The 56,041-nt window shown below is 69.7% G+C and carries 52 protein-coding genes and 3 pseudogenes (2 of these 55 cut by a window edge); 30 read left to right on the forward strand and 25 right to left on the reverse strand.

The window, feature by feature from the left end; all coding sequences use genetic code 11:
- The 6 genes and pseudogenes from ACWDAG_RS02720 to narI form a co-directional block, all read left to right on the forward strand.
- Window positions 1-85 carry the 3' portion of a helix-turn-helix domain-containing protein gene (locus tag ACWDAG_RS02720; protein WP_450693754.1) on the forward strand. Its footprint begins 752 nt before the window's first position, so the window shows 85 of its 837 coding nt (coding positions 753-837); the start codon falls outside the window, past its left edge; the stop codon is at window positions 83-85.
- Between the two features lie 137 nt (window positions 86-222).
- Window positions 223-1,086, forward strand: coding sequence for a helix-turn-helix domain-containing protein (locus tag ACWDAG_RS02725; RefSeq protein ID WP_450693755.1), 864 nt, complete (start codon window positions 223-225; stop codon window positions 1,084-1,086).
- A gap of 41 nt (window positions 1,087-1,127) precedes the next feature.
- Entirely contained in the window at window positions 1,128-1,925 is a 798-nt protein-coding gene (locus ACWDAG_RS02730) for an SAM-dependent methyltransferase (protein WP_450693756.1), read from the forward strand.
- A gap of 96 nt (window positions 1,926-2,021) precedes the next feature.
- Window positions 2,022-2,411 (forward strand): annotated as a pseudogene (locus ACWDAG_RS02735) (nitrate reductase subunit alpha); the annotation flags it as partial.
- Window positions 2,412-2,503: 92 nt separating this feature from the next.
- The gene (gene narJ, locus ACWDAG_RS02740; RefSeq protein WP_450693757.1) at window positions 2,504-2,998 is read left to right on the forward strand and encodes a nitrate reductase molybdenum cofactor assembly chaperone; all 495 of its coding nucleotides are present in this window, start codon (window positions 2,504-2,506) and stop codon (window positions 2,996-2,998) included.
- Window positions 2,995-3,717 carry a respiratory nitrate reductase subunit gamma gene (gene narI, locus ACWDAG_RS02745; RefSeq protein WP_450693758.1) on the forward strand — a complete coding sequence of 241 codons (723 nt, stop codon included), beginning with the start codon at window positions 2,995-2,997 and terminating at the stop codon, window positions 3,715-3,717. The genes narJ and narI overlap by 4 nt, the downstream gene beginning before the upstream one ends.
- Window positions 3,718-3,720: 3 nt before the next feature.
- Here the strand turns inward: narI and dnaK are convergent, their stop codons facing one another.
- The 6 genes from dnaK to ACWDAG_RS02775 all read right to left on the reverse strand — a co-directional run bounded on the left by dnaK (window position 3,721) and on the right by ACWDAG_RS02775 (window position 11,705).
- Window positions 3,721-5,586, reverse strand: a complete 1,866-nt coding sequence (gene dnaK / locus ACWDAG_RS02750; protein ID WP_450693759.1) for a molecular chaperone DnaK — start codon at window positions 5,584-5,586, stop codon at window positions 3,721-3,723.
- A 134-nt stretch (window positions 5,587-5,720) separates the two neighbouring features.
- A complete protein-coding gene (locus ACWDAG_RS02755; RefSeq protein ID WP_099934526.1) occupies window positions 5,721-6,149 on the reverse strand; it encodes an OsmC family protein in 429 nt (142 codons plus the stop codon).
- Window positions 6,150-6,207: 58 nt separating this feature from the next.
- Complete coding sequence (locus ACWDAG_RS02760; RefSeq protein WP_450693760.1) at window positions 6,208-8,007, reverse strand: vWA domain-containing protein; 1,800 nt, start codon at window positions 8,005-8,007, stop codon at window positions 6,208-6,210.
- The gene (locus ACWDAG_RS02765; protein WP_450693761.1) at window positions 8,004-9,065 is read right to left on the reverse strand and encodes an ATP-binding protein; all 1,062 of its coding nucleotides are present in this window, start codon (window positions 9,063-9,065) and stop codon (window positions 8,004-8,006) included. Before ACWDAG_RS02765 ends, ACWDAG_RS02760 begins: the two co-directional genes overlap by 4 nt.
- 78 nt (window positions 9,066-9,143) lie before the next feature.
- Window positions 9,144-11,204 (reverse strand): alkaline phosphatase family protein, encoded by a 2,061-nt coding sequence (locus tag ACWDAG_RS02770; protein WP_450693762.1) that lies wholly within the window; start codon window positions 11,202-11,204, stop codon window positions 9,144-9,146.
- A gap of 99 nt (window positions 11,205-11,303) precedes the next feature.
- A complete protein-coding gene (locus tag ACWDAG_RS02775) occupies window positions 11,304-11,705 on the reverse strand; it encodes a hypothetical protein (RefSeq protein WP_450693763.1) in 402 nt (133 codons plus the stop codon).
- An 83-nt stretch (window positions 11,706-11,788) separates the two neighbouring features.
- On the opposite strand from ACWDAG_RS02775, the gene ACWDAG_RS02780 reads away from it, so the two are divergent.
- Both ACWDAG_RS02780 and ACWDAG_RS02785 read left to right on the forward strand, forming a co-directional pair.
- Window positions 11,789-12,562, forward strand: a complete 774-nt coding sequence (locus ACWDAG_RS02780) for an MBL fold metallo-hydrolase (RefSeq protein ID WP_450693764.1) — start codon at window positions 11,789-11,791, stop codon at window positions 12,560-12,562.
- Window positions 12,559-13,179 carry a DedA family protein gene (locus ACWDAG_RS02785; protein WP_450693765.1) on the forward strand — a complete coding sequence of 207 codons (621 nt, stop codon included), beginning with the start codon at window positions 12,559-12,561 and terminating at the stop codon, window positions 13,177-13,179. The genes ACWDAG_RS02780 and ACWDAG_RS02785 overlap by 4 nt, the downstream gene beginning before the upstream one ends.
- A gap of 67 nt (window positions 13,180-13,246) precedes the next feature.
- Here ACWDAG_RS02785 and ACWDAG_RS02790 read toward each other — a convergent pair whose 3' ends face one another.
- The 4 genes from ACWDAG_RS02790 to ACWDAG_RS02805 form a co-directional block, all read right to left on the reverse strand.
- Window positions 13,247-14,314, reverse strand: coding sequence for an MBL fold metallo-hydrolase (locus ACWDAG_RS02790; protein WP_450693766.1), 1,068 nt, complete (start codon window positions 14,312-14,314; stop codon window positions 13,247-13,249).
- Window positions 14,311-15,558 (reverse strand): aminotransferase class I/II-fold pyridoxal phosphate-dependent enzyme, encoded by a 1,248-nt coding sequence (locus tag ACWDAG_RS02795; protein WP_450693767.1) that lies wholly within the window; start codon window positions 15,556-15,558, stop codon window positions 14,311-14,313. The genes ACWDAG_RS02790 and ACWDAG_RS02795 overlap by 4 nt, the downstream gene beginning before the upstream one ends.
- A 271-nt stretch (window positions 15,559-15,829) precedes the next feature.
- Complete coding sequence (locus tag ACWDAG_RS02800; protein WP_450693768.1) at window positions 15,830-16,528, reverse strand: hypothetical protein; 699 nt, start codon at window positions 16,526-16,528, stop codon at window positions 15,830-15,832.
- Between the two features lie 178 nt (window positions 16,529-16,706).
- Window positions 16,707-17,426, reverse strand: coding sequence for an ANTAR domain-containing response regulator (locus ACWDAG_RS02805; RefSeq protein ID WP_450693769.1), 720 nt, complete (start codon window positions 17,424-17,426; stop codon window positions 16,707-16,709).
- An 87-nt stretch (window positions 17,427-17,513) separates the two neighbouring features.
- On the opposite strand from ACWDAG_RS02805, the gene ACWDAG_RS02810 reads away from it, so the two are divergent.
- Window positions 17,514-18,629, forward strand: a complete 1,116-nt coding sequence (locus ACWDAG_RS02810; RefSeq protein WP_450693770.1) for a PAS domain-containing protein — start codon at window positions 17,514-17,516, stop codon at window positions 18,627-18,629.
- Here the strand turns inward: ACWDAG_RS02810 and ACWDAG_RS02815 are convergent.
- Window positions 18,610-19,404, reverse strand: coding sequence for an RNA polymerase sigma factor SigF (locus ACWDAG_RS02815; RefSeq protein WP_450693771.1), 795 nt, complete (start codon window positions 19,402-19,404; stop codon window positions 18,610-18,612). The two genes, ACWDAG_RS02810 and ACWDAG_RS02815, sit on opposite strands and share 20 nt — an antisense overlap.
- A gap of 255 nt (window positions 19,405-19,659) precedes the next feature.
- On the opposite strand from ACWDAG_RS02815, the gene ACWDAG_RS02820 reads away from it, so the two are divergent.
- On the forward strand, window positions 19,660-21,453 hold the full coding sequence (locus ACWDAG_RS02820; RefSeq protein WP_450693772.1) for a thiamine pyrophosphate-requiring protein: 1,794 nt from the start codon (window positions 19,660-19,662) through the stop codon (window positions 21,451-21,453).
- 872 nt (window positions 21,454-22,325) lie between these two features.
- Here the strand turns inward: ACWDAG_RS02820 and ACWDAG_RS02825 are convergent.
- Window positions 22,326-22,991 (reverse strand): TetR/AcrR family transcriptional regulator, encoded by a 666-nt coding sequence (locus ACWDAG_RS02825; protein ID WP_450693773.1) that lies wholly within the window; start codon window positions 22,989-22,991, stop codon window positions 22,326-22,328.
- Between the two features lie 82 nt (window positions 22,992-23,073).
- Between ACWDAG_RS02825 and ACWDAG_RS02830 the strand changes: the two genes are divergently transcribed.
- The 6 genes from ACWDAG_RS02830 (at window position 23,074) to ACWDAG_RS02855 (ending at window position 29,282) form a co-directional block, all read left to right on the forward strand.
- Window positions 23,074-23,907, forward strand: coding sequence for an alpha/beta fold hydrolase (locus ACWDAG_RS02830; protein WP_450693774.1), 834 nt, complete (start codon window positions 23,074-23,076; stop codon window positions 23,905-23,907).
- A 19-nt stretch (window positions 23,908-23,926) separates the two neighbouring features.
- Complete coding sequence (locus tag ACWDAG_RS02835; protein ID WP_450693775.1) at window positions 23,927-24,832, forward strand: alpha/beta fold hydrolase; 906 nt, start codon at window positions 23,927-23,929, stop codon at window positions 24,830-24,832.
- Window positions 24,829-26,421: an FAD-dependent oxidoreductase gene (locus ACWDAG_RS02840; RefSeq protein ID WP_450693776.1), complete on the forward strand. Its 1,593-nt coding sequence runs from the start codon at window positions 24,829-24,831 to the stop codon at window positions 26,419-26,421. The genes ACWDAG_RS02835 and ACWDAG_RS02840 overlap by 4 nt, the downstream gene beginning before the upstream one ends.
- Window positions 26,418-27,743, forward strand: a complete 1,326-nt coding sequence (locus tag ACWDAG_RS02845) for an amidohydrolase family protein (protein WP_450693777.1) — start codon at window positions 26,418-26,420, stop codon at window positions 27,741-27,743. Before ACWDAG_RS02840 ends, ACWDAG_RS02845 begins: the two co-directional genes overlap by 4 nt.
- A 139-nt stretch (window positions 27,744-27,882) precedes the next feature.
- Window positions 27,883-28,503 carry a TetR/AcrR family transcriptional regulator C-terminal domain-containing protein gene (locus ACWDAG_RS02850; RefSeq protein ID WP_450693778.1) on the forward strand — a complete coding sequence of 207 codons (621 nt, stop codon included), beginning with the start codon at window positions 27,883-27,885 and terminating at the stop codon, window positions 28,501-28,503.
- A 548-nt stretch (window positions 28,504-29,051) separates the two neighbouring features.
- A complete protein-coding gene (locus tag ACWDAG_RS02855) occupies window positions 29,052-29,282 on the forward strand; it encodes a hypothetical protein (RefSeq protein WP_351924630.1) in 231 nt (76 codons plus the stop codon).
- 120 nt (window positions 29,283-29,402) lie between these two features.
- Here the strand turns inward: ACWDAG_RS02855 and ACWDAG_RS02860 are convergent, their stop codons facing one another.
- Window positions 29,403-30,419, reverse strand: coding sequence for an alpha/beta hydrolase (locus ACWDAG_RS02860; protein ID WP_351924632.1), 1,017 nt, complete (start codon window positions 30,417-30,419; stop codon window positions 29,403-29,405).
- Window positions 30,420-30,523: 104 nt separating this feature from the next.
- Here ACWDAG_RS02860 and ACWDAG_RS02865 point away from each other — a divergent pair, with 104 nt between their 5' ends.
- A complete protein-coding gene (locus ACWDAG_RS02865; RefSeq protein WP_450693779.1) occupies window positions 30,524-30,700 on the forward strand; it encodes a hypothetical protein in 177 nt (58 codons plus the stop codon).
- Here the strand turns inward: ACWDAG_RS02865 and ACWDAG_RS02870 are convergent.
- From ACWDAG_RS02870 to ACWDAG_RS02880, 3 genes are all read right to left on the reverse strand, one after another.
- A complete protein-coding gene (locus tag ACWDAG_RS02870; RefSeq protein WP_450693946.1) occupies window positions 30,666-30,848 on the reverse strand; it encodes a response regulator transcription factor in 183 nt (60 codons plus the stop codon). The genes ACWDAG_RS02865 and ACWDAG_RS02870 overlap by 35 nt on opposite strands.
- A 390-nt stretch (window positions 30,849-31,238) precedes the next feature.
- The gene (locus ACWDAG_RS02875; protein ID WP_450693780.1) at window positions 31,239-32,417 is read right to left on the reverse strand and encodes a DUF3500 domain-containing protein; all 1,179 of its coding nucleotides are present in this window, start codon (window positions 32,415-32,417) and stop codon (window positions 31,239-31,241) included.
- Window positions 32,407-33,510 (reverse strand): zinc-dependent alcohol dehydrogenase, encoded by a 1,104-nt coding sequence (locus ACWDAG_RS02880; protein ID WP_450693781.1) that lies wholly within the window; start codon window positions 33,508-33,510, stop codon window positions 32,407-32,409. Before ACWDAG_RS02880 ends, ACWDAG_RS02875 begins: the two co-directional genes overlap by 11 nt.
- A gap of 219 nt (window positions 33,511-33,729) precedes the next feature.
- Here ACWDAG_RS02880 and ACWDAG_RS02885 point away from each other — a divergent pair, with 219 nt between their 5' ends.
- The 3 genes from ACWDAG_RS02885 to ACWDAG_RS02895 all read left to right on the forward strand — a co-directional run bounded on the left by ACWDAG_RS02885 (window position 33,730) and on the right by ACWDAG_RS02895 (window position 36,598).
- Window positions 33,730-34,515 carry an SDR family oxidoreductase gene (locus ACWDAG_RS02885; protein WP_450693782.1) on the forward strand — a complete coding sequence of 262 codons (786 nt, stop codon included), beginning with the start codon at window positions 33,730-33,732 and terminating at the stop codon, window positions 34,513-34,515.
- A 34-nt stretch (window positions 34,516-34,549) separates the two neighbouring features.
- Window positions 34,550-35,485: a dihydrodipicolinate synthase family protein gene (locus ACWDAG_RS02890; RefSeq protein ID WP_450693783.1), complete on the forward strand. Its 936-nt coding sequence runs from the start codon at window positions 34,550-34,552 to the stop codon at window positions 35,483-35,485.
- A 207-nt stretch (window positions 35,486-35,692) separates the two neighbouring features.
- Window positions 35,693-36,598: a LysR family transcriptional regulator gene (locus ACWDAG_RS02895; RefSeq protein WP_450693784.1), complete on the forward strand. Its 906-nt coding sequence runs from the start codon at window positions 35,693-35,695 to the stop codon at window positions 36,596-36,598.
- Between the two features lie 502 nt (window positions 36,599-37,100).
- Here the strand turns inward: ACWDAG_RS02895 and ACWDAG_RS02900 are convergent.
- The gene (locus tag ACWDAG_RS02900) at window positions 37,101-38,018 is read right to left on the reverse strand and encodes a LysR family transcriptional regulator (RefSeq protein WP_450693785.1); all 918 of its coding nucleotides are present in this window, start codon (window positions 38,016-38,018) and stop codon (window positions 37,101-37,103) included.
- 265 nt (window positions 38,019-38,283) lie between these two features.
- Between ACWDAG_RS02900 and ACWDAG_RS02905 the strand changes: the two genes are divergently transcribed.
- On the forward strand, window positions 38,284-39,036 hold the full coding sequence (locus ACWDAG_RS02905; RefSeq protein WP_450693786.1) for an EthD domain-containing protein: 753 nt from the start codon (window positions 38,284-38,286) through the stop codon (window positions 39,034-39,036).
- 112 nt (window positions 39,037-39,148) lie between these two features.
- On the opposite strand, the gene ACWDAG_RS02910 is transcribed toward ACWDAG_RS02905, so the two are convergent.
- The gene (locus tag ACWDAG_RS02910; RefSeq protein WP_450693787.1) at window positions 39,149-39,850 is read right to left on the reverse strand and encodes a transposase; all 702 of its coding nucleotides are present in this window, start codon (window positions 39,848-39,850) and stop codon (window positions 39,149-39,151) included.
- A 90-nt stretch (window positions 39,851-39,940) separates the two neighbouring features.
- Between ACWDAG_RS02910 and ACWDAG_RS02915 the strand changes: the two are divergent.
- The 3 genes and pseudogenes from ACWDAG_RS02915 to ACWDAG_RS02925 form a co-directional block, all read left to right on the forward strand.
- A pseudogene (locus ACWDAG_RS02915) lies at window positions 39,941-40,586 on the forward strand (IS5 family transposase); the annotation flags it as partial.
- 464 nt (window positions 40,587-41,050) lie between these two features.
- Entirely contained in the window at window positions 41,051-41,395 is a 345-nt protein-coding gene (locus ACWDAG_RS02920; RefSeq protein WP_450693788.1) for a DoxX family protein, read from the forward strand.
- Between the two features lie 334 nt (window positions 41,396-41,729).
- A complete protein-coding gene (locus ACWDAG_RS02925) occupies window positions 41,730-43,079 on the forward strand; it encodes a ferredoxin reductase family protein (protein WP_450693789.1) in 1,350 nt (449 codons plus the stop codon).
- A gap of 115 nt (window positions 43,080-43,194) precedes the next feature.
- Here the strand turns inward: ACWDAG_RS02925 and ACWDAG_RS02930 are convergent, their stop codons facing one another.
- The 7 genes and pseudogenes from ACWDAG_RS02930 to ACWDAG_RS02960 form a co-directional block, all read right to left on the reverse strand.
- Window positions 43,195-43,821, reverse strand: a complete 627-nt coding sequence (locus ACWDAG_RS02930; protein WP_450693790.1) for a TetR/AcrR family transcriptional regulator — start codon at window positions 43,819-43,821, stop codon at window positions 43,195-43,197.
- Between the two features lie 546 nt (window positions 43,822-44,367).
- Window positions 44,368-45,351 carry a fumarylacetoacetate hydrolase family protein gene (locus tag ACWDAG_RS02935; RefSeq protein ID WP_450693791.1) on the reverse strand — a complete coding sequence of 328 codons (984 nt, stop codon included), beginning with the start codon at window positions 45,349-45,351 and terminating at the stop codon, window positions 44,368-44,370.
- A gap of 22 nt (window positions 45,352-45,373) precedes the next feature.
- On the reverse strand, window positions 45,374-46,351 hold the full coding sequence (locus ACWDAG_RS02940; protein WP_450693792.1) for a cyclase family protein: 978 nt from the start codon (window positions 46,349-46,351) through the stop codon (window positions 45,374-45,376).
- Window positions 46,348-47,367 carry a dihydrodipicolinate synthase family protein gene (locus tag ACWDAG_RS02945; RefSeq protein WP_450693793.1) on the reverse strand — a complete coding sequence of 340 codons (1,020 nt, stop codon included), beginning with the start codon at window positions 47,365-47,367 and terminating at the stop codon, window positions 46,348-46,350. The genes ACWDAG_RS02940 and ACWDAG_RS02945 overlap by 4 nt, the downstream gene beginning before the upstream one ends.
- A 104-nt stretch (window positions 47,368-47,471) precedes the next feature.
- Window positions 47,472-48,956 (reverse strand): NAD-dependent succinate-semialdehyde dehydrogenase, encoded by a 1,485-nt coding sequence (locus ACWDAG_RS02950; protein ID WP_450693794.1) that lies wholly within the window; start codon window positions 48,954-48,956, stop codon window positions 47,472-47,474.
- Window positions 48,957-48,966: 10 nt separating this feature from the next.
- Complete coding sequence (locus tag ACWDAG_RS02955; protein ID WP_450693947.1) at window positions 48,967-49,821, reverse strand: ornithine cyclodeaminase family protein; 855 nt, start codon at window positions 49,819-49,821, stop codon at window positions 48,967-48,969.
- A 164-nt stretch (window positions 49,822-49,985) separates the two neighbouring features.
- Window positions 49,986-50,919: pseudogene (locus tag ACWDAG_RS02960) on the reverse strand (VOC family protein).
- On the opposite strand from ACWDAG_RS02960, the gene ACWDAG_RS02965 reads away from it, so the two are divergent.
- The 6 genes from ACWDAG_RS02965 to ACWDAG_RS02990 form a co-directional block, all read left to right on the forward strand.
- Window positions 50,881-52,083 carry a LysR family transcriptional regulator gene (locus ACWDAG_RS02965; RefSeq protein ID WP_450693795.1) on the forward strand — a complete coding sequence of 401 codons (1,203 nt, stop codon included), beginning with the start codon at window positions 50,881-50,883 and terminating at the stop codon, window positions 52,081-52,083. The pseudogene ACWDAG_RS02960 and the gene ACWDAG_RS02965 overlap by 39 nt on opposite strands.
- Before the next feature lie 179 nt (window positions 52,084-52,262).
- Window positions 52,263-53,645 carry an aromatic ring-hydroxylating oxygenase subunit alpha gene (locus tag ACWDAG_RS02970; protein WP_450693796.1) on the forward strand — a complete coding sequence of 461 codons (1,383 nt, stop codon included), beginning with the start codon at window positions 52,263-52,265 and terminating at the stop codon, window positions 53,643-53,645.
- Window positions 53,642-54,181, forward strand: a complete 540-nt coding sequence (locus ACWDAG_RS02975; protein ID WP_351924668.1) for an aromatic-ring-hydroxylating dioxygenase subunit beta — start codon at window positions 53,642-53,644, stop codon at window positions 54,179-54,181. Before ACWDAG_RS02970 ends, ACWDAG_RS02975 begins: the two co-directional genes overlap by 4 nt.
- Window positions 54,178-54,396 (forward strand): ferredoxin, encoded by a 219-nt coding sequence (locus ACWDAG_RS02980; protein ID WP_389077269.1) that lies wholly within the window; start codon window positions 54,178-54,180, stop codon window positions 54,394-54,396. The genes ACWDAG_RS02975 and ACWDAG_RS02980 overlap by 4 nt, the downstream gene beginning before the upstream one ends.
- On the forward strand, window positions 54,393-55,664 hold the full coding sequence (locus tag ACWDAG_RS02985; RefSeq protein ID WP_450693797.1) for an NAD(P)/FAD-dependent oxidoreductase: 1,272 nt from the start codon (window positions 54,393-54,395) through the stop codon (window positions 55,662-55,664). Before ACWDAG_RS02980 ends, ACWDAG_RS02985 begins: the two co-directional genes overlap by 4 nt.
- On the forward strand, window positions 55,651-56,041 hold the 5' portion of the coding sequence (locus ACWDAG_RS02990; protein ID WP_351924671.1) for an SDR family oxidoreductase. The gene runs 443 nt beyond the window's last position; the window shows 391 of its 834 coding nt (coding positions 1-391); its start codon is at window positions 55,651-55,653; its stop codon lies beyond the right edge, outside the window. Before ACWDAG_RS02985 ends, ACWDAG_RS02990 begins: the two co-directional genes overlap by 14 nt.

Consider the following 56,041-nt stretch of genomic DNA (forward strand, 5'->3'; position numbering starts at 1 on the left):
CGTGACGGTCGCGGAGCTCGCCATCGAAACGCTCCTTCCGGCCGACCCGGCGACGGTCAAGTACCTCCAGTCGCTGATGCCCTGACGGGACGCGGCCCCCGCAGCCCCGCCCAACCGCCGTACGGCCCACGTGGCGAGCGCCTCACCGTCGAACCCGTGAGACTGTCGGCGGAACATGACACACTGCTGCGCGGTTACTTCGGCGCGTAGGGGAGGCGTGGCGTGAGCGAGCGGCGTCCCGCGCCCACCGTGGGCCAAGTGGTGCTCGGCAGGCGCCTGCAGGAACTGCGGGAGGCGGCCCGGCTCAAGCGTGAGGAGGCCGCACGCGTCCTGCGGGTGGCCCCCGCGACCGTACGGCGGATGGAGATGGCCGAGGTCGCCCTGAAGATCCCGTACGTCCAGGTGCTGCTGGAGACGTACGGCGTGCCGGACGACGAGGCGGCCGCGTTCGTGGCCCTGGCCGAGGAGGCCAACCGGCCGGGCTGGTGGCAGCGGTTCCACGACGTGCTGCCGGACTGGTTCAGCCTGTACGTGAGCCTGGAGGGCGCCGCCACCATCATCCGCTCCTACGAGCCGCACTTCGTGCCCGGGCTGCTGCAGACCGAGGACTACGCCCGTGCGGTGATGGAGGCGGGCACGGTCGGGCAGACCGGTCCGGAGACCATCGACCGGCATGTGTCGCTGCGGATGGCGCGGCAGCGGCTGCTGGAGCGCCCGGACCCGCCGCACCTGTGGGTGATCATGGATGAAACGGTTTTGCGGCGCCCGGTGAGCATCCGCGGCGAGGTGATGCGCGAGCAGTTGGACAAGCTGCTGGAATTCGCCGAGCGGGACCGGGTCACGCTGCAGATCGCCGAGTTCAAGGACGGCCCGCACCCGGGGACGTACGCACCCTTCACGCTGTTCCGCTTCGGCGAGCCCGAGCTGCCCGACATGGTCTTCACGGAGTATCTGACCGGCGCCCTGTACCTCGACTCTCGCAAGGAGGTCTCCGCGCATCTGGAGGTCCTCGACCACATGACGGCGCGGGCCGCGTCGGCCCAGCGCACGAAGAAGATCCTGCGGGAGCACCGCCAGGACTTCTGAGCCACCCACCGCACCTGTCCGACCGGAGGAGAAGACCCCGCATGACCGGATCCGACGCCGCACCGCAGATCGACACCAGCCGCCCGCACCCTGCCCGTGTGTACGACTGGTGGCTGGGCGGCAAGGACAACTACCCGGTGGACGAGGCGCTGGCCCGGAAGATCCTCGCCGTGGACAACAGCGCGGTGCGTGGGGCGCGGGCCAACCGGCGGTTCATGCACCGGGCCGTCCGTGCCGTCGCCGAGGCCGGGATCCGCCAGTTCCTGGACATCGGCACAGGTATCCCCACCGAGCCCAATCTGCACCAGGTGGCACAGTCCGTGGCGCCGGAGTCCAGGGTGGTGTACGCGGACAACGACCCGATCGTGCTGCGGCACGCCCAGGCGCTGCTGCGCGGCTCCGAGGAGGGCCGCACGGACTATGTGCACGCGGATGTGCGGGACATCGACACCTTGCTGCAGCAGGCCGCCGAGTCCCTGGACTTCTCCCGGCCGGTCGCGCTGTCGTTGGTGGCACTGACCCACTACCTGGACGATGACGTTCACGACCTCCTGGCGAAGTACGTCGCGGCGCTCGCCCCGGGCAGCCACCTGATCCTGTCGCAGGTCACCCCCGACCTGAACCCGGAGGCCATCGCGAAGGCGGCCGCTGCCTTCCGGGCCGGTGGCACTGCGTTCCACCCCCGGTCGATCACCGAGTTCCAGCGGTTCTTCGAGGGGCTGGAGCTGCTGGGGCCGGGCGTGATCCCGGTGACGGGGTGGCGGCCGGAGGCCGAGGACGTGGCGGCTCAGACGGAGGGCGTCGTGCCCGTGTACGCGGGGGTCGCCCGCAAGCCCTGACGCCTTGCCCGTGCACCCGTACGGGCGCCATGAACGGGTGCGTTCCCCCGCCCGCCCCTAGCGTCGAAGCAGAGGGCGAGCAAGGGAGCGACGCAGGTGGCCGACACGCGGATACCGTCCGCCGAGCCGGGAGCGGCACTGCTCCGCGCAGGATTCTTGCGGCCCGGAGCCACCGCCCCGACCTGCACGGCATCGCGCTGCCGGCAGACGGACCACCCCTCGGTGGGCCCGACCGCCCCGAGCACGAACCCCGCGGCCGCACGCGCGGCGCCGCCTTCTCCTGGTACACCTCCTCGCCGACCCGCGTGCGCCACCCGTACGTCCGGGGGCGTCCTGCTGGAGCTGTACCGGGAGGCCCTCGCCCGCACCTGCGACCCGGTACTCGCCTGGGCCGACATCCAGAGCGCCCCCGAGCGCCGCCGCAGCTACCAGCAGGCCCCCGGCAAGGACGGCCTGGTGCGGACGAGTCGGGACGAGGCGGTCGAGAACTCGGGACGCAGGCGGCTGCCGCTGGTGCCGGTGGAGAACTTCCACGCCCTGCGCAGACGCCGGACCACGGATGAGACCAAGGAGACCTGATGCCCTCGGACGCCGTGCTGTACCAGGCGGCAGCGCTCTGCCTGACCTATCCCGACGACGACTTCCGCGCCCGGCTGCCCCTGTTGCGCGAAGCGGCCCCGCAGCTGCGGGAGTTCACCGACCACGCGGCCGTCACCCCGCCCGGGGAGCTGGCCGCCCACTACCTCCAGGTCTTCGACTTCAAGAACCGGCACAGCCTCTATCTGAGCTGGTGGCGGGACGGGGACACCTGGCGGCGCGGCATGTCCCTGGTCCGCTTCAAGGACGTCTACCGTGCCGCCGGCCTGGAGTTCACCGGCGAGGAACTGCCCGACTTCCTGCCCGCGGTACTGGAGTTCGCGGCCCGCACCGGCAACACGGACCTCCTCACGGAACACCACGAGGCCCTGGGGCAGCTCCGGGGCCGGCTCACCGACTTCGGTACCCCGTACGCATCCGTCCTGGACGCCGTGTGCGCCACCCTGCCGATCCCCCACACGGAGGTTCGCTCATGACCACGCTCCTGTGGGGCGTCCTGCCGTACGTCGCCTTCGCCCTGCTCGCTGCCGGCCTGATCTGGCGCTACCGCTACGACAAGTACGGCTGGACCACGCGTTCGTCGCAGGTGTACGAGTCGAAGCTGCTGAACATCGCCTCCCCGGCCTTCCACTACGGCATCCTCTTCGTGCTCGCCGGTCATGTCGTGGGCCTGTTCGTGCCGAAGTCGTGGACCGACTCGATCGGTGCCCGCGAGCACACGTACCACCTGTTCTCGCTGTACGGCGGCACGGCGGCCGGCGCGCTCGCCGTCGCCGGGATCCTGCTGCTCGTCCACCGCCGACGCACGCACGCCCCGGTGTTCCGGGCGACGACCGTGAACGACAAGCTGATGTACGTCGTCCTGGTCGCCGCCATCGCGATGGGCGTGGCCGCCAAGCTCACCCATGTCTCCGGCGACGGCTACAACTACCGTTCCTCCATTGCGCCTTGGGCCCGCAGCCTGTTCACGCTCCAGCCGAGGACAGAGCTGATGGAGGGGGTGCCGGTGCTGTACCGGGTGCACGCGACGATCGGCATGGCGCTGATCGCCCTGGTGCCGTACACCCGCCTGGTCCATGTCCTCAGCGTGCCGGCGCAGTATCTGTTCCGCCCGTACGTGGTGTACCGCAGCCGCGACCCCGGGCAGTTGGGGCCGCGGCCGGAGCGGCGGGGCCGGGAGAGGACGGGCGTCTGACGGTTATGCCGCGCCGCCCTTGGTGTCCCGGTCCTCGTCGACGATCTCGGCGTCCACCACGCCCTCCTCGTCCTGCGGCGAGGTGTGCTGCTCGGTGCCGCTGCCGGCGGCGCCCTGGTCGGCCTGGGCGTACATGGCCTGGCCCATCTTCTGGCTGACGGTGGCGAGTTTCTCGACGCCGGTGCGCAGCTCGTTGGTGTCCGCGTTCCGTTCCAGCAGGCCCTTGAGTTCGGTGGCCGCCGTCTCCACCTCCGACTTGGTGTCCGCGGGGATGCGGTCCTCGTTGTCCCGGATGAACTTCTCGGTCTGGTAGACGAGTTGTTCGGCCTGGTTGCGGGTCTCCGCGGCCTCCCGCCGCTTGCGGTCCTCCTCGGCGTACTGCTCGGCCTCCCGCATCATGCGGTCGATGTCGTCCTTGGGGAGCGCCGAGCCGCCGGTCACCGTCATCTTCTGTTCGCGGCCGGTGGCGAGGTCCTTGGCCGACACATGCATGATGCCGTTGGCGTCGATGTCGAAGGCGACCTCGATCTGCGGGACCCCGCGCGGGGCCGGGGGCAGACCCGTGAGGTCGAAGACGCCCAGCTTCTTGTTGTACGCGGCGATCTCGCGTTCGCCCTGGTAGACCTGGATGCCCACCGAGGGCTGGTTGTCGGTGGCCGTCGTGAAGATCTCCGAACGCCGGGTCGGGATGGTCGTGTTGCGCTCGATCAGCTTGGTCATGATGCCGCCCTTGGTCTCGATGCCGAGGGACAGCGGGGTGACGTCGAGGAGGAGCACGTCCTTGACGTCGCCGCGGATGACGCCCGCCTGGAGGGCCGCGCCGACGGCCACGACCTCGTCGGGGTTGACGCCCTTGTGCGGGTCCTTGCCGGTGAGTTCCTTGACCAGGTCGGTGACCGCGGGCATCCGGGTCGAGCCACCGACGAGGATGACGTGGTCGACCGCGGACAGCTTGATACCGGCGTCCTTGACCGCCTGGTGGAAGGGGGTCTTGCAGCGGTCGAGGAGGTCGGCGGTGAGTTCCTGGAACTGGGCGCGGGTCATCTTCTCGTCGAGGTGCAGCGGCCCCTCGGCGGATGCGGTGATGTAGGGGAGGTTGATCGTCGTCTCGGACGAGCTGGACAGCTCGATCTTGGCCTTCTCTGCGCCCTCGCGCAGCCGCTGCACGGCCATCTTGTCGGCCGCGAGGTCGATGCCGTACTGCCCCTTGAACTTCTTGACGAGGTGCTCGACGATCCGCTGGTCCCAGTCGTCGCCCCCGAGGTGGGTGTCGCCGTTGGTCGCCTTGACCTCGATGACGCCGTCGCCGATCTCCAGGAGCGACACGTCGAAGGTGCCGCCGCCGAGGTCGAAGACCAGCACGGTCTGCTCCTCGCCGCGGTCGAGGCCGTAGGCGAGGGCGGCGGCCGTCGGCTCGTTGATGATCCGCAGGACCTTCAGGCCGGCGATCTCCCCGGCCTCCTTGGTGGCCTGCCGCTGGGAGTCGTCGAAGTACGCCGGCACGGTGATCACCGCATCCGTGACGTCCTCTCCGAGGTAGGACTCCGCGTCCCGCTTCAGCTTCTGCAGCACCCGCGCGGACAGCTCCTGCGCCCGGTAGCGGGTGCCGTCCACGGAGCCCTGCTCGGGGAAGCGCCAGCTCGCGTCGCCCATGTGCCGCTTCACGGAGCGGGCGGTCCGCTCCACGTTGGTCACGGCCTGCCTTTTCGCGACCTCCCCGACGAGCACCTCGCCGTTCTTGGCGAAGGCCACGACCGACGGTGTGGTCCTGGCCCCCTCCGCATTCGCAACGACGGTGGGTTCGCCGCCCTCCAGCACGGCCACCACCGAGTTCGTGGTCCCCAGATCGATCCCGACCGCACGTGCCATCTCCGTCCCCTTCCGCCAGGGCACCTCTCGAAGTCCAGCACAAAACTTGAGTGGGCTCTTGTCAATGGGACGAGTGACCTGGTGGGCCGACACCAAACGGGGCCTGAGCGGTCGCTCAGGCCCCGGGGGAACGCTCAGGCCAGCTTGGCCGACAGGGTGATCGTCGTGCCGGTGAGGGCTTGGCTGACCGGGCAGTTCTTCTTGGCGTCCTCGGCGGCGGCGACAAAGGCGTCGTTGTCGATGCCGGGGACCGTGCCCTCGACGGTCAGGTGGATGCCCGTGATGCCCTCACCCGGCTGGAAGTTCACGTCGGCCGAGGTGATCAGCTTGGTGGGCGGGGTGCCGGCGCCGGCCAGGGCGTGCGACAGCGCCATGGAGAAGCAGCTGGAGTGCGCGGCGGCGATCAGCTCCTCCGGGCTGGTCTTGCCGTTCGCGTCCTGGGAGCGCGAGGCCCAGGTGACCGGCTGCTCGGCGATGGCACCGGAGGAGTCGAAGGAGACGACACCGTTGCCCTCGAGCAGGTTGCCTTCCCAGACGGTGTGTGCGGAGCGCGTGGTTGCCACGATGAATCCCTTCGAATTCTGGCTGTTCCTGTACGACACCATCCGATCACATTCCGGCTCACTGCACCCGGAACACGGGCCCACGCGCGGTGAACGGCAGCCGTGCCCCCTGCGGGATCAGATACGCGTGCTCGCGCCGCACCCGCAGGACGTCGCACCAGCCGTCCGTGATCACCAGTACCGGCGCGCCCGGCGGGAAGTCGTCCGCGCGGTGGAGCAGGTCGATGCCCGGCTGCAGGACCGTACCGCCGCGGCCGTGGACGCGCACCCGGCCGGCGATCTCCGTGACCGGCACGAAGCCCGCGTCGTGCGGGGCCGTGTCGCAGAAGATCACGCGGGCGGCCGGGACGTCGCGGGCCTCGGCGTAGGAGGCGATGGCGCCGAGGGCCTTGCCGAGGAGGGTGCGGTCCATGGAGCCGGAGGTGTCCAGGACGACGCCGAAGGTGCAGCGGGCGATCTCCTCGGGCGGGAAGTAGCGGCCGGCGCGCGGGATGTCGGGCGAGGAGGACTGGCGGCGCGAGGGGCGCGCGTATGTCCGTACGGGCTGCGGGCTGGGCACGAACTCGTCGAACCAGCGGGCCAGTCGGGCGTCCCAGGGCAGGGGCGGGTGGCTGAGGGTGCGGATCTCCTCGACCAGACCGCCGGGGAGGAAGCCGCGCCCCTGCTGCTGGTGCAGGTCCAGGCCCTGGCTCAGGCCCCGGCGGTAGAACTCGTCGAGGTCGACGTACGCGCCGGGCGGGCCCAGCGGGGCGCCGAGCATGTCGCCGCTGCCCTTGCCGCGCAGGGTGGACAGGCGGCGCATACGGCGCAGGTCGCCGGCGAGACGGTCGTAGACCTCCTCGGAGGAGAGGCCGGTGAGGGCCGGGTCGTGCAGGAGCCCCTCCGGCATGGTGCCGACCTGCATCTCCTGCAGCCAGCCGTTGATCACGTAGTCGCAGGCGATGTTGAAGAGGTAGTGGTCGCGGGTGCCGCAGCGGTCGCCGTGGCGCAGGGCGGCGTGCAGCATCTCGTGGGCGAGGATGAACCGCCATTCCTCGTCGTCGAAGCGGCGCAGCGGGTTGATGTAGATCACGCCGGCCTCGGCGTTCACCGCGGCCACGGAGATGCCGTGCGCGCGGGCGAGTTCGGCGTCGGCGACGAGTGTGATGCCTGCCGCGATGCCGCCGAGCAGCGGGTAGGAGGAGATGAACCAGCTCAGGGCCCGCTCCCAGGGGCGCTGCGGGGTGACTTCCCCGCTGAGGGAGTCGCGGCGACCGCCCGCCATGTCCATCGCCGCGGACACGGTCCGGGTCAGGGCGGTGGCGAACGCCAGCTGGTGGTCCGGGGGCCGGCCGTAGTACCCGTGCCAGGTCAGGAGCAGCTGGTCGGGCTCGCCGCCGGCCGTGCCGCAGCGCTCGTACGCGGGCGGGAGCCCGTCCCGCCGCCAGCGCGCGGCGAGTTGCTCCTCGTCGCCGTCGGGGTAGGAGGCGGGCAGCGCCTCCGGGGTCTCGCCGATGGTGAAGTTCAGCAGGAAGCGGTTGACGACGACACAGCGTGCGGCGAGGTCGTGGCGGTCCGGCTGGGTGCGCTCGCCCTGCGCCGCCGGGACGTGCCCGAAGCCGAGGTGCAGGACGGCGTGGGCGAGGGCCCAGGCCCAGGCGGCGGGTTCGGCGAGCCGGTGCGGGTGGACGTGCAGGTCGGCGGCGGAGTCGACGACCACGAGCCCGTCGCGGGGCGCGATCTCGCACTCCTCGTCGCGGCAGACGTCGAACTCCACGGCCGCGAGGGCCGGGTTGGCCTTCACCAGCGCCATCCCCTCGGCGAACGCCTCGGTCGCGAGGTCCCGCTTCTGCTGCCCCTTGCCCTTGGTACGGCTCACCGCCGCGCCTCCACCAGCCGGGGCATGTCCCGAGCGGCCTCGATGAGGAACCACGAGGGCAGGACGGGGTTGCCGTCGGTGTCGGAGGCGATGACGGTCTGGGCGACCTCGACGGAGATCTCGGCGAGCTGCACCAGCAGCGACTTGGCTCGGTACGCGGTCTGCCGGCCGTTCGCCGACATGTGCTCCTTGCTGACCGGGAGTTCCTTGATCAGGCGGCCGCGGAAGGACTCGGCGAGGTAGTAGAGCAGGTCGCGGTCCTCGACGCGGTTGGGCCAGCGGGCGTCGCCCTTGATGATCGCCTCGATGCCGAACTGGCTGCGCACGATCTTGACGTAGCCGCAGAAGGCCGTGGCGTGCGCGGGCGTCAGCGTGCCGTGCGCGAGGACCTTCAGCGTCTCCTCGTCTAGGTCGCGGCCGAAGGAGTGCAGCGCGTCGGAGAGCATGTGCCAGGAGCGGGGCGTGGAGAAGGGCTCCTCGGTCTTCGGCGGCCTGGACCACAGGTGGTCGGGCCGGTCGGTGAGGTGGTCGAGGATCCAGGGGTGGATGTCGTTGTTCGCCGCCCAGGTCAGCCAGTCCTTGGCGGAGGCCTCCAGGTGGACGTGGGCGAGACGGTTGACGAGGGCGGAGGCGACGGGGCGGGCGAGCGCGTTGTCGGTGGCGCGGTTGCCGGCGCCGATGACGATCGATCCCTTCGGCAGCTCGTAGTTGCCGATACGGCGGTCGAGGATCAGGGAGTAGAACGCCTTCTGGACGTCCGGGGTGGCCGCGTTGAGCTCGTCCAGGAACAGGCAGTACGGCTCGTCGCGGGCGATCGCCTCCGGCGGGCAGAACACCGACCGTCCGTCGCGGATCTGCGGGACGCCGATCAGGTCCTCCGGCGCGAGCTGGGTGCCGAGCAGGCTCACGCACTCCAGGCCCAGCGACTCTGCGAAGTCCCGCACCAGGGAGGACTTTCCGATGCCGGGGGCACCCCAGATGAAGACCGGCCGAACGGTGGCGAGGCCGAGAAGCAGTTCGGGGATACGGGCGGGAGTGACGGACACGGCAGCCTGCAAGAGGCATCCCTTCGGCGTGTTCGAGAGGTTTGCGACTCGAACAGTGTGTGCGTACGACCCCGGCGGCGCAGCCGAATTTCAGGCGGCCCGCTCTGCCTCGTCCTCGTCGGTGACCGGCACCTGAGGGCCGTCCGTCTCGCGCAGCCAGCGGCGCAGTACCCGGTGGACGTGCTCGGCGCCGGTCAGCTCCTCGCCGTCCTCGACCGGTGGCGAGAGGACGACCGGGGAGAGCAGGAACGGTCTGGCCTGCGCGCCGCCGAGGCCGCCGTGCGAGCCGATCTGTTCCTCGAAGGCGAGGACCTCGCCGTCGGCCGGGTCGTGGAAGGAGTTGACCATGATGTCGGCGGTGTGCGGGAACGAGTGGGTGCGGCGCACGGCGTCGGCGGCGCCCGGGCCGAATGCCTCCAACAGGCCCTGTTTGTCGTCGAGTTGGTCGAGCGGGATCTCGGCGCCGTACGCGCCGAGCACCACCCCGCCGTGCTCCTCGCTGCGGACGAGCAGGAAGCCGATGCCAGGATGGTTGGCGAGGGTGGTCAGCAGGGCGGGATGGCGGGCGTCGATCTCCTCCTTGCTCATCCGGTGCGGCACGTCCGGGAAGGAGACCAGGCCGAGGTTGCCGGAGGCCAGCACGAGCGGCTCCGAGCGGCGGGAGGGCCGGTGCTGCTCCTTGCCCTCCTCGACGGGTCTGCGCAGGGCCGCGCGCACGGCTGCGCGGGCCTCGGCCCCGCTGTGGGTGCGCTGCGCCCGGCGCGGCACGGGCAGCCCGCAGCCGGCCCGCACCAGATCGCCGAGGCCGAGGCCGTAACGGGCGCGGAAGGTCTCGCCGGGGCTCTGACCGTGGTCGGACAGGACGACGATGCGGTACGGCCGTGGGGCGTGCTCGGCGACGTTCGCGATCAGCGCCAGGGCGCGGTCGAGGCGTTCGAGCACCTTCTCCGCGTCGCGGCTCGTCGGCCCGGAGTGGTGCGCCACCTCGTCGTACGCCACCAGGTCGGCATAGACGGCGGTGCGTCCGGCGAGCATGTCGCCCATCACCGCGGCGACGACGACGTCCCGCTCGACGACGGTCGCGAAGGCGCGGACGAAGGGGTAGAGGCCGCCGCGCGCGACCCGCGGGCGCTGCTTCCTGATCCGGGCCCGGGTGGACTCGCCTATTTCGCGGCCGACTTCGGCGACGAAGGACATGGCGGTGCGCACGGCGTTGGCCGGGTCGGAGAAGTACGCGAAGTAGCCCGCCCGGGACCGGTTCTCCCGGCCGCGGCGGCGGGTGGCGATGGACAGCACCAGGGCCTGCTCGTCGGCGCCGCCGCTGAAGAGATTGCCACGGCTCGCGCCGTCGGCGGCGAGCAGACCGCCGTCGCCGGTGCGCTCGACGGCCCGGCGCTGGAGTTCGGCGGCGCTGGTCGGCCGGTTGCAGACCATCACCTCGCGGCTGTCCTTCTCGTACCAGCGGAACGCCGGCACGTCGTGGTTGCTGCCGTGCAGGATGCCGAGCTGGCTGGCGCCGGTCTGGCTGGACCAGTCGGTGCGCCACGGGGTGAGCCGGTGGGTGGACTCCAGCCAGCGGGCGACGGTGGGCATCACGCCCTTGCCGACCGCGGCCAGCAGCACGTCGTGACCCACCCCGTCGAGTTGCAGGAGGACCGTGCCCGGGGCGGACGGGCCCGGCGGCCCGCGTCTGCGACGGCGGTCGGCGAGGCGGTAGAGGCGCCGCCGGTACGCGTCGTCGTCGCGCACGGCCAGGGCGGCGCCGGTCGCGGAGGCCACGGCGGACATCACGGCGGCCACCACCACGGCCGTCTCCGGAGCGGCCTCGGCGCTGCTGGACGGGTTGAGCCGCAGCGCGACCAGCAGCAGCGACCCGTTCAGGACGAAGACGAGCAGTCCCAGCACCAGCGCCGGCACGAGCAGCAACAGCCGTACGAGCAGCGGCCAGACCAGGGCCGACAGCACACCGAAGGCCCCGGCGCCGAACGCGGCGGTGACGGCGATGTGAGTGGCGCTCTCGCCGTCGGCGGACTGGAGGCGGAAGTCCGGCAGGATCCCCGCGAGCACGAGCATGGTGACCGTGGAGACCGCCCACACCGCGACGCTCCGCCCCGTCTGACTGGCGACCCGCCGCCAACGCCCGCCACGCACGCCCAGCCCACCTCACGTCCTGGCCCGTCGTCGGTGCGGGCCTGCACCTCAGACTGTCACACGGGTCGGACAATCCGGTCCGTCACCGGCAGCGGCGGCTCAGCGGCCGTCGTATCCGGCCGTCGGCATCGACAGCCGCCGGTGCACGCGGGCCTTCATCTGAGCGTCGTAGCAGGGCTCCTCGAACCCGACCGTCTCCACCCGCACCCCGCGCCGGGCGCACTCCGCGGTGAACTCCTCCACGGACGACAGCGCGCTCTCCAGCACCCGGCGGCTGGGAGCGACGAACAGGTCGATCCCCGGCCGGACGCCGTCCCACAGCACACAATGGTCGGCCCGCAGTCCCCGCACCAGCAGCTCCCGGCTGACTTTGTAGCCGCGCTCGGCGGCCCAGCGGGCACACATCGCGTGCTGGCTGCGCGAGTCCACCAGGAAGGGATCCTCGTCCAGCTCCTGCAGCGGCGTCAGACTCGCGATCGCCGTGACCCGCACCGGTCCCATGGCGTCCCCCTCACCTCCGGGTTTCGGCGCCGACCCTACTCCTGCCCGTAGGCTTCGGGGAGTCGCGCGAAGGAGGCAAAGAGGTGCCGGTGGAGATCACCTGGTGGGGTCACGCGACCTGTACGGTCGCGGACTCGGGCGTACGGCTGCTCACGGACCCTCTTTTCGCGCGCCGTCTCGCTCATCTCCGCCGCCGTCGCGGGGCGCTGCCGCCGCCCGGCGCGTGGCGCGCGGACATGGCGCTGGTGTCGCATCTGCACGCCGACCACCTGCACGTTCCATCGCTGGAGCGGCTCGCCGAGGGCACGCGCCTGCTGGTTCCCCGGGGTGCGCCCCGGGCCGTGCCGGGGCTGCGCCGACTCAGCCATCTCGCGGTGAGCGAGGTGGCGCCCGGGGACCGGGTGGCGGTCGGTGACGTGGTCGTACGGGCCGTTCCGGCATGGCACGACGGGCGGCGGCTGCCGCTCGGGCCGCACCGCTCCCCCGCTCTCGGCTACGTGATCGAGGGTGAGGCCCGGACGTACTTCGCCGGGGACACGGGACTGTTCGACGCGATGGCGCAGGAGGTCGGGCCGGTCGACGTGGCGCTGCTGCCGGTGGGCGGCTGGGGGCCGTACCTCGGCAGCGGGCATCTGGATGCGGGGCGGGCGGCCGAGGCAGTGGCCCGGCTGGCGCCGCGCAGTGCGGTACCGGTGCACTACGGCACGTACTGGCCGATCGGGATGGACGCCGTGCGCCCCCATGAATTCCACGCGCCCGGCGACGAGTTCGTGCGCCTCGCGGCCGAGCACGCGCCGGATGTCGCGGTGCACCGGCTCGGGCACGGGGAGAGCGTGCGCCTGGAGGTCGCACGGTGACGTGGCTTGCCGCCACGGCGGCGATCGTGCCTCCGGAGTCGACGCAGCGGGCGATCGGCTATCCGTCGTTGTTTCTGCTGGTGCTGTTCGGGGCGCTGGTGCCGGTGATTCCCACGGGGGCGCTGGTGAGTTCGGCGGCCGTGGTCGCCTTTCACCAGACGGCGCCGTTCGCGCTGGCGCTGGTGTTCGTGACGGCGTCGCTGGCCGCGTTTCTCGGGGATGCGGCGCTGTACTGGCTGGGGCGGCGCGGGATGCGGTCGAAGAACGGGTCGCGGTGGCTGGAGGCGATTCGGGCGCGGGCGCCGGAGGAGCGGCTTGCGCAGGCGCAGGGGAAGTTGGCTTCGCACGGGGTTGCCGTGCTGGTGCTTTCTCGGCTGGTGCCGGCTGGGCGCATTCCGGTGATGTTGGCTTGTCTTATGGCCGAGTGGCCGTTGCGGCGGTTTTCTCGGGGCAACTTGCCGGCGTGCCTGGCTTGGGCTGCGACGTATCAAGTGATCGGGATTCTTGGGGGTTCCCTGTTCCCGGAGCCTTGGGAAGGCGTGGTGGCTGCCGTTGTGTTGACCGTGGTGATCAGTGTGGTGCCGAGTTTGTGGAGACGGGTTCGGTCTGCCGGGTGACCGTTTTGTTGCGGGGCGCGGCTGCGTTTGTGGTTTCTCGCGCAGTTCCCCGCGCCCCTAAAGGGCGCTACAGGACCCGGGAGGCTCCCACTGGGAGGTCCCACAGGTCGTCGCGGGCCAGACCTGCCTTCTCCCAAGCTGCCCGTACCCGGGTGAGGGGCTCGAGTACCGGCTCGGCCGACAGCACGAACGTGCCCCAGTGCATGGGGGCCATCCTTTGTGCGCCCAGGTCCTGGGCTGCTCGGACCGCCTCCTCCGGGTCGCAGTGGACGTCGCTGAGCCACCAGCGGGGGTCGTAGGCGCCGATGGGGAGAAGGGCGAGGTCGATGCCCGGGTAGCGTTCGCCGATCCGGGAGAACCAGTGGCCGTATCCCGTGTCACCCGCGAAATAGACGCGTTGACCGTCGGGGGCCGTCAGTACCCAGCCGCCCCACAGGGAGTGGCAGGCGTCGGTGAGGGTGCGCTTGGACCAGTGGTGGGCGGGGACGAAGTCGAAGCGGACGCCGTTCAGTTCGGCCGCCTCCCACCAGTCCAGTTCGGTGACGGCGGTGAAGCGGCGGCGGTGGAACCAGCGGGCGAGGCCTGCCGGGACGAACACCGGGGTGTCGCGCGGGAGTCGGCGCAGGGTGGGGGCGTCCAGGTGGTCGTAGTGGTTGTGGCTGATGACGACCGCGTCGACGGGCGGCAGGGACTCCCAGGGGACTCCGACCGGGGTGATGCGGGCGGGGGTGCCGAGGATGCGGCGGGACCAGACCGGGTCGGTGAGGACGGTCAGGCCGCCGATCCGGACGATCCAGCTGGCGTGTCCCGCCCAGGAGACGGCGACGGTGCGGGCGTCGACGCGGGGCAGCGGGGCGGGTGCGAAGGGGAGCCGGGGGATGTCGGCGAGGCCTTCGCGTCCGGGGCGGATGGAGCCCTCTCGGGCGAAGCGGGCCATGGCTTTCAGGCCGGGCAGCGGGGCGGTCAGACGGTCGTGGAAGGTGCGCGGCCACACCCGGCGCTCGCCCAGCGGGCGGGGTTCGGCGAGCGGCGGACGGGCGGGCGCGAACGGCCCGGACACCGTCTCGTCGGCATCCCGAGTGGTCGTACTGGTACTCGTGCTCGTGGTGGTGGTCGACTCGGACTGCTGCGTCATCGAGGAGGCTCCCATCGCTGAGCGTCGTCGCGTAGATCGTCGAAGACCGACTTCACATGACTCAACGCGCGTTGCACGTGTGGCAGTTCCAACGGCGTGGGTGATGTGAGACATTCCGCGCGTTCCTCGTCCGTACGGCCCAGCAGCGGGCCGGTGGACAGGCGGACGCGCAGGGCGCCGAGTTCGTCGCCGAAGCGGTGGCCGCCCGGTGCGGGCATGCCGAGCCGGGCCGCGAGGAAGTCCTCCAGTTCCTGCGCGTCGCCGACGCCGTGCGCCGAGAGCGCGGAGCGCAGCGGGCCGAGGTCGGCGTAGAGGTGGCGGCCGGCCTGCGGGGGACGGGAGAGAGCGCCTGCCGCGACGACCGCCGCGTGCACGGCGGCGGCCACGCGCGCGTGCAGGCGCACGGTGGCGGCCACACGCGCGGTGACCGGCTCCGGCTCCCCCAGCGCGTACGCGGCCGGGGCGGCGAGGGGGCCGGCGATGCGGGCGCCCAGGGCGGTGAGCACGTCGAGCACGCGCGCGTGGAGGTCGCCGCCCGTATCGCCTGCCGGGAAGCGGGCCACCGCGGCCGGCCAGCCGGGCGGCAGCAGCGCGCCCGCCAGGTCGGTGACGACGGTGACGTGGTCGGGCAGCATCTCGGCGGGGCTGAGCAGCACCGTGTCGTGCGGTGCGTGCAGGGTGTCGCGCCAGGTCTCGTCGCTGACCAGGTGCAGCCCCTCGCCGGCGGCGGCCTCGACGCACTCGTGCAGGAACTCGGGCGGGGCGACGGTGGCGGTCGGGTCGTCGGCGACGGACAGCACGAGCAGCCGCGGGTCACCGCCCTCGGTGCGCACCCTGCGCACGGTCTCCAGGAGGGCGTACGGGTCCGGGACGCCACCGCACTCGGCCGGCGTCGCCACATGGAAGACGGGTCTGCCCAACAGGCGTGCGTACGGCGCCCACCAGGCCGCGCAGGGCCTCGGTACCAGGACGTCACCGCCGAGGGCTGCGGTCAGCGCGAGCAGCAGGGCCGGGGCGCCGGGACCGGCGGCCACGCGGTCGGGTGTGGCGGACAGTCCGCGCCGCTCCCAGTAGCCGCACGCGGCCTCGATCAGCCCGGGTCCGCCGCCGATCGGTTCCCCTTCGGCCCGTGCGGCGGCCGCGGCGAGCAGGGCGGTGAGTTCCGGCGGCACGGGCAGCCCGTCCTCCGGCAGGGGCGGCCCGTAGCGGACGGGGCCATGGCCTTCCGGGTCCGTCCGCCGCATGCGTACCTCCGCGCAGTCCCTGTGCCGTGTCCGTCGCCGTGCTCCGAGTACCCAGGGTGCCGCTGCCGCATCGGAGTGCGCACGGCTTTCACCGGTCGCCGGGCGGGGCAGCGCTCCCCGACGGAGTCCCTGAGCAGACGCGGCCCCTGGCGGACAGGGCTGCGGCCTTCCCGGTCCGTCCGCCGCATACGTACCTCCGCACACTCCCTGCGCAGTGTCCGTCGGCGTACTCCCAAGGGAGTGCGCACGGGTTTCGCGGTCGCCTGGCGGGTCAGCGGTCCCAGACGGCGTCCTTGGGCCACAGCCGGTAGGCGGCGGCGCCCAGTGCGCAGGCGATCAGGAGGCCGCCGGCGACCAGGGCGGGCACGGAGTCGGAGAAGGTGCCGCCCGCACCGGCCTCCACCCCGTGCTGCATGCCGTTCTGTACGTCGTGCTCCCTCCCGTTCTGCATTCCCGCGCCGCCGCAGGAGTCGGGGGCCGGCTCGGTGCAGGGGCGGCCCTGGTCATGGCCGCCGACGGCCCCGACATCGCCGCCGCCCCCAGCGCCGCCGCCGAGATCGGCGCCCTCACCGCCGCCGTTGTCTCCCCGTCCGCCGCCACTGCCACCGTCGTCACCAGTGCTGTCGCCGCCCACACCACCGTCACTCAGCCCGGCACCATCGCTGCCGTCGCCGCGGTTCACGTGGGAGGCGGCGCTCCACGCCTTGCCCTTGCCGCCGGGCGCCGTCGCGCAGCTGCCGTCGGTGGTCGCGGCGTTCCCGCTCCTGCTGTTGGCCTGTGCGAGGGCGTCGAGGGTGGCGGGCGGTGGTCCGCCGGTGGCTTCGCAGGCGACCGAGACGGAGACGCTGCCGCCCGGGGAGACGCTGCTCGGGCCGGCCTCTGCGGCCGAGTCCGCGTAAGCGGCGGAGGCGAAGCCGAGCGTGGCACCGGCCAGGGCCGCGACGGACAGGACACGGGCGGTGCGAGGCATGGGGAGGGCTCCTTCGACAGGTGAATTCTCAGGAGCACGGAGTCGTGCCCCATAGCCCATCACAGCCCGCCCGGCGGCCAGGCGCGCGCGGCCGAGCCCCATTCGCGCTACGGGGGCGTCCGAGCGGGTGACACGGCCCGCGCCTCGCCCGGGTGTCGGGGCCCCGGTGCGCGGGACCTCAGTTCAGCAGCGCGGCCAGGTCCCTCTCCAGCCCCCTCCCCCTCCGTTCGACCACCCCCGCCGCCACGTCGGACAGCTTGCGGTTGCTGCCCTGCGAGATGCGGCGCAGCACTCCGAACGCGGCGTCCGCGTCGCAGCCCAGCACGTGCATGACGATGCCGCAGGCCTGGTCGACGAGGGGGCGGGAGCGCAGGGCGGTACCGAGCTGGTCGAGTTCGGTGAGCGCTGCGCGGTAGGAACGGTCGCGGACCAGGCACGTCATGGCGAAGTCGCCGAGCGCCCGGGCGGGCCCGTGCGGGGCGTCCTCCAGGGCGCCGGGCCGGAAGCTGTAGAGGCTGAGCGTCACCGTCAGGCCGGAGCGCCGGAAGGGCAGCGTGACGCTGGAGCGCACCCCGGAGTCGAGCGCGAGGGCGCGGTAGTCGGGCCAGCGGTCCTCGCGCAGCAGGTCGGAGCAGCGGGCGGGCTCCCCGCGTTCCAGGGCGGCCGGGATGGGCCCGTCCCCGGAGCGCAGCTGCACGGCGACGAGCGGGGCGAGGTCAGGATGGGTGACGGCCGCGGGCCGCTCGCTGCCGCCCTCGGCCACCATTCCGCTCGCTCCGCAGCACTCGACGGTGCAGCGCGCGGCCTCCTCGACCAGTTCCGACAGCCGCCGCCCGGGGAGGGCGGGCTCGGCCACGTCCGTTCCCCAACGGCGGGTGTGGTGCCCGGTGTCCGGCATGGTGCACTCCTCCTCTCACCGCGCGCCTTCCCCTTCGCCCGGTCCGAAAACGGTGGCCTCGAACGGGAGTCGCGCTACGTTCGTCGCATGACGCAGACGGACGAGTTCGGGGAAGACCTCGCGGATTTTGTACGCCGCGTCGCGGAGCTGAAGACGGCGAGATCCGTGTCGGGCGGGGACCTGCCCACGGTGCTGGACGCGGCGATCTTCGAACTCGACCATGCTGTCGGCCAGTTGTGGCCCCGGTACGAGCGGCTGACGGAAGCAGGACCGGTCCGCACCGGCGCCTCGGCGGACCGTCAGGAGCAGCAGCTGCTGCGCACCGTGTTCCAGCGCCTCCCCCTGCCGGTCGCGCTGGTCGACAAGGAGACGGCGGTGCGGCGGCTGAACGGCGCGGCGACCGCCCTCACCGGTGTGCGCGCCGGTTACGCGACGGGCCGCCCGCTGACCGGTTTCCTCGCCCACGCCGACCGGGCCGCGTTCCGCTCGCAGGCCGCGGCCGTGGCCCGCGGCGAGGGCGACCGCAGTCTCACCGTCCGCCTCCAGCAGCAGCCGTCCGTACCGGTGCACGCCACGCTGGCGGCCGTACGCCCGAGCGGCGAGCACCGCACGACACTCCTGGTGGTCCTGCAGCCGAGCGGACCCAGCGTCCCCGTCATGCCGGCGGACCCGCCGGCGCGGCAGCTCCCGGACCTCGCCGAGACCACCCGGCACGCGGCCGTGATGGACCTCCTGGACGCGATGACCACGGCCCTGCTGACCACGGACCGGCAGTCCGCCCCGGACGCGGCGGCGCGGGTCCTGCACGGCAGGTTCGCCGACTGGGTGATCGCCGACGCGGGCGCGGACGGTCTCTCGCGCGCGGCCGTACTGGCCCCGCCGGACGGGAACGCGGCCGCGCTCGAGGGGCAGGATCCGGCCGACTGCCCCCTGGTCGTCGAGACGGCCCGGACCGGGTCCCCGGCTCTGCAGATCCGCCCGCAGGACCCGAACGCCTTCGGCCGGACCGCGACGGGCGCCCCCGTCCTCGTGGCGGCGGACGTCACGTCACTGCTGTGCGTGCCGCTGAAGGACGGGGACACCGTGCGGGGTGTGCTGACGATGTTCCGGTGCGGGCCCCGCCTGGCGTTCTCGATGGCGGAGGCGCAGGCGATGGACCTGATGTCGCGCCATCTGGCGCTGGCTATGCGGCCTCGCGCATGATCTGGTCCCGCATCCGCGTGCAGCACCGGCTGATCAGCCGGGACACATGCATCTGGGAGATCCCGAGCTCATCGGCGATCCGGCTCTGCGTCATGTCGCCGAAGAACCGCATGTACAGGATGGCCCGCTCCCGTTCGGGCAGCGCGGCCAGCCGGGGCTTGACGGACTCGCGGTCCACGACCGTGTCCAGCGCGGGGTCGGGCGAACCGAGGGCGTCGCTCAGCGAGTAGCCGTCCTCGCTGCCGGGCAGTTCGGCGTCGAGCGAGAGCGCGGTGAAGCTCTCCAGCGCCTCCAGTCCGACCAGGACGTCCTCCTCGCTCATGTTGGCGTGCTCGGCGATCTCCGCGACGGTGGGCCTGCGGCCCGAGATGGTCTGGGAGAGGTCCTGGGTGGCGAACCGGACGCGGTTGCGCAGGTCCTGGACCCGGCGCGGTACGTGCAGGGTCCACATGTGGTCGCGGAAGTGCCGTTTGATCTCGCCGGTGATGGTGGGCACGGCGTAGCTCTCGAAGGCGTTGCCGAGTTCGGGGTTGTACCGGTCGACGGCCTTGACCAGGCCGAGTGCGGCGACCTGACGCAGGTCCTCGAAGCTCTCGCCGCGGCTGCGGAAGCGCCCCGCGAGACGGTCGGCCATCGGCAGCCAGGCCTCGACGATCTGCTCACGCAGCGTGTCGCGCTGCTGGCCCTCGGGGAGCTTGGCGAGTTTGCGGAAGGCGTCGGCGGTGTCGGGGGCGTCGTCGTGCGGGTGGTGCTTCGCGCTCACTTTGGTGGGCATGGTGCGTCGCAACTCCCTTGAAGGTGCTCTGGGGTGGACGGTCACCGTGGGAGTGCGGCCGCGCGTTCGAGACAGGCGCGGCCGGGGCGGCTCAAGGGCCGTTCCCACGGACGTGCCTCCTGTCCGAAGCACTGGAACTGCGCCTGCCCCGGGCCCCGGGCCGCAAACACCCCGCATGTTTTCCGGGGGCCCACCGGGTGACTCGGCCCGCAGACGACTGCTGTCCGATCACATCAAGGCCCGGGAGGTCGACATATGAGCACCAAGGTCTCCGACCACGTCCTGCAACGACTGCGCGAGTGGGGCGTGGACCATGTCTTCGGCTACCCGGGCGACGGCATCAACGGTCTGCTGGCCGCCTGGGGCCGGGCCGAGAACAGGCCTCGTTTCGTCCAGTCCCGGCACGAGGAGATGTCGGCGTTCGAGGCGGTCGGCTACGCCAAGTTCAGCGGCCGTCTCGGAGTGTGCGCGGCGACCTCGGGCCCCGGCGCGATCCATCTGCTCAACGGTCTCTACGACGCCAAGCTCGACCATGTGCCGGTGCTGGCGATCGTCGGTCAGACGCACCGCACGGCGATGGGCGGCTCGTACCAGCAGGAGGTCGACCTGCACACCCTGTTCAAGGACGTGGCCTCGGACTTCATCGAGACGGTGACGGTCCCCGAGCAGCTGCCGAACGTCATCGACCGCGCGATCCGCACCGCGTACGCACGCCGCGCCCCCACCGCGATCATCATCCCCGGGGACGTCCAGGAGCTCGACTACTCGGCGCCCACGCACGAGTTCAAGATGGTGCCCTCCAGCCTGGGCCGCAGCTCCTGGACGTCGGTTCCGTCGCAGGAGTCCATCGAGCGGGCGGCCGAGATCCTCAACTCCGGTGACAAGGTGGCGATCCTGGTCGGCCAGGGCGCCGCCGGGGCACGCGCCGAGGTCGAGCGGATCGCCGAACTGCTGAAGGCCGGCGTGGCCAAGGCACTGCTCGGCAAGGACGTCCTCAGCGACGAACTCCCGTATGTCACCGGCTCGATCGGCCTGCTGGGCACGCGCCCCTCGTACGAGCTGATGCGGGACTGCGACACCCTGCTGACCATCGGTTCGTCGTTCCCGTACACGCAGTTCATGCCGGACTTCGGCAAGGCGCGCGGGGTGCAGATCGACATCGATCCGCACATGGTCGGGATGCGTTATCCGTACGAGGTGAATCTCGTCGGCGACGCGAAGGCGACTCTGGAGGCGCTGATCCCGCTGATCGGCCCGGACCGCGGGCGCGAGTGGTACGACCAGGTGTGCGCGAACGTGACGCGCTGGCGTGAGGTGATGGGGCGGCGCGCGGAGCTGTCGGCCGATCCGATCAACCCGGAGTACGTCGCCCATGTGCTGGACCCGCTGCTGCCGGCCGACGCCATCGTCAGCTCCGACTCGGGTTCGGCGGCCAACTGGTACGCACGGCACCTGACCATGAAGCCGGGCATGCGCTCCTCGCTGTCGGGCACGCTCGCGACGATGGGCTGCGGGGTGCCGTACGCGATCGGCGCGAAGTTCGCGCACCCGGACCGGCCCGCGATCGCCTTGGTCGGGGACGGTGCGATGCAGATGAACGGCATGGCGGAGCTGATCACGGCGGCCAAGTACCGGGATCTGTGGGAGGACCCGCGGCTGGTCGTGGCCGTGTTCAACAACCATGACCTCAACCAGGTGACCTGGGAGATGCGGGCCATGGAGGGCGCTCCGTCCTTCCTGCCCTCGCAGGAGATCCCGGACGTGCAGTACGCCGCGTTCGCCCGTTCGCTGGGGCTGACCGGCATCCGGGTGGAGAAGCCGGAGGACGTCGAGGCGGGCTGGCGGGCCGGTCTGGAGGCGGACGGTCCCGCGGTGATCGAGTTCCTGACCGACCCGGCGGTCCCGCCGATCCCGCCGCACGCCACCTGGGAGCAGATGGAGGCCACGGCCGCCTCGATCCTGAAGGGCGACGCGGACCGCGGCTCCATGATCAAGCAGGGTCTGAAGGCGAAGGTCCAGGAGTTCCTGCCGGGGCGGGAGAAGCAGTAGCCCCTGCCGTGTTGAACGGCGCTGAAGAGTTCAGTTGCGCACGAAACAGTTCAGTGGTCAGTTCAGTAGCGCGGTGAACTGTTCAGTGCCGAACTGCCGTACTTGACATCGTGGTGCGGCTGATACTCCCGGACGTCACGCCACGGGGGCTTGCGGAACACGCTGGGCACCCAGCGGCCATCGGCGCCATCGGCGCACCGTGCGGGCAGGAGCAGCGCTGGCCTTCTCGGCCGGCCGGGTCCCCTCCCGTGACGGTGACGGGGCCACGATGAGGGCTCACCGCTGTGCCTGAGCTCAAGGCGGATGGAGGCATTGGCCGGGGACGTCTGTCTGGTCCGTCGGGCGTGAGCAGCGGCAGCAGGACTTGGTCGATGAGGCGCCGCGTGGATCGGATCACGCAGGGATGAGGTGACGGCCCTTCGTGCGAGAATGCCGATCTCGGGAACACGTGTAACCGTCAGACGCACGCCGTCCCCTTATCTGTTGGAGGGGCCGGGTCAAGTCCGTCTGGGCATGGTGATGGGCAGTGTGCTGCGTGGCTGGCCCAGCCTTATCTCGGTGCGCAGACGGCTTGATGGTTGTCTGGCGACATGATGATGGATGGGGTCGGGCTCACGGGGTGCGGCCTCTCGGTCTTTTGAGGCCGTGGGGTGGCACGAGGCGGCCGGGCAGGGGACCTGCGAAAGCCGGCCACGGGCATCGTGGAAGTCGGGCGGGGTCGCGCACCGGGCGCCGGGGACGTCGGGCCGGGATGAGTGCCTGGTGGCCAGTGCATGCGGCACGCTCCAGCCGCACTCCCGAGATGGACAAGATCGCGCCGACAGACGCCGCCACCGGGCACGACCTGACGCTCGACGCAGCTGTTGCCCTGGTCAGCCGCCATCACGGAAGTCCCCCAGCCCGCTGAGGATGGGATCCAACCCAAAGGGGAAGACCTCTTCGACAAGCACCGGCAACGCCTCCGCGATCGAGTGGACAGCGGGGAACCGTGCCGGATCCACGCCCCGGAGGGCAGCGACCGACACCTCGTTGCGCCGCCCACCGGCGCCGTTCTCATGGTTGAGCTGTATCGCCAGGCCACATACGTGGCGAGCCAGCGTCACATACGCGCATGTGGCCAGTGAGGCCTCGAATCCCGCCTTGAGCAAAAACGCGACACAGCGCTCCCGCAGCGCCATCGCGTTGGGGCCGACGGGAATCTGCTCGGCCAGCAGCCTGGCAGCGTTCCCGTGCCGACCCAAGGCGCGGAACATGGCGTGTGCCACCACCGTCAGAGACCACTGCCAACTCGCCGACGCCAGTTCTCGATCGTCCAGTTCGACGAGGCCGAACATGTGGTCCACGACCTGCGCCACGAGCTCTGCCCGGTTGCCGAAATGCCGGTACAGCGTCGCCGTACCCGAGCCCAGGCGCTCGGCCAGGGCCCTCATCGACAGCGCCTCCGCTCCCTCCTCGTCGACGATCTGCAGCGCCATGGCGACGATCCGGTCCGGTGGGACCGCCGGACGACCGGCAGGGCGGCGCACGAACTGATCCATCTCCTCGCTCAAGACCACCGTGGCCGTAACACGCGGGGGCTTCCACTTGACACGAAACTATATCGGTAACAGTGTAGCCATTATGAGTACCTGGTCTGAGCCCCAGCCCGATTCCCGGTTCGTCGAGGTGGACGGCCTGCGGATCCACTACAAGCGTGCTGGGCACGGCCCGGCACTCGTGCTGCTGCACGGCAGTGCCTCATCCCTGCAGCACTTCGACCGCGCGACGGATCTGCTGTCGGATTCGTTCGATGTCATCCGTCCCGACCTGCCGGCGTTCGGACTGACTGGCCCGCGCAAGGACCGCGACTACCGCGTTCCGGCGTACGCCGCGACGGTGGCGGGCTTCCTGGAGGCGCTGGGCGTGCCGCGCTACGCGTTGGCCGGCAATTCCCTGGGCGGCAACATCGCCTGGAACGTCGCGCTGGATCATCCGGAGCGGCTGACCGGCCTGGTGCTGGTCAATGCCACCGGCTACCCGGAGAAGACGGTGCCCGCGGGGATGCGCCTGACCCGCAACCCGCTGGTGCGGCCCCTGCTGAGGCGGGTGATGCCGCGCGGGGCCATCGAGCGCAGCCTGCGCGAGGCCGTCGGGCCGTATTCGCAGATCGTGGACGACGCCATGGTGGACCGCGCCCATCAGCTCATGAGCCGCCCCGGCAACCGCTCGGCCTTCGTCGACTTCTGCAACACCGACCAGCCGGACCGCAGCACTCAGATCCCCCGCATCACGATGCCGACGCTGGTGCTGCGCAGCGCGAGCATCGACGGCCAGCACTTCGCCCGCGACATCCCCGGCGCCCAGGAGCTCGTCCACCCCCACGGCGGACATCTGCTGCCGGAGGAGGAACCGCAGTGGGTCGCGGACGCGATCGCGAAGTTCCTCGGCTCCTGCACCGACACCCCCGCGAACTGAGGGCAAGGAGACCCGTTCCATGAAGTACTTCGTCGCCTCGGGCGAGGACCGCAAGCTCACCGCCGACTCGCGCAAGGCGCTGCGCGGCAGTTTCATCGAGCTGTCCGACGGCGTCACCCACTACGAGCTGACGGGGCCCGAGGACGGGGAAGTGGTCATGATGGCAGGCGGTCTGACCATCCCGCTGTTCTACTGGGACGGCCTCGTCAGCGAGTTGCACGCCCGCGGGCTGCGCACGCTGACCTGCAGCGCCTACGGCCGCGGCTACTCCGACCGGGTACAGGCGCGATACGACGAGACGCTGTTCACGCGACAGCTGGCCGAACTGACGGACCGGCTCGGCCTGACGGCGCGGCCCCTGCACCTGGTCGGCACCTCCATGGGCGCGCTGGTCAGCATGACGTACGCCGCCCAGTACCGCTCGTCGCTGTCCACGCTCACCATCGTTGGACCCGCCGGTCTCGCGAAACCGCGGTTGACCTCCCCCCACCGGCTGCTGCGCAGCGATCTGCTGGCCGGAGTGGTCGCCCGCCGTCGCGGCCTTCAGCTGCTCCAGGGGCACCTCGGGCACAACGTCCGCGACCCCGAACTCGGCGCGAAGCTGACCGAGATGGTCCTCGACGCCTTCCACTTCGAGGGCTCGCTGTACGCGGCCTTCGACACCCTGCAGCACCTGCCTTTCACCGGCCGTGACGACCTCTTCCGGCGGACGGGGGCACTGGACATTCCGACGCTGCTGCTGTGGGGCGACGAGGACGACGTCACGCCGCTGACGCACTTCGACACAGCGTGCGCTCTGCTGAAGCCTCAGAAACATCATGTAATTAACAAATGCGGGCATATGGCCCCATTCGAACGGCCTCGCGACGTCGCGGATCAGCTCGTCCCGTTCGTGTCCGCACGCACCGAAAGGCTCGACTCATGAACAGTCCGCAGGCCATCGACGTCCTGATCATCGGCGCCGGCCCCTCGGGCTCCGCCTTGGCGATCGACCTCGTACGCCGCGGACTCGACGTCCGGATCGTCGACAGGTCCCCCCATGCTTTCGACGGCTCGCGTGCCAAGGGCATCCAGCCCCGCAGCCTCGAAGTCCTCGAAGACCTCGGCGCTCTCGACGACGTGCTGGCCGGCGGCGACATCTATCCCAAGCTCGGGCTCCATGCAGGACCCATCGGTGTGCCGTGGAAGATGTTCCCCCACAAAGAGGCGACCCCGGACGTCCCGTACCCGAACACCTGGCTGATCCCGCAGTTCCGCACGGACCGCGCCCTGCACGCCCGGCTCGGTGAGCTCGGCCGCGAGGTCGAGTTCGGCAAGGAACTGACCGAGCTGACGCAGGACGAGGACACGGTGGTCGCCAAGGTGGTGGGCGCGGACGGGGTCGAGGAGATCGTCGCCCGCTATGCCGTGGGGGCCGACGGCGGCTCCAGTGCGGTGCGCAAGCAGCTCGGCATCGGTTTCGTGGGGACGACGGACGAGTCCGACCGTGTGCTGATCGTGGATGCCTCCGTCAGTGGCCTGGCCCGCAACCGGTGGCACATGTGGCCCGGCCTCGGCGGCAAGCTCATCGGCGCCTGCCCTATCCCCCACAGCGACATGTTCCAGTGGATGATCCGGCTCACGCCCGACGAGAAGCCGCCCCAGGAGATCGGCGCCATCATCGACCGGATCCACTCCCACACCCGCAACCGGCACATCCAACTGCACGAGATCCACTGGCAGTCCGTGTTCCGGCCCAACATCCGTCTCGCGGAGCACTACGGCCGCGGACGTGTCTTCCTCGTCGGCGACGCGGCGCACGTCCACACCCCGGCCGGTGCCCAGGGCCTGAACACCGGTATGCAGGACGGCTACAACCTCGGCTGGAAGCTGGGCCAGGTCCTCGCCGGAGCCGACCCGGCCCTGCTGGGCACCTACGAGGCCGAGCGGCAGCCGATCGCCGCCGGGGTCCTGGGACTGTCCACGGAGAAGTGGGGCGGCCTCGCCAAGCTGGACCCCTCCAGCATGAAGCGCGGCAAGGACGAGCAGCAGCTCTCCCTGACCTACTACGGCGGCCCGCTCGCCCCCGCCGACAGTGGCGGCACCAGCGTGCTGCACCTGGGCGACCGCGCCCCGGACGCCCGACTGCTGGGCGCCGACGGCGCCGAGACCCGCCTGTTCAGCCTCTTGCAGGGACCGCACTTCACCGCCATCGCCTACGGCCCCGGCGCCGCCCGGGACCTCGAACTCCTCGACTGGCCGACGACGGGCGCCCAGCTGAAGCGGCTCACCGTCGGATCGGCCGCGGGCGACGGCCGCGCCTTCTCCGACCCCAAGAACACGCTGCGGAGTGCCTACGGCCTGACCGGCGACACGCTGCTGCTGATCCGTCCCGACGGCTACATCGGGCACATCGCCACTCGGGATTTCCTCACCACCACACAAGCCGCCGTGCGGGCAATGACGCCGCAGGCAAGGAGCCGCACCATGACCCAGCAGAGCCACACCTCCCCCGGTTCGGGGGCCCCTGCATGAGCCGCATGCTGCTGCGCGGAGCGCAGGTCATCACGATGACGCCGGACCGGCCGGACGCCGAGCAGGTCGACATCCTCGTCGACGGCGAGACCATCGCCGCCGTCGGCGAAACCATCGAGGCGCCCGACGCCGAGGTCGTCGACTTCTCCGGCCGCATCGTCATCCCCGGCCTGGTCAACGCCCATCTGCACACCTGGCAGACCGCGCTGCGCTCCGCGGGCGCCGACTGGACGCTGATGGAGTACCTCACCCACCTGCACGGCGAGTGCGTCGGGCAGTACACCCCGGCCGACATGCACATCAGCAATCTCGCCGGCGCCCTGAACCAGCTCAACTGCGGTACCACCACCCTCGGCGACTGGTGTCACAACGCCCTGTCGCCCGAGCACGCCGACGCGGCCGTCGAGGGACTGGTCCAGGCCGGGATCCGCGCCGTCTTCCTGCACGGCACCCCCTACCGGTCGCCGGACACACCCCACCCGCTCGCCGAGATCGACCGGCTGCTCGACGGCCCCGTCCGCGACCACGCCCTCCTCACCCTGGGCATGGCCCTCCAGGGGCCGCAGTATTCCTCGCCGGAGACCGCGCTGGCCGACTTCCGAGCCGGCGCGGAACGCGGCCTCGTCGTCTCGATGCACCAGAGCGGCGGCGAACCCTCACCCGGCTGGGAGGCCGTGCGCGACGCCGGGCTGTTCAGCCCGCTGACCAACGTCGTGCACGGAGCCGACCTGCCCGACGACTGGATCAAGACGCTGGTCGAGGCGGGCGTCACCTTCACCACCACCCCGGAGAACGAACTGGGCCAGGGCCACGGCACACCCATCACCGGATCCCTGCTGAGCCTGGACGCGGCACCCTCCCTGGGCACCGACATCGACACCGCCGTACCCGGCACGGTCCTCACCGCCGCCCGGATCGCCCTGGCCCACCAGCGCAGCCTGGACCACGCCCACCACCGGCAGACGACCGGCATGTACGCCAACACACCGTCCGTCACCAGCAAACAGGCGCTTACCTGGGCCACGGTCGAAGGAGCGAAGGCACTGGGCCTGGCAGACAAGGTGGGCCGGATCGAGGTGGGCATGCAGGCAGACCTGGTCGCCGTCGACGCCCGGGCGCTCAACCTGTGGCCGGCGCACGACCCCATCGCCACGGTCCTGCACGCCGACATCGCCAACATCGAAGCCGTGATGGTCGCCGGCATCTGGCGCAAACGCGATCACGTCCTGCTCGCATCCGGCCTCGACGAGATCAAGGACCAGCTGCACGAGTCCGGAGAGCGGCTGCTGCGCAGCATCAGGCCCGCGGGCTCTCCCGGCTGACCTGCCGCAACGGCCCCCACGCATGAACCGCGCGCCGACGCGCACGACACACCGTCCTCGTCGGCGCGATGGCCACGCGCCCTCAGAGCCGCACACCGCGGCCTCGTACCCACCGCAAGAAAGTGCCGTGAGCAGCCCCATGCCGACTACCGCGGGCATATCCCGCGACGCCCTGCACCAGGAGCAGATCATCCAGGCGGCCATCGCCCTTCTGGACGAGGGCGGCATCGAGGGTCTGACCATGCGAAGACTCGGCAGCCGTCTCGGCATCACCGCGGCGGCACTCTACTGGCACATCAAAAGCCGACACGATCTGCTCCTGCTGGCCGCTGACGCCGTCTGGGGGCGGACACCCCTCCCCGCGCTCGACGGCCTCGCATGGCGTCCGGTCCTCCTGGCCATGGCCGACAACCTGCGTTCGATGCTTCTCAGGCACCCCTGGCTGCTGGCCGCCATGACCGCCCAGCCTCTCGACGGCCCGGCCAGAAACCGCCATGACGAGCACCTGCTCGCGGTCTGCGAGGCGTCCGGCCTTACCAGGCGGGATGCCGAGCAAGCCGCCCAGAGCGTCGCCACGTTCGCGATCGGCGCCGCCCTCGCAGCCACTCCTCGCCCGCATGTGTCCTTCGGCCTGCAGTCGCTTCTCGACGGTGTCGAAGCCAGGCTTGCCGCCCGCACCCGAGTCGACACAGCAGACGAGGCAGACGCTCAGCTCGACCGCCGTCCTCTGAACCACCTGGATCCACCGCGTGGATTCTGATCTTCGGTATCGGAGCGCGTCTCACCTGCGCAAGGACGGACTAATGAACCGGTCCGACTTCGACGTCGACGTGATCGGCCGACCCGGAACCTCGCGTCGGCGTCCTGGACGGCGAGGCAACGCGGACGCTGCAAAGGCTGGAGTGTACGAGCGCGCAATCGTTGACATGCTCCCAGGCACCGGTGCGCAGTGGATGTCGCCGCGTGGCAAGGTGGTGGTCACAACCCTTCCGGCCGAGAAGCCTCAGTGTCATCCGTCGGCACCTGCGCTCGGCGCTTGCAGAGTGCGGAGCGACGGACGTACGCCTCAACCACGCTGTCACGTTCCTTGATGCACGCGGCGAACTCGGACATGCGCGAGCAAGTATCGTCTTGGGGTGTGACGGCGCCAACAGCGAGGTACGCAAGCTCATTGGGGCCACGTTGGTCGGATCCGACTTCACCGACACATGGCTATCGACGAGCACCTGCACGGCATCCGGGACCCAGCTGAAGTCATGGCCGCCTCTTTTCGGATCGCCGCCCCAGCTGGCCAGGGCCCATCCGGAAGTGACCCGGATCCTGAACCGTCGTGGCCTGCAGCACATCCATTCTGAGATCGGACTCGCCCCCCGCGCCCTGCGGGACGTGGAGGAAGGCGTTGCGTCCGGCCGCTTCGACGTGCCCGATCCACTCGTCGCCCTCTCGGCGCTCGGTGAAGGCCAGCTGGCCCTCTGGGAACTGAGGTCCGCACGCCCCGATGTCAGCGCCGACGAAGCGCGGCTGACATGGCGGAAATGATCCTGTGCATGCTCGGTCTCCCCCGCGAGGAAGCACGCGAAGTCGCCCGGCGCCCCTTTCCCGCTCTCGACTGATCGAGCCGGCCTGGCCGTCGAGGCCGGTTCGGCATGTCCGGGGCGGTCAGGGCTTTGCCAGGGCAGTTCGCAGAGCGTCGAGGGCGGCAGCGCGGAAAGCGGTCATCGAAGGTGCTTTGCCGTCGAGCAAGGCATCAGCACCGTGGTACATGCCTGATTCGACCCGCAGCTCGCAGGCGACGCCGGCCTCGCTCAGGCGTCGGGCGTAGTCGACGTCTTCGTCGTGGAACAGGTCAATGTCGCCCACGCCGATCCACGCGGGCGGCAGCCCGTCGAGGTTCTTGCGCCTCGCAGCCGCAGCATAGGGGCGATCGTCGAGGTCCTGTGGCGGGCGGCCGAGGTAGGAGGTCCAGGCGAAGCGGTTGGAGTCCGGGGTCCACGTATAGATGGCACTGTCGGGAGGGTCGACGCGTAGAGCCGTGCGGTCGTCGAGCATGGGGTAGATGAGGAGTTGAAACCGGACCGGCACTCCTGCATCGTGGGCGCGCTGGACTACGGCGGCGGCGAGCCCGCCTCCGGCGCTTTCGCCGCCGACGGCGATGCGGGCGGGATCGATGCCGAGGGCGGCGGCGTTGGCGTGAAGCCAGCTAAGCGCACCGAAGCAATCGTCCAAAGCTGCGGGGTACGGATTTTCGGGTGCGAGGCGGTAGTCGACGCTGACGACCAGAGCGCCCAGTTCGTCGGCAACGCGGCTGCACCAGGTGTTTTCCTGCCGAGCGGCACCCATGACGGTTCCTCCGCCGTGGATCCAAAGCAGCGCTGAGCGCGGTGCTTGGCCTTCTGCCTGGTAGGTGAGCACCTCGACGGGGAGGTCGCCGGTCGTGGCCGGCAGCGTGCGCTGCTCGATGCGGACGCCTGGCCTGGAGGCGGCTCCCGCCAAGGGCACGAGGCGGCGAGCGATGGCCAGAGTGACCGGGTTGCCGAAGTTCAGCGGGAGGAAGAGCACTGGGTGCCGCAGCTCGCGAGGGACTGCCGCCAGGGCGCGGCGACGTGTGCTGATCGCCGCAGCAACGCCGAGGGTTGCTGCGGCGCCCAGTTCGGCGAGGACTCGTCGGAGCGTCATGTACTGCGCACCTTTCGTTCGGGTGGTCACGGTTCTCGGGTTCCAGGGTGGCGCCTTGACGGTCGGCCGCGGTTTCCAGTCCGGGCAGTGGTTGCCGGCAGATCGTGGGCCTCGTCTCTGGTAAGGCCGAACATCGGCAGCAGATCCTCGATGACCTGGTCGGCCGCTTCGGCGTCGTCGCGTTCGGGGTTGTCGTGCAGGAGTTGGCTGCGGCAGAGCGCCGCGTCCGCGAGGCCATGTCCCTGTTCACGCCAGCCAGGGCCAGTCCGTTCCCGCTCTGACGAGCCCTACTTCGGAGGCGAAAGCCACCGCCCGGTCGCGGGTCCCGGCACCGATCCTGGCGAGGATGCTGCTGACGTGTGACTTGACCGTGGTTTCGGCCGGATGAAGGTCCTCGGCGATCTCTCCGTTGCTCCGACCCGATGCGATGCGGGCGGGAACCTCACGCTCGCGTCCGGCGAGGTGGTGGAGCGGCCGCTGTCGTCCCGATCCTGGTCTGGGACGGAACGTTTCAGACGGTGAGCGAAGGTGTCGAGGAGTCTGTGGGTCACACTCGGCGCGATGACGGCGTCGCCTCTGGCCAGTGCGTGGACTGCGGCGATCAGAACGTTGTCGGGCTGTGGTGCAGAGGCCATACGGACCCTCTCGGAGCCGGTGTCGGCCTCGCCGACGACGGTCAGTCCAGGTTGTCGTTCGAGGATTACGCGCGCGGCAAGACGTGGCAGGGGCTCTTCGTCGACGATCAGCAGGGTCATCATGGTGCTGGTTCTTTCGTGGGGGCCAGCGGTACGGGCGTCTACGGCGCTGCCCGAGTAGGCCCTACTCGTGTGCGATGTGCCCGCGGTGCTCGGCGAGCACGTCCAGTCCGAAGTCGGACGTCAAGTCACGCCACACCGAGTGGGCGTGGTTGGCGTACCGCTGTGTGTTGTCGTACTCGATGAGGACGCGAGGGTCCTGCACCCGGTAGTAGTGCGGTTCCCCGGCGTCCGTGCTGCCCGCCCAGCCGAAATGCACCGCGTCGAGGACGGTGTCAGAGGCGTAGTGGGTGTCGTAGGCGTCTGCGAGGAACTCGGGTGCCCGTCCGGTGTAAAGGGTGACGAGGCGGCGCAACAGGTGCCGCTGCTCGTTGTTCAGGTCGCGACCGCTGATGCCCTTGGGGGGAATCGTGATGGCCACGCGCGCGTGATCGTTCTCGGTGTATCCGCTGCCCGCTTCCGCCCGGCGGTCGATGTCGTCGACAAGCCGGTCCAGCTCAGGGTCGGCGAACCGGCCGCGCCACAGGTCCTGCATGTGCATCATCGTGTCGCCGTGTTCGACGCGTGGGCGGTTGCCGGAGACGATGTCCGAGACTGCGGACGGGTGGAGCAGGGCGCTGCGGAGTTGGCCCGTGTCCAGACTGCGGACCAGTTGACGGGCCGTCTCCTCGGGGCCCTGCAAGGGCCGCAGGGTGCCTCCGATCAGCTCGGTCGTGGCCGGGTCGGCACCGATGAAGCAGGGGGTCGTGGAGACGAGCCGGCCGGCGACGACGAGGTTGTTCAGGGAGATGTGGTGGCCGCCGAACCGCCATGCCCAGACACGGTCGCCGGGGCGGCCGAAGATCCTCAGCCAGTACAGGCCGGGGTCCCGTCCGCGCTGCCGGCCCCAGTGGACCCGCCACCCTTCCAGCTGGTCCAGGACGTTCTCCAGTCCCATCACGGTGGTGACCGTGGCGTAGCCCGGGACGGACAGGCCGGTGGCCACCAACTGCATGGCCAGGCTCTGTTGGCGGGCGTTCTGGTCTCGGACGGCGAGCCCGCCGTGGTCGGTGGGAGTGTAGAACCAGCGCAGGCGCTCGGCCTCCGCATCCGGGTGGAGCGGGGAGTCGTAGGCGGCGAGCGGGAGTTGGTCCTCGCTCAGGCTGTTCAGCCAGGCGGTGGCAGCATCGGCCATGGCGGCCGCTGCCTTCTCCCGCCCGGCTGCCAGGGCGTCGGGCACGGTGCCCTCTCGGTCACCGGTCACCGGCGGACTCCGAGTCCTCGGAAATGTCGAGCATGACCTTGATGGCGTTGCCCCGGCGCTCGGCGTAGGTGTCGAACGCCTCGGCGACGTCGGGCAGCCCGAAATGGTGGGTGACCAGTTCCGCGGTGCGCAGCCGACCCCGGGCGGCCAGGCCGACGGCGCGGGCCAGCGAACCGGTGCCCTCGCCGCGGACCGTCTGGATCGAGATGCCGTTCATCACGGCGTGGTTGAGGTCGGCCCGTACGGGCTCTTCGAAGAAGCCGACGAGGACGACCTTCCCGGACCGCTTGGCCATGCGCAGCGCGTCGTCCACCGCACTCGGGGCGCCGGAGCACTCCAGGACGATGTCGGCGCCGATCCCGTCGGTCGCCTCCCGAACCGCCGCTACGGCGTCCTCCTCCCGGGAGTTGACGACCAGGTCCGCGCCGAAGGACTTGCCGATGGCGAGCCTGGCTTCCCGCGTGCCGGCCAGGGCTACGGTCCTGGCCCCGAGTTCACGTGCGACCTGTACCGCGAGCAGCCCTATCGGTCCGGGGCCGATCACCGCGACCGTGGATCCGACGAGCAGGGTGTCGAGCACGTCGAAGGCGTGCATCACGGTGCCCACGGTGGTGAGGACGACCGCGGCGTCGAAGTCCACGGTGTCCGGCAACCGGTGGAGGGTCGCCACGTGGTTGAGCGCGTACTCCGCGAAGCCCCCGTTGACGGTCATCCCCTGCACACGGTGCCCGGTGTGCCGCAGGCCGTAGTTGAGGCAGTCCGTGTAGGCCCCGGCCAGGCAGTTGGCGCAGCGCATGCAGCCGCGGTGGGCTTCCGTCACCACCCGGTCGCCGACCCGGAACTCGTCCACGGCGCGGCCCACCGCGGCGACGACGCCGGCGTACTCGTGGCCGGGTACGAACTCGCCCGCGGCCGGGCCGCCGTCCTTGAAGAAGTGGCGGCTGCGGATCTTCAGGTCCGTTCCGCACAAGGACGCCCTGCGGACGTGCACCAGAACGTCTTCCGGCCCCACCTGCGGCACGGGCAGCGTCGTGACGGCGAGGGTGCCGGGCTCACCCAGCACCGCGGCCTGCATGGTTTCCGGCAAGGACATAGGGGCCTCCAGTTACGGCCATGAACATGCGTCGGAAATCGAACCGAAACGGCCCTGTTCCCCACCTCATCTTGCACGCCGGCAACGCCTATTCCCTATTCGCGGCGCATAGGCATCCCTTATGCATGTCGCGAGAGATTCCTATTGGAGACCCATCACGACCTCGTGGCAGTGTCATTTGAAAACGACGAACGGGGCCACCGCCCAAGGAGCGAAGCTGTGGATCTGGGAATTTCGGGCAAGACCGCGCTCGTACTGGGCGGAGGTGGGGGTCTCGGCGGCGCGATCGCCCAGGCCCTCGCCGCTGAAGGCGCCGCTGTCGCCGTCGCGGACATCAGCCCACAGGCCGCAGAGAGCACCGCCGAGGCGGTGGCCGACGCGGGCGGGAAAGCCGTGCCCCTGGAATGGGATCTCGCGGACCTGGGCGCGATCGACCAGCACATCGCGGCAGTCGAAGGGGCGCTCGGTCCCGTGGACATCCTGGTCAACAACACGGGAGGGCCGCCGCCCTCGCCGGTTGCGGGGCAGGACCCTGAACTCTGGCAGAAGCACTTCCAGTCCATGGTACTGTCCGTCATCGCGATCACGGACAGGGTCGTGCCGCTGATGCGGAGCCGCGGCTGGGGCAGGATCATCACCAGCACCAGCTCGGGGGTGATCGCCCCCATCCCCAACCTGGGGCTGTCGAACGCCTTGCGGGGCAGCCTGCTCGGCTGGTCCAAGACACTGGCCCGGGAAGTCGCGGCCGAGGGTGTCACCTGCAACGTGGTCGTTCCTGGACGGATCGGCACCCAGCGGACCAAGTTCCTCGACCAGGCCAAGGCCGATCGGGAGGGCAAGTCCGTCGCGGAGACGTCCGCCGAGAGCGTCGCGTCGATCCCTGTGGGCCGCTACGGCGAGCCGCGGGAATACGCAGCCGCCGTCACCTTCCTCGCAAGCGTCCAGGCCTCTTACATCACAGGCTCGGTCATCCGAGTCGACGGCGGACTCATCACCAGCCTCTGAAAAAGACATCGGACTTCTGAGGAGGCAGAAAAAAATGGCACCCCTGGACCGCAACACCAATGGTGTTTTCGCCATCGCACCAACGCCCTTCGACGAGGAAGGCGCAATCGATTTCGACTCACTCAGCCGACTCGTCGACTTCTACGCAGACGCCGGCGTCACCGGACTGACCCTCCTGGGCCAGATGGGCGAAGCACCCAAGCTGTCCCACGAGGAAAGCGTGCGCATCGTCCAGCACGTCCTCAAGCGCACCGATCTGCCGATCGTCGTGGGCGTCTCCGCACCCGGCTACGCCGCCATGCGGGCTCTCACGGTCGACGTCATGTCAGCCGGCGCCGGCGGCGTCATGATCGCCCCGCCGAACACGCTGCGCACCGACGACCAGATCGTGAGCTACTACGAGGGAGCGGCGGACGCCATCGGCGCGGACGTGCCGTTCGTGATCCAGGACTATCCGCTGTCCTTCTCCGTCGTCATGTCCCCTGCCGTCATCGCCCGCATCGCGAACGCCGCGCCCGGGTGCGTGATGCTCAAGCACGAGGACTGGCCGGGCCTGGAGAAGATCAGCGCACTCCGGCAACTCGAAGCCGACGGAGCGATGCCCCGCCTGTCGATCCTGTGCGGAAACGGCGGCCTCTTCCTGGACTTCGAGACCGAACGCGGAGCCGACGGAGCGATGACGGGCTACTGCGTTCCCGAACTCCTCGTCGACGTGGTGCGCCACACCGCCGCCGGCGACCGTGACGCCGCCCATGACGTCTTCGACACCCACCTACCCCTGCTGCGCTACGAACAGCAGCCGGGCATCGGCCTGGCCGTACGCAAGTACGTCATGAAACGCCGCGGAATCCTGGCCTCCGACACCCAGCGCAAGCCCGGGGCCGCGCTGTCGGCGCGTGCCCGCACCGAGATCGACTACCTGCTGTCCCGACTCACCCTCAAGGACAGCAGGGTCGCACTCACGGCATGACGCGCAGATACCACCCCTCAGCAGCACAGCAGTACGGCACCACGTCACCTGGCCCCGCCCCACCAGCAGACCAGGACTCTGCCCATTCAGGAACTCCCGTCTCCTGTCTCCGACACGCGCTGCCCTCACGCATCCCCGCCAACGCGAGCTGCGTGCCATGCCGACAGCACGAGTACTGGGCAACGCTCGGCCGCGTAACTTGATCACATGCAGCTACGTCAGCTGGAGTACTTCCTCGCGGTCTGGGAGGCGGGCTCCTTCAGCAGAGCGGCTGCGCGGCTCTATGTCACGCAGCCTTCGCTGTCCCAGCAGATCGGGGCCCTGGAGAAGGAGCTGGGCGCGGTCCTGCTGGAGCGCGGCCGGCAAGGGGTGACGCTGACTCCCGCGGGCCGTGTCTTTCTGCCCCGAGCAAAGAACGTCGTCCGTGCGGTTCAGGACGCGCAGGACTCGGTGCGCGAGGTGGTGGAGGGCCGTCAGGGCGACGTCCACGTCCTGACCGTACGGTCCGTCGCCTCGGGGATCCTGCCGCCGTCCGCGGCGCGCTGGCACTCGACGTACCCCTCCACGGTGCTGAGACTGCACGACTACTCCCACCGCCGGGACCTAGAAGAGGCCATGCGCAGTGGCCAGGGCGACATCGCGGTCGGTCCACGGCCCGAACCGTGGGAGGGACCCGTCATCTCCCTGGGATACGAGGAGATGGTGGTGACCGGCTCGGCCGAATACCCGGCGGGGACAGCGGCCGATCCGGCCGAACTGGCCGCTGCCGACTGGGTGCTCTACGAGCAGGAACAGGGCATGAGCGAAGTGGTGGACCGCCTGGCAGGGCACCTCGGGTTCACACCGCGCGCCGTCGCACGCACGGGCCAGGTCTCCGCAGCGCTCCTGTTCGCGGTCGAGGGGATCGGTGTGACGGTGACACCGGAGAACGCGGTGCCGCTGCGCTGGTCGAGGCACGCCCGGCGGATCGGGCCCGGCTATTTCCGGGAGCTGGTGGTGTTCAGCAGGAAGCTCCCCTCCCAACTGGCCGAGCGGTACCGGGACATGCTCACCACTGTGGAGTTGCCGCTGACCGGGGAGCGGGATCTACCAGAAGGAGCACTCCGCTTCTAAGCCTGACTCTGTCGGGGATCTTGGAGTTTCCCGGTGCGGCAGCAAGATCGACGGGCAGTACTGCCCGTACGGTACGAACTGGCACCGGGGCTGAAGCTTCGGCACCCCGAACCGGTCCGGGAGGCGGGGGGCGAGGGGAAGGGGCTGCTGGCGACGCTGCGGAGGGTGATGTTCGGGGCGAAGAAGGAGAGTTGAGGAGGGGGCCTTTCCCTCGGGGGCCCACCCGTCATGAGCAGTGATGCGGGGCACCGCCAGGCGCACCCTGGCCCGTCGAGGCCCTGAAAGAGATTGCGGGCTCCGCATCATTCCGCTGCGGTGGGTGACACCGGTCCGCATCCGCCACCGTATCCGTCGAGCAGCTGCCGCCGCGTCCGCACCGCCGGACGACCCGGCTTGACGCGCTGCGGCAACAACGCCTCCAGCCAGGCCCATTGACCGTTCGCCAGAAGACCCTATTCGCGGCCTTCAGCCTTCGGAGAGGTGCTCGCTCCAGCGCGGTCGATCACAACGGCCGGGGCAACCGGCTCACGTCGTCACACTGCGCGGCGGCGGACACCCGGTCCCGGAACCAGCAGTGGGCCGGGTCGTACGCCCAGCGCGGAGACCACGCCATCGCCATGACGTAGGGCCGGGCGAGGGACGCGGGGACCGGGGCAGGGCGCGTTCCCGTCGGCCCGCACCACGTGTCCGCCAGCCGCCTGGGCACGAGCGCGGTGAGATCCGTACCCGCCACCAGCGGGAACAGTATCGCGAAGCTCTCCACCCGCACGGTGATCGACCCGGCGAGGCCCTCCCTCTCCAGCAGCTGGCCCGGCGACCACGGCATCAACGGTGTGTCGTAGCAGACGGCCCACCGTGCCTGCGCGAGATCGTCGCCCTCGGACTGCCGAGTCGCGCTGACGATGCGCACCCACTGGTCCTCGTAGAGGTCGAGCGACGGAGTCCCGTCCGGGAGCGCGGCCCGGGGCACGATCACTGCATCATGCCTGTCGATCTCCTCGACGATCCCTGCCCGCATGTCGTTCGTGAGCAGATCCAGGCGGATACGTGCACCAGTGCCGTGCGCCGTGACCTCGCGCACCAGTGACGTGGCGAGCGTGCTGCAATCGTAGTCGGAGAGCAGCAGGGAGAACTCGCGGTCGAGCGAACCTTGTTGCAGGCCGGCGTTGGCCCCGAAGACGCCGTCGAGTTCCGCGGTCAGCAGTGAGACCCGATCGCGCAGGCGCTCGGCCAGCAGCGTGAGCTGGGTTCCCTGGCCGGGGACCCGGACCAGCAGTTCATCGCCGAAGTGCCTGCGCAGTCGCTTGAGCGCCGCGCTGCAGGCCGGCTGGGAGAGGCCGATACGGTGCGCCGCGGCCGTCACACTGCGCTCTTGGAGCAGCGCGTTCAGCGGCACGAGCAGATTCAGATCGAGACCCATCACGTTCCAACTTCATCCATGCGGTGAATGAAACCCATAACAAAGTTCCACTGTACAGATGGAATGGGGTGTGATGAGACTAAAGCAGCGGCCGCGCCGAGCACGCGCCGCCGCAACGGATCGACCATTCGCGAGCAAGTCAGAAAGACCCAGGGGGCTGAACCACCCAGCAACAACGGCGTTTCCTCGCCACCGCTTCCAATCGGCCGCTTCAGGTCGCCCCACCTCCAGGATTCTCCCTGGGTGCAACGTATCGGAGTGAATCATGATCAAACTTATTGTCGCGGCCCGTCGCCTGCCGGGCATGACACGTCAGAAGCATTGGCAGCATTATCAGAACGTCCATGCGGCCAAGATCCTGGCGGGCCCCACCGATATGCTGGCCCACCTCTCAAGGTATGTACAAAACTTTGTGATCGACGCTGCCTATGGCGCACCGGATGCGGCACGAGTGGCGCCGGCCGAAATAGATGTCGTAAGCGAAATCTATAACCCCTCGCCGGAAGCGGTAGGTCTCCTGACGTCGCACCCCTATTACCTTTCGGTTATCCAGCCGGACGAACACCTCTTCGCCGATGGGTCGGCCCTGAAGGTGCTGGTGACAGCCGAGGAGCGTGAGCAGGTTGCCGTGCCCCGGCGCGGTGCCGTCAAGCTTGTCCATTTCATAGCCACGCGCGAAGGTGTCGACCGGGAACAATTCTTCACCGCATGGCGTGCGGCCTCGCAGGCGATTGTGGCTGATCCTTCATTGTCGCCCGCGCTGTGTGGCTACACCCGCAGTCATGCACTGCCGGTGCCCGAGGAAGCGACGCGCGATCTTTTGGGCGGCGCCCCCATAAATGTCCATGCCGGCGCCACAAGCATCTGGCTGGACAGGGCAGACGACCTTTCCGGCGTCGCCCGCTACCGCGAGCTCTTCGAGGAAATCATGGTCTCGGCATCGGACAGCCTGGTCGATGCCTCTCAGTCCATGTTCCTGATCGTGCAGGAACTGGAACATTACCCGTATCACGCCTAGGGCCCGTTGCGAAAGTGCTGGTCACAGCCACTCGTTGAGGACTGCGACCAGTACGGCCGCCTCGTATCGGACAGCGAACTTAACTCTGTCGGGGATCTTGGTGCCGGCGGAGTCAAGTGCCCAGGGTTCGCCAGGACTTCAGGCGAGGCATCTCGCGTTGGTCGAGGTAGTTCTGGAAGGCAGTGGGCCGGCGGGGTGTGGGGGCTTCCTCAGCCGGTGGCAGTCCGCTGAGGCGTTCGATGTTGACGGCGATGGCTGTCAGGACGTGCTGGACGTGGGCCTTTCCCTGTCCTCGGTAGCGGCAGCGCCGCATACCGTCCCGGTGGGCGAACTCGTTGACCGTGCTCTCCACTCCGGAGCGGACCGCGTAGCGGGCCTTCCACTCGGGGGTCTGCTGCTCGGCGCGGACGCGGAGTTGCAGGTCGCGGAGCTCTCGTGGGGGAAATCCCACGGTGCGGGCGTAGTCGGCGGTGCTGGTGCACTGGGTGCGGGTCGGGCAGGGGCGGCACTGGCTCTTGGTGAGCCTGGCCACGATCAGCGGGGCGGCGGTGGGTGAGGAGGTCGGGTAGGGGCCGTGCCAGCCCGCGCTGACCTGTCCCTGGGGGCAGGTGACCTGCTGCTTGTCGTAGTCGATGTGGAAGTCGTCGCGGGCGAAGCCCTCGTTTCGGCGGTGCTGGCGGGTGGGGTTGCTCTTCAGCGGCCCGGAGACGGTGACCTGGTGTTCACGGGCGGCTTGTTCCAGGTGGGGGCAGTCGACGCGTCCTCGACGCCCGGGAGTCGTTTCGTTCCGACTACTCCTGTCTGCTCCCAACACGCCCCCGAGCGCTGCCATTTGACCGCTGGCGGGGCCGACCGCCATCGGCCACTTCGCACACATGACCCCGCACGGCCCGTATCCCAGCGACCTGTCGACTTCCCACCCTGGACCACGACCTACGGGTACTTCGCCAAGTGGCAACACGACGGAGTATTCGAGCAGCTCACCGGCCTGCTGCGACGCCTGGTCCGGGAAGCCGAGGGCCGAAGGGCGGAGCCGTCGGCCTGCGTGCTGGACTCCCAGACAATTAAGACTTCCGCCAACGTGCCCCTCGCGGACCAGGGTACGGACGCCGGGAAACGGATCATCGGGCGCAAGCGCCACCTCGGCTGCGACACCCTCGGCCTGCTACTGACCGTGCTGGTCACCGCCGCCAGCGTCTCCGACACCGCAGCCGGCGTGACCCTGCTCTCCCGCATCGCCGCCACCCACCCGCACATCACGAAGGCCTGGGTGGACGCCGGCTACCGCACCACCGTCATCGACCACGGAGCGCGCCTCGGCATCAACGTCCACCCCGTCCAGCGCCCGCCCGGCGCCCACGGGTTCACGATCATCCCGAGACGGTGGACCATCGAGCGCAGCATCGGCTGGCTCATGCACCACCGACGCCTCGCCCGCGACTACGAGACACACCCGCACCGCTCCGAAGCCATGATCCACCTCGCCATGATCGACCTCATGGCCCGCAGACTCAGAGGGCGACGCCACCCTGAACTGGCGCGGAACCTGACCCGGGACCAAACACGAATCACCGGACCAAGCGCTCAGTAAGGGCCCGTAAAGAAGTGGGGCCGTCGGGGAGTTCGCGAATGCGGGATGCCTATGGCAGCCGACCGGTGAACCCGTGCGGGCGACGTCCATGACTTCCTCGGCAACTCGCTGAGCAAAGGCCTGCCCTCAGGACCATCTACAACCTGGCGACGGCACCGGCTGCGTGAACGTCGTTACGCCCACGCCCCCGCGAACTCGCTCCGAAGCCGACCATCATAACGGTTACATTGTTGCCGTTATTTCGCTAGGCTGAGCCGCTGCATCGATCGACCGAATCGCCCGTCTGGGCGCCGAGCGATGCGCTCGGCCGGCAACTCGACCGCGCCCGACACATCCCATAACGGTCTCGTGACGCCCCGCCCGCCATCAGGCCGTCACCCTTGACGCCCACGCCGCCGCGACGCCGGCACCTGGAGATACCTCATGATCCTCACCATCACCCTCGCCTGCGCCATCGCCCTGATCTTCGGGGGGATCGGAGTGCTCAACACACTCGCATTGCCGAAGGCGCGCGAGCTGGCCGCCGAGACCGGCTTCTCCGTCGCCGCCTATCGCCGCATCGGCGCGCTGCAACTGGCAGGAGCCGCCGGCGTGGCGCTCGGCCTCGCCATGCCGCTGCTCGGCGGCCTCGCGGGGGCCGGGCTTCTCCTGCTGCTCGCCGGAGCTGTGGTCGTACACCTGCGCAAGGGCGACCCGGTTGCCAAATTTGTGCCCGCCGCTGTGTGCGCGGCGCTTGTCGCCTCATACCTCGCGGCCTTGTTCGCCTGAAGCGCTGCGGATCGAGCCCACGCCACGGAGGGCAGCTCCGGCAGTGTCACCCTGAAAGCAATGCCGCCTCGAGCTGTGACTTCACCTCGAAGAGCCGACCGACGGGGATGGCTTCAGACCGCCACGCTCCCGAAGGGCAGATCCAGGGCTGGCCAACAGGCATCCGATGGCACCACTGGACCAAAACCAGCTAAACGGCTACGTTGTAGCCAATATTAGAGGTGGCCGGAAACGCAGCCACCTGGGCTCGAGGGCGCTCAAGCCGCGACCGCACGGTCCGACTGCCTTCACCAGCGCCCCTTCGTCCAGAGTGCCCACCCCCGAGGGGTAGACGATGCCCGTCCTGATCGTGATAGCGATCTACGCCATCCGGATCGCCCGCGCCCCCTTGGACGCGCGCCTGAAGAAGCGCCACGTCGGACCCCTGTCGGTCACGACCGGAGCGGTCATGCTCTATCTGGCCTGGGACTGGCTCAGGCCCGAGGGCCTCAGCGCTGCCTATTTCGTCGGCGAGTTCGCCGGCGTCCTGTCCGTCTACCTGATGTCCTGCACCCTGGTGCTGGCCACCCGCCTGATGTGGTTGGAGCAGTGGTTCGGCGGCCTGGACCGCATGTACCGTCAGCACAAGCTGTACGCCGTATGGTCCATACTCCTGCTCACCCCCCACCTGCTCCTGCACTTCTTCTCCGGTTTCGACGGGAGCCAGTACGGCTACGCCCACCGGACCGCGTCGGTAGGGATGGGCCATCTCCTCGGTGCCGTCTCCGCCATCGGCCTGCTGCTGCTCGTCCTCATCTCACTCGGCCAGGTCGGCCGCATCCTCCGACTGCCCTACGAGCGCTGGCTGTTCCTGCATCGCCTCACCGGCCTGCTGCTCCTGTTGGCGCTGTTGCACGGCTGGTTCCTCGATCTCATCATCGACGGATCCACGCCCCTCCTGGCGATCTACGTCACCATGGCCACCATCGGCATGACCGCCTACACCTACGACGAACTGGTGCTACGGCACAGGGAACCCCGAGCGGACTACACCGTCCACCGTGTTGAGCGGCCGACACCCGACATCCTCGACCTCACCCTCACACCCACCGGCGAGACGACGCTTCCCGTGACAGGAGGCCAGTTCGTCTACCTGCGGGTCGGCGGCTGGCACGAACACCCCTTCAGCGTCGCAGGAACGCAGGCCGACGGCTCGGTACGCCTCACCATCCGTGCCCTGGGCCGCGGTACACGCGGCCTCTACACGGACATAAATGAAGGCCACCCCGCAACCCTCAAGGGTCCTTACGGCATGTTCGACCACACCCTCGGCGGACCCCGGCAGATATGGATCGCGGGGGGCATCGGTATCGCGCCCTTCCTGGGCTGGCTCACCCACACCGGTGCAGCGCCGCCCCGCACCGACCTCTTCTACTGCGCCCCCACCGCCGAAGACGCACCGTTCCTCCCGGAACTCACCGCAGCGGCAGCACACCGCCCCGAGTTGCGGCTCCACCCGACGTTCAGCCGCAGCCACGGCCGTCTGACCGCCGAAAGAATCCAGGCCGAGGCCGGACCGATCACCCCCGACACGCACGTCTTCCTCTGCGGCCCCGCCTCCATGATCGAAAACCTCACTCGCGCCCTCCATCGCCAGGGCGTCCCCCGCCGGCATCTCCACGCCGAGCACTTCGCCTTCCGCTGACGAGCCGCCGACCACACGAGATCACGCGCTCAGCACCAGCAGCTGTGGCGACGCTCCAGGCCGACCGAGACGACTCCGTAGGCGGGCGGCCTCAGGTTCGCATCGTCCTGGCTGGTCAGGCGTCGTCGCGCAGGCGGGCAAGCCCGCTGAGAAGGAGTTCGAGTCCGAAGGAGAACTCCTCCTCGATCGGAACGGGCATCGACCCGGCGACGGTAACCGTTGCCGGAAACAAGGCCGGATCGACGCCCTGAAAGACGGCGGACAGTTGCGCGTCGTCGAGTTGCCCGCCACCGCCATGACCGTTGACCTGTATGGCGAATCCGAGGACGTAGCGGGAGAAGGTGGCAAACGCATGCGCGGCCAGTCGCGGCGGGAAGCCGCTGTCGAGCAGCGCCGCGACACAGTGCTCCCGCAGCGCCATGGCATTCGGCCCCAGGGGAATCTCTTCGACCATCAGGCGCGCCGCGTTCCGGTGCCGGGCCAGGGCCTCGAACATGGTGTGTGCGACCGTCCGCAGCGCTTGCTGCCAGCCCATCGCGAGGAGTTCGTCGCCCTTCAGTTCCACGGCGCCGAACATGCGGTCCACGACATGGGCGACCAGCGCTGCCCGGTTGTCGAAATGCCGGTACAGCGTCGCCGTGCCCGAGCCCAGGCGCTGGGCCAGCGTCCGCATCGATAGAGCGTCGGCCCCTTCATCGTCCACGATCTGCAGTGCGGTAGCGACGATGCGCTCCAGCGGCACGGGCGGACGCCCCGGGCCCCGACCCGATGCCGTGGTCGCTCGCACAGGACCAGCTGCTGCCACTGAACGTCCACCTCCTCAGCCAGCACCATAACAGCAACACCGTATCCAGTATGGAGCTCGCCGGCTGGGCATGGAGCGGCAGTGCCCCTTCGATCAGCCCATCGACGACCGCTCATCGGGGACTCCATGCACCGGCCAATCCCACTGAGTGGTGTGCATCGTGAAATCGCAGGTCACGGGTCTGGTGTGAGTGACGATTCGGGGACTCGTGCCCGTCGGCGGCCGATGTCTATGCCGTAGATCATCGGGCAGGTCCGGTTCCGAGGGTCTGCCGGGTTCGGCTGCGCACGTGACCGCCCCCCTACGATCCGTCGGCAGGTCGGCACCCCACGAGATCGCGGGAGGGCCCGGGATGCCGGAGCGGCAGTGGATCACCGCTCGTCGGAGTGAACTGGACGCCCTCGCCGAGAGGTTGATCAGCCACTTTCAGGAGGTCCAGGTCGCCGACCGCCCGCATGCCGTTCTGGCCTTCCTGGCCCTGGTTCAGGTCCTGTCGGAGGCTGTCCGCTTGCGCAGGCGCGGTCGTCGGCGTGCAGCGGTGATCGGCGTGGGCTGCTCGCCCGGTACGACTCGGTTGCGGATCGAACCGATGCCCTCGACTGTCATTTCCACGATGTCTCCGGGTTCGAGCGGAGGCGGTGTTCGCATCCCGCTGCGGCCCCACAACTCACCGAGGCAGCCGCCGTTGCCGCAGGTTCCGGAGCCGAGGACGTCACCGGCCTTCACCCAGGTGCCGCGGGATGCGTACGAGATGAGCTCCTCGAACGTCCAGCTCATGTTGCTCAACAGGTCCTGGCCGACCTCGGTGCCGTTGACCGAAACCCGCATGTCCAGCTGCAGGAAGCCCTCGTCGTCGCGGTGGGCGTCCAACTCGTCGGCGGTCACCAGCCACGGCCCCAGGGTGGTGGCGAAGTCCTTTCCCTTTGCGGGCCCGAGGCCCACCTTCATCTCACGGCCTTGCAGGTCCCGCGCGGACCAGTCGTTGAGGACGGTGTAGCCGAACACGTGGTCCTGTGCCTCTTCGGGGGTGAGTGAGGCGCCGTCCTTGCCGATGACGGTGGCCACTTCGAGTTCGAAGTCCAGCACGTGTGACCCCGGCGGGACCGGGACCTCGTCGTGCGCGCCGATCAACGCATAGGGGTTGGTGAAGTAGAAGGCCGGGGCCTCGTACCACTCCGGTACGACCACACCGCCTCCGCTGACCGACCGCACGACACCCTCGACGTGCTCCTCGAATGCCGCGAAGTCCCGCACGGTCGGCGGTTCCAGCGGCGGCAGCAGCCGTACGGAATCGACCGGTGTCGGGGAGGAGTTGTCGAGGGCGGCGGCACCGGCCTCAAGGGCGGTCGGCAGTCCGGCTCGTACGAGGTCCAGGACCGTCATGGTACCGGGGAAGGCGTGCAGCCCGTGCTCGCCGACGACACCGGCGGCGCGGCGGCCGGCGCTTTCCCAGGTGGCGAAGCGCATGGTGTGCGTCCTTTCCGGGGCTCTACTTGATGGCGATGGGGTTGACCGGGGCTCCGACGGCACCGGTGACGGGGATGGGGGCGGCGGTGAGGAAGAAGTCGTAGATGCCGTCGGCAGCGCAGTCGGCCGCGAGGGCGTCGAGATCCCATATCTCGCCGATGAAGAGGCCCATGTGCGGGATGGCCACTTGGTGCAGGGGCTGGAAGGCCCGATCGAATTCGTTGGGCCGGACCTCGAAGCCCCAGGTGTCAGTGGCGATACCGGCGATCTCGCGGGTGTGTAGCCAGTCCGCGGTGGTGAACGAGAGGCCGGGTGCCGGCCCGCCCGCGTAGTCGCCCCAGCCGTCGCGACGCGTCCGCGCCAGCTGTCCCGTACGGACCAGCAGCAGATCGCCCCGGCCCACTCGGGAGGATTCGCCTTGTGCCGCGATCGTGGCTTCGAGGTGCTCGGCGGTGATGGCGAAGCCGTCCGGCAGTTCTCCGTCGGTGCCGATCGCTCGGCCGACGTCGAGCAGCACTCCTCGGCCTGCTATCCGGTCGGCCACGGTCTCGATACCCGTGAGCTGATCGCCTTCGCTGGTCACCACCGCGGAGGCGCGTCGTCCGTTGTAGGCCATGCCGTGGTCGAAGACGTGGCCGAGGCCGTCCCACTGCGTCGACGCCTGCAACGGCATGAACACCACGTCGTCGGCACCGCCCAGGCCGTGCGGGAACTCCGGCGGACCGAACTCGGCGTCCAGGCCCGAGGAGAGCATGGTGTGCACGGGATTGGTCCTGCGGCGCCAGCCGTTCTGCGGACCGTTCGCCTCGAAGCGCTGGGCGAGCGAGAAGGAGACCCCGCGCCGGATCAGGGCTGCGCCCTCCCGCCGTTTGCCCTCGTCGAGGAAGTTGAGGGTGCCCAGTACGTCGTCCTGTCCCCAACGCCCCCAGTTGGAGCAGCGCTTGGCGGCATCGGCGATCGCGCCGGCGGGGTTGGCACGGTCCAGTTCGTCCGGGGTCACGCCGGGTTCCTTCCGATGAAGAACTCACGGAACGGGTCCATGCTGGGCTCGAGTCCGGCGTCGAGGAGTCCCTTGCGCAGGGCGTGCATCTGGGCGTCGTGGATGCGCTGGGTGGGCTGGCGCAGCGGTCCGCCGTTGTAGCCCTGCAGCCACCCCTGGAACTTCCATGCCTGCCGGTTGATGAACGCACCGCCGTGCAGCATGGGAGCGAGGCCGCCCTTGATCTTGCGGGCCGGATGCAGCTGCCAGTAGATGTCGGTGGCGTCGTCGTACTTGCCCTCGCGCAGCAGCTGCATGACACGCGGGATCATGGGCCCGAAGTATTCGTGGTCGCTCGTGGCGGACAGTTGGACGGGCATGACCTGTGCCAGCGGGATGAGCTCGCCCTCGATGGGCACCGAGATGACGACCTCGTCGCCGAAAAGCCGGTGGCACTCGATGGCGCTCTGAATGCTGGGGAAGCCGCCCTCGGCCTTGATGACCGCGATGTTGGGGCAGTCGTCGATGAGCCGGCGGATGAGCCGCGTCGGGATGTCCGAGGGGTGCACCCGGGGACTGAACCCCCACAGGTACATCGGGAACAGGATGACCGCGAGGTTCGTGGCGTCGCAGACGGCCTTGGTGTAGTCGTAGACCTCCTGTTCCGACTCCGGGTAGAAGTTCGGCGGGTAGGACAGGAGCACCAGGTCGGCACCGGCCTCTTCGGCGCCGCGCACCGCCTCGATGTTCTGCTCCAGGGTGCTCCAACTGCCGTGGTGGACCACGACGAAGTCGTCGCCTGCCTCATCGCGGACGATGCGCAGGAAGTCGAGGTATTCGGGCAGGGTGATGCTGACCTCGGAGACGCCGAGGGTGCCGAGGAATCCGTGCTGCTCGGCGAGCCGGATGTCGTGCCTGATGCCCTGCTCGTTGATGCCGCGAAGGTCGGCGGTGAACGACGGGATCGTGCAGTTGACGGCTTCGACGAGCTTTTCGCGGGCCCAGTCGCGGGCCTCTGTGCGGGTGTATGCGGGCATGGTCGTCCTTGCCTCGGTGCGTGGGTGATGGGGGCGGTGACTCAGCGCCTGGCGGGTTGGTCTCGGCGCGACTCGTTCGTGCGGTGTCCGGCGCGGCAGTCGGCTCAGGGCGCGCCGGCGCCTTCCCAGGCCAGGTACTTCATCTCCAGGTACTCGTCGATGCCATAGACGGAGCCCTCCCGCCCCAGCCCCGACTGCTTGACGCCGCCGAAGGGGGCGACCTCGTTGGAGATCAGGCCGGTGTTGATGCCCACCATCCCCGCTTCCAGGGCGGCCGAGACGCGCCAGGTCCGCTCGGCGTCGCGGGTGAAGAGGTAGGCGGCCAGACCGTAGTCGGTGTCGTTGGCCATGCGGACGGCCTCGGCCTCGTCGGTGAAGCGGATGAGCGGGGTGAGCGGGCCGAAGGTCTCCTCGCGGGTGACGAGCATGCCCGGGGCCACGTCCGCCAGCACGGTGGGCTGGAAGAAGAGCCCTCCACGCCGGTGCCGCGAACCGCCGCACAGGATCCTGGCACCCCGCCTCGTGGCGTCGGCGAGATGTTCCTCGACCTTCGCCACCGCTGCCTCGTCGATGAGCGGTCCCTGCTGCACGCCGTCGTCGAAGCCGTCTCCGACGACAAGGTCCTCAACCCTGCGGGTCAACGCCTCCGCGAAGCGGTCGTGGATTCCCGTCTGCACGTAGACACGGTTGGCGCTGATGCAGGCCTGGCCGGTGTTGCGGTACTTGGTGGCGACGACACCGGCGACGGCGGTCTCGAGGTCGGCGTCGTCGAAGACGAGCACCGGCGCGTTGCCGCCCAGTTCCATCGAGGTCTTCTTCACCGTCTGGGCGGACTGGGCCAGGAGCAGCCTGCCGACCTCGGTGGAGCCGGTGAAGCTGACCTTGCGGACCAGCGGATTGCCGGTCAGCTCGGGCCCGATCTCGCGCGGGTCGCCGATCACCACGCTGAGGACCCCGGCCGGTACACCGGCCCGCTCGGCAAGCTCGGCGAGGGCCAACGCCGTCAAGGGCGTCTGCTCGGCGGGCTTGACGACCATCGTGCAGCCCGCGGCCAGTGCCGGAGCGGCCTTACGGGTGATCATCGCGGCGGGGAAGTTCCACGGGGTGATGGCCACGCACACCCCGACCGGCTCCTTGAGCACCAGCACCCTGCGCGAACCTTCCGGTGCCGCGAACACGTCGCCGCGGATCCGTTTGGCCTCCTCGGCGAACCACTCGATGAAGGAGGCGGCATAAGCGACTTCCCCGCGGGCCTCGGCGAGTGGCTTGCCCTCCTCCAGGACGATCAGCCGGGCCAGGTCCTCCGTGTGCTCGGTGACAAGGTCGAACCAGCGCCGCAGCACCTGTGCGCGCTGTTTGCCCGACCGCGCCCGCCACTCGGGCAGAGCACGATGAGCGGCGTCGACGGCCTGGGCGGTCTGCGCTCTGCCGAGTGCCGGCAGGTCCGCGATGAGGTCACCGGTCGACGGGTTGCGGACGGTGAGCCGACCGCCGTCGCCGGCTTCCAGCCACTTGCCCTCGACGTAGGCGGCCGTGCGCAGCAGCGTGGGGTCGGACAGACCGAGTGGAACGGTCGTCTCTGTGGTCATGGCGGCTCTCTCACTTCTGCACGGGATGAATGGTGGCCGGCATCCGGGTGCCGAGTCCCAGCCGCTCGGCGTTGCGCGCGCACATGCCGGCGACCGCCAGGTCCTGGACCGCTGAGCCGACCGACTTGTACAGCGCGATCTGATCGGCGCGGGTGCGCCCGGGGACGCGCTCGCCGACGAGGTCGGCCAGCGAGCGGATCTCGCCCGCCACGTCGAGACCGGCGGCCCGCGCGGCGATCAGGTCCCCGGTGTCGTCGAGCACCTCCTCGACCATGTCCGCCACGATCACGTCGGCACGGGCGATCACATCAGGGTCCACCTCACGCTGCTCGGGCAGGGTGGATCCGATGGACACGACGGTCATGCCTGGTCGGAGCCACCTCCCGAGCAGAGTCGGGGTCTCGTCGCGGGACCGGGCGGCGCAGACCACCAGCGTGGCGCCTGCGACGGCCTCCTCGGCGCCGGCCGCCTGCGTGATCGGCAGGTCGGACAGTTCGGCGACGAAACGGGCTCGGCTCTCCGGTCGTGGGCTGTACACCCGTACGTCCTTGAGGTCCCGTACGACGGCGAGGGCGCGCACATGGTTCTGCGCTTCGAAACCGGAGCCGATCACGGCGACGGTCAGGGCGCCGGGCAGCGACAGCAGGTCCGCCGCGACGGCCGAGGTGGCCGCCGTCCGGTAACCGGTGATGGAGTGGCCGTCGAGCAGGGCCACCAGCTCGGCCGTCCGCTGGTCGAACAGGGGGATGAGGTAGGAGGCGCGGCGCGTCGGCATCGCGGCCGCGATGATCTTCGCTCCCATCAGGTCGCGTCCGGCCGGTACGCCGGTGAGGGTGCGCAGCCAGCCGTGGTCTCCGCGGGCCATGCCGCGGGCCGGATAGCGTGCTGCGTCCACGCTCGTCGCGTATGCCTCGCGCACCGCCGAGGTTGCCAGCTCCCAGTCGAAGGCCGCCTGTACCGCCGCGTCATCGAGGAAAAGAGTCACTTCAGTGGCCTTTGCGGAGGAGGGATCAGGAGGAGGGGGAGGGATCAGATCGGCGAGGGGGTCCACAGACCGCCGTCCGTCTGCTTGAGCAGCACCGGCAGCATGGTTTCGGTCATCGACCCGCCGGTCCCCCACTGGTCCTGCGACTGAGGAGAGGTGCTGTCGAAGACGCGGGGCTCCCACGCCTCGTCGTCCTCGATCGTCTCCAGCTCCGTCGTGTACTCGACGACGTTCTCGTTCGGGTCGAGGAAGTAGGTGAAGGTGTTGTCTCCCGGGCCGTGCCGGCCTGGGCCCCACAGCGGGCTGTGACCGGCCGCGCATCAGACGCCCGGACCCGCGCATGTACTCGTCGATGCCGCGCATCTCGAAGGAGATGTGATTCAGCGAGACGCGCGGTGCTCGGGAGATGGCGAGGATGTGATGCTGGGTTCCGCTGCGCATGAAGCACATCAGGTCGCCGAGCCAGTCCGAGAGGCGGAAGCCGAGGTACGTCTCGTAGAACGCCTTGGTCGCGGCCACATCGGTGGAGTTGATCACCACGTGGCTGAGCTTCTTGGGGACGGATTCGCGTTCCTCGAGCTCCCGGAAGGGCTTCTGCGCGACCCCGGCGGACACCTCGACGAGTCGGCCGTCGGGGTCGAAGAACCGGACGCCGTATCCGCCGCCCGGGGTGTCCAGCTTGCCGGGCTCCCGGTCGAGCGTGATCCCGCCGACGGCCAGCCGGCAGGCCAACTCGTCTACTTCTTCAGGTGAGTTCACACCGAATGCGATGAGGTCCAGTCGCTTGTCCTGGTCCTGCCGGACGCGAAGGACGTACTGCTCCGGGTCCGCGGGAGTGGCGAAGAAGGTCACACCGCTGTCGTCGGCCACCGGTTGCAGTCCCCAGAGGTTCTTGTAGAACTCCAGAGCCTTGCCGTAGTCGGGCACACCGATACCCACATGCCTGAGATGGGTGATCGGACGGAAGGCTGCGGTCATCGTCGACTCCTGCTCTTCAGTGACGCCGAACAGATCGTTCGCGTCGCTTTCCCGCTGCAAGACGCTAGACAGACGCACTCCTCGATACAAACAATCGATAGTGATGCGTTCGGATTGATGACATCAATCCGTGGTCGGAGTCGACCGTCGAGCCGCGGCAGCCGACTTCTTTCGGCATGCCTTCAGCACAGACAGGAATTCCGGTCGATGCCCACCACCAATGCGCCCCTGGATCTCAACCGGGTGGATCTGAATTTGCTCGTCGCCTTCGACGCCCTGATGGCGGAACGAAGCGTGACCGCGGCGGCGGCCCGTCTGTCCGTCGGACAGTCGGCCATGAGCTCCACGCTGGCTCGGCTCCGCAAGCTCCTGAACGACCCGATCCTCGTCAGGCAGGGCCGGACCATGGTTGCCACACCGGTTGCCGAGTCGCTGGTGCAGCCCGTGCAGAAGACGCTGACCGACATCAAGTCGCTGCTGTCACAGCGCGACCGCTTCGATCCCGCGACCGACCACAGGACGTACTCGGTGATGGCGAGCAGCTACGCGGCCGTCGCCGTACTGCATCCGCTGCTGGTGCACCTGCCGACCGAGGCTCCGAACGTGCGGTTGCGCATCCAGCCCTTCGCGGAGGAGTACGCGGAACAGCTGATCCGCCACCAGATCGACCTCGTCATCGTTCCGCGCGAGCTGGTGCCCAGCGGCCCTGACCTGTGCAGTGAGGCCGCGTACACCGACCGCTACGTGCTCGCGGTCGACCAGGAGCACCCCGATGTGGGCGAGAGCATCTCGGTCGAGCAGTTCAGCGAGCTGCCGTACCTCGCGACGAGCCCCGACCGGCGCCCCTCCCTGGCCGAACTGAATCTCGACCTGCTCGGCATCCCGCGCCACGTCGAGGTCACCACGAGTTTCGAACTCGCCCCGTTCCTGATCCGCGGTACCCGGCTCATCACCTTGATCCCCGAAACGCTCGGGCGCCGCATCGCCCCGGCGACAGGCCTGCGGCTGCTCGAGCCTCCCATGGAGCTGCAGCCGGGCACCGAAACGATGGTCTGGACGAGACGCATGGACGACGATCCGGGCCATGCCTGGCTGCGGCAGCGCATGCATCATTTCGCAAATGCCTACATCCGGGACACGCCGCCCGCCTCGGCAGCCGGCTGAGACAGGACCGGTCAGGAGGAGCCTGGCCGCGTTCCATCGATTGGATCAATGCTGTCGCATCGACGGGAATTGCTTTTCACCATGTGATGGCAGCCATAGCCTGACGTCTCGAGCCGCAGGCAGGGCCACGGAATTCCGCTGATCGCCCCTGCTGAGCACGACTGAGGCAAGGGAGCCCCATGACTGCCATCTCTCCAGAAACGGCCGATGCCGCTACCATCCTGGACCGCGTCGAGGCCTCGCTGAAGAACGATCTCGTCCCGGTGGAAATCTTCAACGACGAGGCGGTTTTCCGCGCCGAAATCGAGCGGATATTCACCAAGTGCTGGGTGTTCGTCGCGCACGAGAGCGAGATCCCCAAGGCGGGTGACTTCGTGCAGCGCAGAATCGGCCTCGATCCGGTGATCGTCACGCGCGACGGCAAGGGCGGTATCAACGTGCTGTCGAACTACTGCCGTCACCGGGGCACCCAGGTGTGCCAGACCGATGCCGGCAACTCCCGGTTCTTCAAGTGTCCTTACCACGGGTGGACCTACAGCAACAACGGAGACCTGGTCGGCACCCCGCACCTGCACGACGCCTACGGCGAGCGTCTCGACCCCAAGGCATGGGGCCTGATACACGCGCCCCGGGTGGCCACCCGGCAGGGCTTCGTCTTCGCCTCGCTGGACCCGGACGGACCGTCGCTGGACGAGTACCTGGGCGGGGCAGGGTGGATGCTCGACCTGATCGTCGGGCTGGCACCCGGCGGCATGCGGGTCGCCGGGCCTCCGGAGCGCTACCGGCTGCACGCCGACTGGAAGACGGCCGCCGAGAACTTCACCGGCGACGGTTACCACGTCGACACACTGCACTGGAGCACGGAGGAAATCGCGGTCTCCCAGGGGCTGCAGACGACGTGCGAGATCGCGCGCTTCTACGAATTCGAGAACGGCCACGCCTTCACCGGCCATGCCTGGACCAAGGCGGTCCATCCCGGCTACGTGCTCTGGGGCTACGCGCCGGAAATCACCCAGCACTTCGACCTGTCGGGCCTGGACGAGGCACAGCTCCACGTGGTCAATCACGAGCCGCCGACGGTCGGCACGATCTTCCCCAACCTCAGCTTCATCCGGCTGAACACCCCGTCCGTGCCGGGCGGTCCCCTGTCGGTGATCACCAGCTTCCGGCAGTGGCAGCCGATCGGCCCCGGCGAGATCGAACTGTGGAACTGGCAGTTCGTCTGGGACTTCATGTCGGAGGACGAGGCCCGCGAATCCTACGTCAACGGCCAGTTCACCTTCGGCTCGGCAGGCATCTTCGAGCAGGACGACACCGTCGCCTGGGAAGGCGCACCGCGCGCCGCCCAGAGTCCGTGGATGCGCAAGGCCGGCATGGAGTTCCACTTCCAGCAGGGCAACAACAGTCAGGTCGACCAGTCGCACGACCCCTCGTGGACCGGCCCGGGCCGCAAGCGCAACACCGGCTACGGCGAGCACGTGCAGCTCCACTTCTACCGCCACTGGCTGAACGTGATGCGCGGGAACACCGGCGCCGGCACCGAGGGAGCTGCGTCAGTATGACCACGACCGACACACCCCGCGTCGTCCCGCCCGTGAGCGCCAACCCCGAACTCCAGGCCTTGGCCACCCAGTTCCTGGCGCTGGAGGCCCGGCTGCTCGACGAGGGCCGCGAGGAGGAGTGGTACGGACTCCTTGACGACGAGCTTCTCTACACCGTGCCCATCCGGCAGGCAGCGGAACCGCGTTCCAAGGAGATCGACCGCAACGCCTTCCGCGTCCGGGACACCAAGGCCCACGTACGCACGCGCCTGGACCGGCTCAACACCGACCACGCGTACTCGGAGGTACCTCCGTCCCGCACCTTGCGCATCGTGGGCAGCGTCGAGGTCGAGGAGACCGACCGCCCCGACGTCATCAAGGTGTCGAGCGCCCTGCTGGTCTACCGCCAGCGCGGCATCGACCCGCACTTCGATCTCATCCCGTGCAGGCGCTACGACCAGCTGCGCCTCACACCGTCGGGCCCACGCCTGCTGTCCCGCGAAATCGTGCTGACCGAAACGGCGCTGGCCACTCCGAACCTTGGGGTCTTCCTGTGAGCGACAGCCTCTCCGTCTCCCTCGACGGCACCCGCTGCAAGTCCTACGGCATCTGCGTCAGCGTCATGCCCGACGTCTTCGACACCCCGCCCGGCAGCCCGACGGCTGTTCTCCTGCGCGACACCGTCGACGCCGACGAGCGGGAGGACCTCGAAGAGGCCGCCCGCGTCTGCCCCGCACAGGCCATCGCGCTCAACTCGGGACCCAAGCCGTGACCGGCGGCTTTGAGCGGGTCGTCGTGGTGGGAGCCTCCGCTGCCGGCCTCAGCGCCGCCGACGGCCTCCGGGAGGCCGGATTCACCGGCTCCATCACCGTCCTCGGCGCCGAGCTGCACCAGCCGTACGACCGGCCCACGATGTCGAAGGCCCTGCTTGTCGCCGAGGAGGACCCGCAACTCCTCGAACTCCGCTCTCCCGAACGCATCGAGGCGAGCCGCATCGACCTGCGTCTCGGGCACGCCGCGGCGGGGCTCGACGTCGACCGCCGCTATGTGGTGACCACGTACGGCGAGGCGCTTCCCTGGGACGCTGTGGTCATCGCCTGCGGCAGCCGCCCCCGCGAGATGAGGACCCTCGCGGGCGAGGTACTGCCGGCCCTGCGCACCCCCGAGGACCTGCGGGTGCTCCGCGAGGCCGCGGCGCGATACGGCGAGATGACCCTGATCGGCTCCGGCTTCATCGGACTGGAGGTCGCGGCCGCTCTCGTCGCGCGGGGCGTGACGGTCACGGTCCTCGACGCGCTCCCGCTGCCGCTGGAGCCCGTACTGGGGCCCGACCTGGCCACCCATCTCCGCGACCTGCACACCGCACGCGGGGTCCGCTTCCGCAGTGCCGTCGCGGTGGCGTCGGTCACGGGACAACCCGGGGCGTACGAGGTCCGGCTCACGGACGGAAGTGTGCACCGGACCCCGTTCGTACTCACGGGCATCGGCGCCGAACCCGCCGTCGACTGGCTGGCGGGCTCCGGGATCGAGGTGACCGGCGGGGTCGTCACCGACGCCGCCGGCCGGACCAACGTACCCGGCGTGTGGGCCGCCGGTGACGTGGCCGCGTTCCACCACCCGCTGCTGGGACAGCGCGTACGCGTGGAGCACTGGACCCATGCGGTCGAGCAGGGCCGGCACATCGGCTTGAACATCGCCCGCGGCGAGACCACGCCCTACCAGGGAGTGCCGTACTTCTGGACCGACCAGTACGGCATGCGGTTCCAGTGCTACGGCCGCCGCCGCGCGGGCGACCGCAGCCTCGTCGTCGAGGGTTCACTCGACGCGGGCGAGTTTCTCGTCCTGTTCGGCCACGCCGGCGAGCTCCACGCCGCGTTCGCCTGCGGGCGCGTCCGCTCGCTGCGCGACTACCGCAAGCTGCTCGCCCGCGGCGGCACCTGGGACGAGGCACTCGCGCTCGCCCGCACGAACAATCCCGCCCTCGACACCACAGTGTCGTGCGCCAACCGGAAGGAACGCACCACCCATGAAGCTGCTTGACGACCACGTCGTTCTCATCACCGGCGGCGGCTCGGGGCTCGGTCTCGGGGTTGCCCGCCACTGTCTCGAACAGGGCGCGCAGCTCGCGATCCTCGAGTACGACCAGGCCAAGGTACTCGGGCTGAAGAAGGAGTTCGGCGACGACGTCCTCGTCGTGCACGGCGACGTACGCGACGTCGACGATCTTCGTGCCTGCCGGTCTCAGATCGAGGACCGCTACGGCCGGCTCACCTCCCTCATCGGCGCGCAGGGCATCTTCGACGGCAACGTCCGGCTGACCGACATCCCCGTCGAGCGCGTCGGTGAACTGTTCGACGAGGTCTTCTCCATCAACGTCAAGGGCTACGCCCTGACCGCGCGGATCATGCACGACCTGC

Source organism: Streptomyces sp. NPDC001157, from assembly GCF_053598255.1.

Coding starts and splice junctions, on each gene's coding strand:
- ACWDAG_RS02895 (WP_450693784.1), top strand. CDS start 35,693: ATGCAGCTACGTCAGCTGGAGTACTTCCTCGCGGTCTGGGAGGCGGGC.
- ACWDAG_RS02790 (WP_450693766.1), bottom strand. CDS start 14,314: ATGACGCAGCAGTCCGAGTCGACCACCACCACGAGCACGAGTACCAGT.
- ACWDAG_RS02795 (WP_450693767.1), bottom strand. CDS start 15,558: ATGCGGCGGACGGACCCGGAAGGCCATGGCCCCGTCCGCTACGGGCCG.
- ACWDAG_RS02805 (WP_450693769.1), bottom strand. CDS start 17,426: ATGCCGGACACCGGGCACCACACCCGCCGTTGGGGAACGGACGTGGCC.
- ACWDAG_RS02905 (WP_450693786.1), top strand. CDS start 38,284: ATGATCAAACTTATTGTCGCGGCCCGTCGCCTGCCGGGCATGACACGT.
- ACWDAG_RS02825 (WP_450693773.1), bottom strand. CDS start 22,991: ATGGATCAGTTCGTGCGCCGCCCTGCCGGTCGTCCGGCGGTCCCACCG.
- ACWDAG_RS02935 (WP_450693791.1), bottom strand. CDS start 45,351: ATGCGCTTCGCCACCTGGGAAAGCGCCGGCCGCCGCGCCGCCGGTGTC.
- ACWDAG_RS02835 (WP_450693775.1), top strand. CDS start 23,927: ATGAAGTACTTCGTCGCCTCGGGCGAGGACCGCAAGCTCACCGCCGAC.
- ACWDAG_RS02975 (WP_351924668.1), top strand. CDS start 53,642: ATGACCACGACCGACACACCCCGCGTCGTCCCGCCCGTGAGCGCCAAC.
- ACWDAG_RS02840 (WP_450693776.1), top strand. CDS start 24,829: ATGAACAGTCCGCAGGCCATCGACGTCCTGATCATCGGCGCCGGCCCC.
- ACWDAG_RS02730 (WP_450693756.1), top strand. CDS start 1,128: ATGACCGGATCCGACGCCGCACCGCAGATCGACACCAGCCGCCCGCAC.
- ACWDAG_RS02970 (WP_450693796.1), top strand. CDS start 52,263: ATGACTGCCATCTCTCCAGAAACGGCCGATGCCGCTACCATCCTGGAC.
- ACWDAG_RS02945 (WP_450693793.1), bottom strand. CDS start 47,367: ATGCCCGCATACACCCGCACAGAGGCCCGCGACTGGGCCCGCGAAAAG.
- narJ (WP_450693757.1), top strand. CDS start 2,504: ATGCCCTCGGACGCCGTGCTGTACCAGGCGGCAGCGCTCTGCCTGACC.
- ACWDAG_RS02950 (WP_450693794.1), bottom strand. CDS start 48,956: ATGACCACAGAGACGACCGTTCCACTCGGTCTGTCCGACCCCACGCTG.
- ACWDAG_RS02815 (WP_450693771.1), bottom strand. CDS start 19,404: ATGCCCACCAAAGTGAGCGCGAAGCACCACCCGCACGACGACGCCCCC.
- dnaK (WP_450693759.1), bottom strand. CDS start 5,586: ATGGCACGTGCGGTCGGGATCGATCTGGGGACCACGAACTCGGTGGTG.
- ACWDAG_RS02920 (WP_450693788.1), top strand. CDS start 41,051: ATGATCCTCACCATCACCCTCGCCTGCGCCATCGCCCTGATCTTCGGG.
- ACWDAG_RS02860 (WP_351924632.1), bottom strand. CDS start 30,419: ATGACGCTCCGACGAGTCCTCGCCGAACTGGGCGCCGCAGCAACCCTC.
- ACWDAG_RS02850 (WP_450693778.1), top strand. CDS start 27,883: ATGCCGACTACCGCGGGCATATCCCGCGACGCCCTGCACCAGGAGCAG.
- ACWDAG_RS02880 (WP_450693781.1), bottom strand. CDS start 33,510: ATGTCCTTGCCGGAAACCATGCAGGCCGCGGTGCTGGGTGAGCCCGGC.
- ACWDAG_RS02830 (WP_450693774.1), top strand. CDS start 23,074: ATGAGTACCTGGTCTGAGCCCCAGCCCGATTCCCGGTTCGTCGAGGTG.
- ACWDAG_RS02955 (WP_450693947.1), bottom strand. CDS start 49,821: ATGGCCCGCGGAGACCACGGCTGGCTGCGCACCCTCACCGGCGTACCG.
- ACWDAG_RS02890 (WP_450693783.1), top strand. CDS start 34,550: ATGGCACCCCTGGACCGCAACACCAATGGTGTTTTCGCCATCGCACCA.
- ACWDAG_RS02845 (WP_450693777.1), top strand. CDS start 26,418: ATGAGCCGCATGCTGCTGCGCGGAGCGCAGGTCATCACGATGACGCCG.
- ACWDAG_RS02810 (WP_450693770.1), top strand. CDS start 17,514: ATGACGCAGACGGACGAGTTCGGGGAAGACCTCGCGGATTTTGTACGC.
- ACWDAG_RS02800 (WP_450693768.1), bottom strand. CDS start 16,528: ATGCCTCGCACCGCCCGTGTCCTGTCCGTCGCGGCCCTGGCCGGTGCC.
- ACWDAG_RS02965 (WP_450693795.1), top strand. CDS start 50,881: ATGCCTGAGATGGGTGATCGGACGGAAGGCTGCGGTCATCGTCGACTC.
- ACWDAG_RS02900 (WP_450693785.1), bottom strand. CDS start 38,018: ATGGGTCTCGATCTGAATCTGCTCGTGCCGCTGAACGCGCTGCTCCAA.
- narI (WP_450693758.1), top strand. CDS start 2,995: ATGACCACGCTCCTGTGGGGCGTCCTGCCGTACGTCGCCTTCGCCCTG.
- ACWDAG_RS02925 (WP_450693789.1), top strand. CDS start 41,730: ATGCCCGTCCTGATCGTGATAGCGATCTACGCCATCCGGATCGCCCGC.
- ACWDAG_RS02820 (WP_450693772.1), top strand. CDS start 19,660: ATGAGCACCAAGGTCTCCGACCACGTCCTGCAACGACTGCGCGAGTGG.
- ACWDAG_RS02775 (WP_450693763.1), bottom strand. CDS start 11,705: ATGGGACCGGTGCGGGTCACGGCGATCGCGAGTCTGACGCCGCTGCAG.